At 27.2% G+C, this 57,671-nt stretch carries 49 protein-coding genes, 1 rRNA gene and 1 other RNA gene (1 of these 51 running past the window's edge); 24 read left to right on the top strand and 27 right to left on the bottom strand.

Translation table 4 applies throughout. The annotated features are described in order from the left end of the window. From dnaA to MYB_RS00035, 7 genes are all read left to right on the top strand, one after another. The gene (gene dnaA, locus MYB_RS03260; protein ID WP_022934814.1) at window positions 1-1,395 is read left to right on the top strand and encodes a chromosomal replication initiator protein DnaA; all 1,395 of its coding nucleotides are present in this window, start codon (window positions 1-3) and stop codon (window positions 1,393-1,395) included. Between the two features lie 136 nt (window positions 1,396-1,531). Further along, window positions 1,532-2,629, top strand: a complete 1,098-nt coding sequence (locus MYB_RS00010) for a DNA polymerase III subunit beta family protein (RefSeq protein WP_022934815.1) — start codon at window positions 1,532-1,534, stop codon at window positions 2,627-2,629. After that, on the top strand, window positions 2,629-2,844 hold the full coding sequence (locus MYB_RS00015) for an RNA-binding S4 domain-containing protein (protein WP_022934816.1): 216 nt from the start codon (window positions 2,629-2,631) through the stop codon (window positions 2,842-2,844). Before MYB_RS00010 ends, MYB_RS00015 begins: the two co-directional genes overlap by 1 nt. Next, window positions 2,837-4,663 (top strand): tRNA uridine-5-carboxymethylaminomethyl(34) synthesis enzyme MnmG, encoded by a 1,827-nt coding sequence (mnmG, locus tag MYB_RS00020; RefSeq protein ID WP_022934817.1) that lies wholly within the window; start codon window positions 2,837-2,839, stop codon window positions 4,661-4,663. Before MYB_RS00015 ends, mnmG begins: the two co-directional genes overlap by 8 nt. Then, complete coding sequence (locus MYB_RS00025; protein ID WP_022934818.1) at window positions 4,653-5,111, top strand: 23S rRNA (pseudouridine(1915)-N(3))-methyltransferase RlmH; 459 nt, start codon at window positions 4,653-4,655, stop codon at window positions 5,109-5,111. Before mnmG ends, MYB_RS00025 begins: the two co-directional genes overlap by 11 nt. Before the next feature lies 1 nt (window position 5,112). After that, window positions 5,113-6,090 (top strand): bifunctional oligoribonuclease/PAP phosphatase NrnA, encoded by a 978-nt coding sequence (locus MYB_RS00030; RefSeq protein WP_022934819.1) that lies wholly within the window; start codon window positions 5,113-5,115, stop codon window positions 6,088-6,090. Further along, window positions 6,077-7,033: a bifunctional oligoribonuclease/PAP phosphatase NrnA gene (locus tag MYB_RS00035; RefSeq protein ID WP_022934820.1), complete on the top strand. Its 957-nt coding sequence runs from the start codon at window positions 6,077-6,079 to the stop codon at window positions 7,031-7,033. Before MYB_RS00030 ends, MYB_RS00035 begins: the two co-directional genes overlap by 14 nt. Window positions 7,034-7,087: 54 nt before the next feature. On the opposite strand, the gene MYB_RS00040 is transcribed toward MYB_RS00035, so the two are convergent. The 9 genes from MYB_RS00040 to MYB_RS00080 form a co-directional block, all read right to left on the bottom strand. Next, complete coding sequence (locus MYB_RS00040; RefSeq protein WP_022934821.1) at window positions 7,088-8,017, bottom strand: ABC transporter permease; 930 nt, start codon at window positions 8,015-8,017, stop codon at window positions 7,088-7,090. A 1-nt stretch (window position 8,018) separates the two neighbouring features. Further along, complete coding sequence (locus MYB_RS00045) at window positions 8,019-9,692, bottom strand: ABC transporter permease (RefSeq protein WP_022934822.1); 1,674 nt, start codon at window positions 9,690-9,692, stop codon at window positions 8,019-8,021. Next, window positions 9,670-11,280, bottom strand: a complete 1,611-nt coding sequence (locus MYB_RS00050; RefSeq protein WP_022934823.1) for an ABC transporter ATP-binding protein — start codon at window positions 11,278-11,280, stop codon at window positions 9,670-9,672. The genes MYB_RS00045 and MYB_RS00050 overlap by 23 nt, the downstream gene beginning before the upstream one ends. 102 nt (window positions 11,281-11,382) lie before the next feature. Then, window positions 11,383-12,660 carry a BMP family ABC transporter substrate-binding protein gene (locus MYB_RS00055; RefSeq protein WP_022934824.1) on the bottom strand — a complete coding sequence of 426 codons (1,278 nt, stop codon included), beginning with the start codon at window positions 12,658-12,660 and terminating at the stop codon, window positions 11,383-11,385. A 245-nt stretch (window positions 12,661-12,905) separates the two neighbouring features. After that, a complete protein-coding gene (locus MYB_RS00060) occupies window positions 12,906-13,457 on the bottom strand; it encodes an inorganic diphosphatase (RefSeq protein ID WP_022934825.1) in 552 nt (183 codons plus the stop codon). A gap of 7 nt (window positions 13,458-13,464) precedes the next feature. Further along, window positions 13,465-14,253 (bottom strand): MAG0110 family membrane protein, encoded by a 789-nt coding sequence (locus MYB_RS00065; RefSeq protein WP_022934826.1) that lies wholly within the window; start codon window positions 14,251-14,253, stop codon window positions 13,465-13,467. Window positions 14,254-14,261: 8 nt separating this feature from the next. Beyond that, a complete protein-coding gene (gene whiA / locus MYB_RS00070) occupies window positions 14,262-15,101 on the bottom strand; it encodes a DNA-binding protein WhiA (RefSeq protein ID WP_022934827.1) in 840 nt (279 codons plus the stop codon). A gap of 24 nt (window positions 15,102-15,125) precedes the next feature. Then, window positions 15,126-15,231 (bottom strand): 5S ribosomal RNA (rrf, locus tag MYB_RS00075). A 40-nt stretch (window positions 15,232-15,271) separates the two neighbouring features. Next, window positions 15,272-15,976 carry a potassium channel family protein gene (locus tag MYB_RS00080; protein WP_022934828.1) on the bottom strand — a complete coding sequence of 235 codons (705 nt, stop codon included), beginning with the start codon at window positions 15,974-15,976 and terminating at the stop codon, window positions 15,272-15,274. Window positions 15,977-16,065: 89 nt separating this feature from the next. Between MYB_RS00080 and MYB_RS00085 the strand changes: the two genes are divergently transcribed. Beyond that, the gene (locus MYB_RS00085) at window positions 16,066-17,556 is read left to right on the top strand and encodes a potassium transporter TrkG (protein WP_022934829.1); all 1,491 of its coding nucleotides are present in this window, start codon (window positions 16,066-16,068) and stop codon (window positions 17,554-17,556) included. Between the two features lie 35 nt (window positions 17,557-17,591). Here the strand turns inward: MYB_RS00085 and MYB_RS00090 are convergent, their stop codons facing one another. Continuing rightward, a complete protein-coding gene (locus MYB_RS00090) occupies window positions 17,592-17,810 on the bottom strand; it encodes a hypothetical protein (protein ID WP_022934830.1) in 219 nt (72 codons plus the stop codon). 440 nt (window positions 17,811-18,250) lie between these two features. Here MYB_RS00090 and MYB_RS00095 point away from each other — a divergent pair, with 440 nt between their 5' ends. The 3 genes from MYB_RS00095 to MYB_RS00105 are packed head-to-tail and all read left to right on the top strand — an operon-like array spanning window position 18,251 to window position 20,071. After that, on the top strand, window positions 18,251-18,400 hold the full coding sequence (locus MYB_RS00095; protein ID WP_236612626.1) for a helix-turn-helix domain-containing protein: 150 nt from the start codon (window positions 18,251-18,253) through the stop codon (window positions 18,398-18,400). A 19-nt stretch (window positions 18,401-18,419) separates the two neighbouring features. Continuing rightward, window positions 18,420-19,187, top strand: coding sequence for a hypothetical protein (locus MYB_RS00100; RefSeq protein WP_025279578.1), 768 nt, complete (start codon window positions 18,420-18,422; stop codon window positions 19,185-19,187). After that, window positions 19,172-20,071: a DNA-methyltransferase gene (locus tag MYB_RS00105; protein ID WP_022934832.1), complete on the top strand. Its 900-nt coding sequence runs from the start codon at window positions 19,172-19,174 to the stop codon at window positions 20,069-20,071. Before MYB_RS00100 ends, MYB_RS00105 begins: the two co-directional genes overlap by 16 nt. Window positions 20,072-20,749: 678 nt before the next feature. On the opposite strand, the gene MYB_RS03095 is transcribed toward MYB_RS00105, so the two are convergent. The 7 genes from MYB_RS03095 to MYB_RS00135 all read right to left on the bottom strand — a co-directional run bounded on the left by MYB_RS03095 (window position 20,750) and on the right by MYB_RS00135 (window position 27,801). Then, window positions 20,750-21,124 carry a replication initiator protein A gene (locus MYB_RS03095; RefSeq protein WP_051412784.1) on the bottom strand — a complete coding sequence of 125 codons (375 nt, stop codon included), beginning with the start codon at window positions 21,122-21,124 and terminating at the stop codon, window positions 20,750-20,752. An 81-nt stretch (window positions 21,125-21,205) separates the two neighbouring features. After that, window positions 21,206-22,105, bottom strand: a complete 900-nt coding sequence (locus tag MYB_RS00115; RefSeq protein ID WP_022934833.1) for a BRO family protein — start codon at window positions 22,103-22,105, stop codon at window positions 21,206-21,208. A gap of 553 nt (window positions 22,106-22,658) precedes the next feature. Further along, window positions 22,659-22,976, bottom strand: a complete 318-nt coding sequence (locus MYB_RS03265) for a hypothetical protein (RefSeq protein WP_022934834.1) — start codon at window positions 22,974-22,976, stop codon at window positions 22,659-22,661. A gap of 75 nt (window positions 22,977-23,051) precedes the next feature. Then, window positions 23,052-23,861, bottom strand: a complete 810-nt coding sequence (locus tag MYB_RS00125) for a restriction endonuclease subunit S (protein WP_022934835.1) — start codon at window positions 23,859-23,861, stop codon at window positions 23,052-23,054. Between the two features lie 290 nt (window positions 23,862-24,151). Further along, window positions 24,152-26,194 (bottom strand): HsdM family class I SAM-dependent methyltransferase, encoded by a 2,043-nt coding sequence (locus MYB_RS00130; protein WP_022934837.1) that lies wholly within the window; start codon window positions 26,192-26,194, stop codon window positions 24,152-24,154. 479 nt (window positions 26,195-26,673) lie between these two features. Beyond that, window positions 26,674-26,945, bottom strand: an RNA gene (gene rnpB / locus MYB_RS03135) — RNase P RNA component class B. An 85-nt stretch (window positions 26,946-27,030) separates the two neighbouring features. After that, complete coding sequence (locus MYB_RS00135; RefSeq protein ID WP_022934839.1) at window positions 27,031-27,801, bottom strand: hypothetical protein; 771 nt, start codon at window positions 27,799-27,801, stop codon at window positions 27,031-27,033. Window positions 27,802-28,011: 210 nt separating this feature from the next. On the opposite strand from MYB_RS00135, the gene MYB_RS00140 reads away from it, so the two are divergent. The 9 genes from MYB_RS00140 to MYB_RS00180 all read left to right on the top strand — a co-directional run bounded on the left by MYB_RS00140 (window position 28,012) and on the right by MYB_RS00180 (window position 40,815). Then, complete coding sequence (locus MYB_RS00140) at window positions 28,012-28,488, top strand: hypothetical protein (RefSeq protein ID WP_022934840.1); 477 nt, start codon at window positions 28,012-28,014, stop codon at window positions 28,486-28,488. A gap of 158 nt (window positions 28,489-28,646) precedes the next feature. Then, on the top strand, window positions 28,647-29,777 hold the full coding sequence (locus MYB_RS00145; protein WP_144084171.1) for an MAG0480 family ComEC-like protein: 1,131 nt from the start codon (window positions 28,647-28,649) through the stop codon (window positions 29,775-29,777). Beyond that, window positions 29,717-30,649: a DNA polymerase III subunit delta gene (holA, locus tag MYB_RS00150; protein ID WP_022934842.1), complete on the top strand. Its 933-nt coding sequence runs from the start codon at window positions 29,717-29,719 to the stop codon at window positions 30,647-30,649. The genes MYB_RS00145 and holA overlap by 61 nt, the downstream gene beginning before the upstream one ends. A gap of 160 nt (window positions 30,650-30,809) precedes the next feature. After that, window positions 30,810-31,307: a 50S ribosomal protein L10 gene (gene rplJ / locus MYB_RS00155; RefSeq protein WP_022934843.1), complete on the top strand. Its 498-nt coding sequence runs from the start codon at window positions 30,810-30,812 to the stop codon at window positions 31,305-31,307. 56 nt (window positions 31,308-31,363) lie between these two features. Then, complete coding sequence (gene rplL, locus MYB_RS00160; protein ID WP_022934844.1) at window positions 31,364-31,726, top strand: 50S ribosomal protein L7/L12; 363 nt, start codon at window positions 31,364-31,366, stop codon at window positions 31,724-31,726. Window positions 31,727-31,819: 93 nt separating this feature from the next. Continuing rightward, on the top strand, window positions 31,820-35,500 hold the full coding sequence (gene rpoB, locus MYB_RS00165; RefSeq protein ID WP_022934845.1) for a DNA-directed RNA polymerase subunit beta: 3,681 nt from the start codon (window positions 31,820-31,822) through the stop codon (window positions 35,498-35,500). An 18-nt stretch (window positions 35,501-35,518) separates the two neighbouring features. Beyond that, on the top strand, window positions 35,519-39,760 hold the full coding sequence (gene rpoC, locus MYB_RS00170) for a DNA-directed RNA polymerase subunit beta' (RefSeq protein WP_025279580.1): 4,242 nt from the start codon (window positions 35,519-35,521) through the stop codon (window positions 39,758-39,760). Then, complete coding sequence (gene tsaE, locus MYB_RS00175) at window positions 39,760-40,161, top strand: tRNA (adenosine(37)-N6)-threonylcarbamoyltransferase complex ATPase subunit type 1 TsaE (protein WP_022934847.1); 402 nt, start codon at window positions 39,760-39,762, stop codon at window positions 40,159-40,161. The genes rpoC and tsaE overlap by 1 nt, the downstream gene beginning before the upstream one ends. A 111-nt stretch (window positions 40,162-40,272) precedes the next feature. After that, window positions 40,273-40,815, top strand: a complete 543-nt coding sequence (locus MYB_RS00180) for a hypothetical protein (protein ID WP_022934848.1) — start codon at window positions 40,273-40,275, stop codon at window positions 40,813-40,815. Window positions 40,816-40,862: 47 nt separating this feature from the next. On the opposite strand, the gene MYB_RS00185 is transcribed toward MYB_RS00180, so the two are convergent. The 5 genes from MYB_RS00185 to MYB_RS00205 all read right to left on the bottom strand — a co-directional run bounded on the left by MYB_RS00185 (window position 40,863) and on the right by MYB_RS00205 (window position 46,064). Then, window positions 40,863-41,252, bottom strand: a complete 390-nt coding sequence (locus MYB_RS00185; protein WP_022934849.1) for a hypothetical protein — start codon at window positions 41,250-41,252, stop codon at window positions 40,863-40,865. A 125-nt stretch (window positions 41,253-41,377) separates the two neighbouring features. Further along, a complete protein-coding gene (locus MYB_RS00190) occupies window positions 41,378-43,642 on the bottom strand; it encodes an AAA family ATPase (RefSeq protein WP_022934850.1) in 2,265 nt (754 codons plus the stop codon). 181 nt (window positions 43,643-43,823) lie between these two features. Then, window positions 43,824-44,270: a hypothetical protein gene (locus tag MYB_RS00195; protein ID WP_144084172.1), complete on the bottom strand. Its 447-nt coding sequence runs from the start codon at window positions 44,268-44,270 to the stop codon at window positions 43,824-43,826. Window positions 44,271-44,491: 221 nt separating this feature from the next. Beyond that, entirely contained in the window at window positions 44,492-45,082 is a 591-nt protein-coding gene (gene rsmG / locus MYB_RS00200; protein WP_022934852.1) for a 16S rRNA (guanine(527)-N(7))-methyltransferase RsmG, read from the bottom strand. Next, complete coding sequence (locus MYB_RS00205; protein WP_022934853.1) at window positions 45,063-46,064, bottom strand: ribose-phosphate pyrophosphokinase; 1,002 nt, start codon at window positions 46,062-46,064, stop codon at window positions 45,063-45,065. The genes rsmG and MYB_RS00205 overlap by 20 nt, the downstream gene beginning before the upstream one ends. Before the next feature lie 63 nt (window positions 46,065-46,127). Between MYB_RS00205 and MYB_RS00210 the strand changes: the two genes are divergently transcribed. The 3 genes from MYB_RS00210 to MYB_RS00220 all read left to right on the top strand — a co-directional run bounded on the left by MYB_RS00210 (window position 46,128) and on the right by MYB_RS00220 (window position 50,875). After that, complete coding sequence (locus tag MYB_RS00210; RefSeq protein ID WP_022934854.1) at window positions 46,128-47,357, top strand: TatD family hydrolase; 1,230 nt, start codon at window positions 46,128-46,130, stop codon at window positions 47,355-47,357. Window positions 47,358-47,472: 115 nt separating this feature from the next. Then, a complete protein-coding gene (locus tag MYB_RS00215; RefSeq protein ID WP_022934855.1) occupies window positions 47,473-48,072 on the top strand; it encodes a hypothetical protein in 600 nt (199 codons plus the stop codon). A 442-nt stretch (window positions 48,073-48,514) separates the two neighbouring features. Then, complete coding sequence (locus MYB_RS00220; protein ID WP_022934856.1) at window positions 48,515-50,875, top strand: PTS sugar transporter subunit IIABC; 2,361 nt, start codon at window positions 48,515-48,517, stop codon at window positions 50,873-50,875. Between the two features lie 72 nt (window positions 50,876-50,947). On the opposite strand, the gene lepB is transcribed toward MYB_RS00220, so the two are convergent. Together lepB and MYB_RS00230 are read right to left on the bottom strand one after the other, a co-directional pair. Further along, window positions 50,948-51,430 (bottom strand): signal peptidase I, encoded by a 483-nt coding sequence (lepB, locus tag MYB_RS00225; protein WP_022934857.1) that lies wholly within the window; start codon window positions 51,428-51,430, stop codon window positions 50,948-50,950. Window positions 51,431-51,434: 4 nt separating this feature from the next. Continuing rightward, window positions 51,435-53,210: a hypothetical protein gene (locus MYB_RS00230; RefSeq protein ID WP_022934858.1), complete on the bottom strand. Its 1,776-nt coding sequence runs from the start codon at window positions 53,208-53,210 to the stop codon at window positions 51,435-51,437. 162 nt (window positions 53,211-53,372) lie between these two features. On the opposite strand from MYB_RS00230, the gene MYB_RS00235 reads away from it, so the two are divergent. Then, window positions 53,373-54,338 carry a hypothetical protein gene (locus MYB_RS00235; protein WP_022934859.1) on the top strand — a complete coding sequence of 322 codons (966 nt, stop codon included), beginning with the start codon at window positions 53,373-53,375 and terminating at the stop codon, window positions 54,336-54,338. A 67-nt stretch (window positions 54,339-54,405) separates the two neighbouring features. Here the strand turns inward: MYB_RS00235 and MYB_RS00240 are convergent, their stop codons facing one another. From MYB_RS00240 to MYB_RS00250, 3 genes are all read right to left on the bottom strand, one after another. Further along, on the bottom strand, window positions 54,406-55,452 hold the full coding sequence (locus MYB_RS00240; RefSeq protein ID WP_022934860.1) for a hypothetical protein: 1,047 nt from the start codon (window positions 55,450-55,452) through the stop codon (window positions 54,406-54,408). Window positions 55,453-55,538: 86 nt separating this feature from the next. Next, window positions 55,539-57,344 (bottom strand): hypothetical protein, encoded by a 1,806-nt coding sequence (locus MYB_RS00245; protein ID WP_022934861.1) that lies wholly within the window; start codon window positions 57,342-57,344, stop codon window positions 55,539-55,541. 17 nt (window positions 57,345-57,361) lie between these two features. Next, window positions 57,362-57,671, bottom strand: the 3' end of a protein-coding gene (locus MYB_RS00250) for an aromatic motif membrane protein (RefSeq protein WP_022934862.1). The gene runs 587 nt beyond the window's last position; the window shows 310 of its 897 coding nt (coding positions 588-897); its start codon lies beyond the right edge, outside the window — the gene reads right to left on this strand; the stop codon is at window positions 57,362-57,364.

The raw sequence follows: 57,671 nt of genomic DNA on the forward strand, positions 1-57,671 counted from the left end.
ATGAATAATAATATAAATTTAAAAATAAAAACAGAATTGCTTTTAAAGTCTATTGAAAATTTTGTCGATAGTATGGTTTTTAAAAATTTATTCAAAGATATAGTGATTATTTCTGAAACCGAAAATGAAGTTCTATTAGACACAAATGATTATGATGCAAAAGTTGAACTAAACAAAAATTGAAAGAAATTAATTTCAAGATGTTTCACTGAAATTGATAAACAAAAAATAATAAATTTTGTAGGTTTGGAAACAAAAAGAACTGAGCCAGAGATTTCACAAACAACAGAGGATAATCCTTCAAAACCAAAAGACATTTTTCTAGATTTTAAAAGCAACAACACTTCTGCAAAACATACAGTTCAAAATTATGTAAAAAGCGGTTTTAATCAGTCAATTTTCGAGATTCTAGAAGAATTTGAAAATAAGGGTTCACTTTCATCATCCCCTATTTTTATTTATGGAAATTCTGGTATTGGGAAAACCCATTTTTTGCACGCTCTAGGTAATTTATACATAAATAAAGGTAAAAAAGTTTGCTATATTAGTGATTTTGTGTTTACCTCTAAGGTTGTTATGTGGATGAGAGAGAGTAATCACAATAAAATTAATGAATTTATTGAATGAATTTCTACTCATGATGTAATTTTGCTTGATGACATCCAAGGTTATGGAAATAAATTGAAAACTTTAAAAATATTATTTGAAATAGTAAATATTTTTATGGAAGAAGATAAACAAATTATAATTACATCCGACCAAGCCATAGAATCCTTGATTGGTTTTCAAGATAGATTGATAGATCGTTTTAGATGGGGGTTGACAATTGAAGTTCGAGAACTTAACAAAGATGATTTTATTAAGATTTTAAAATACAAACTTGAAGAAAGGGGTTTAGACAAATACTCTTGAGACAAACAAACTTTAGATTTTTTAGCTAAACACTTCAATAATTCAATTCGACAAATTGAAGGAATGATTAAAAGAATAATGTTTTACTTAAAAAATGAATTAAGTAGTTCTGATAACAATAATGTTGTTTTTGATTTAGAAAGAATTTCTTTAATTTTCCCAGATCAAAAAAGAATTAGTGAAAAAATAAATCACGAAACAATAATAAAAGCAACCTGTGACTATTTAGGGGTTAATGAAAAAGATGTTTTAGGAAAAAGTAGAAAGAAAAACATTGTTTTTGCGCGTGACATTTCAATTTGATTGATAAAAACAACATTAGATCTTACTTATGTTGAAATTGGAAAAATGTTTGATAATAGAGATCATTCCACAATAATTTCAACATACAAAAAAATAAAAAATAATAAAAAGAAGATTCCTTCAGTTTCTTACACAATCCAGGAGATAACCAAGAAGTTAAACACATTTCAAAAACATTAAATCAATAATTAATTAACATAAAAAAGTTTAAAAAAACCTTTATTTTCATACTAAAAATTAAGTTTTCAACATTTCAACATTACTTTATAATATTTATTAATATATTAAATATAATATAAATAAAAAAGGAATTAAAATGAAATTTACAATTAGCAAAAATATTATTGAAAAACAAATAGATAGATGTTCCGCTGGTTTTATGCCAAATTCGAATTCACCATTTGGCTCTTTTTATATTCTTGCAGATAGAAACGGTCTTACATTAATAACAACAAATGGTGAATTATCTTTTAAATCTTTCATCTCACAAGAAAAATTAGAAGTAGAAGAAGTTGGTTTTTGTTTATTGGATGGAACTTTTTTAAAGGATATTATTAAAAAAAGTGAAGATAAAATCACATTCAAAGTTATTGAAAATGAAATTGAAATTTCATGAAAAAACACCAAAATTGTTAAAGTTTTAAAAGATCAATCTATTTTTCCTGAAATTGATTTCGAATTAGTTGGAAAAAAAGTTAATATAAATATAAAAGATTTTAGAAGAGCTATCAAAAACACCGCTTTTGCGGCATCCCCACTTATAAATAATCCTGTTTTATCTTCGATAAATTTAAATTCTCAAAATTCTTCTTTAACTTTAGCGGCAACTGATACACATAGATTTGCTTGCGAAACAATACCTATAGATTCCGATGTCGAATTCAATATATCAATAAATGCTAAAAACCTAAAAGAGTTTATAGTAGGTGAAATTTCAGAAAATATCGATTTTTATATCAGTGAATCTAAAATCAATTACACTTTTGATGGTTTAACAGTTCAATCTAGAATATTAAACGTTCCTTATAAAGATTTTTCTTCAATTTTTCCCACTGCCGAACAACTCAAATATAGATTAACAATTAATAAAAAAGAAATTTTAGACTTAATTGATAAAGCTACTATTATTTCACCTGAAAAAAATAATGCAATTTCTTTTAGTTTGAGTTCTGCTGAAATAAAAGTTTCCATAAGTAAACAAGAAAGCGGGCGTTCTAAAGTTAGAACTGAAAATATAATAAAATATTATGGGAAAGATGTTGTTCTTTATGTTAATTATAGATTTTTAAAAGAAGCTATATCTGTTTTCGAAAATACTGTTGATATTTTAATTGATGAAAGAGTAACAAGACTTTTTATTATTTCAGAAAGTAACAGATCCATAAAGCAATTAATAGGGCTTGTTAATCAATAATGATTGTGAAAATTAAAGGTAATTTCATAACAATTGGTCAATTACTAAAAAAAATTAACATTGTTGACTCAGGTGGACAAACCAAACATTATTTACAAACTCACACAGTGTTGATTAATCAAAAACAAGTTGTTACTCGTGGAACCAAAGTTAAAGATGGTGATTTTTTGTGGATAGATAGAAAATTGATAAAGGTTGTATCCGAAGATGAATAATAAATTCGATGCAGTAGTTGTAGGGGCTGGTCATGCTGGTATTGAAGCTGCTTTTGCTATTGCAAAAAAAGGATTCAAAGTAGCGCTTGTTACTATAAATAAATATAAAATGGCTTCCTTACCTTGTAATCCTTCGATCGGTGGCCCTGCAAAAGGAATTATCACTCGCGAAATCGATGCTTTAGGTGGCATGCAAGGTAAATTCGCAGACTTAACCATGATTCAAGTTAAAATGTTGAATGAATCAAAGGGACCAGCCGTTAGGTCTATAAGGGCTCAGATAGATAAGGAAAAATATTCAAAAATTGTTTTAGAACATGTTCAAAACAAAACAAATATTCAAATTTTTGAAGATTTAGTCTTAAAATTAAAAATTAAGAACAACAAAATCGAAGGTGTTGTTACTGAAAAAAATGGTGATATTTTTTCAAAAGTAGTGGTGATTACAACCGGAACTTATATGAATTCTCGAATTTTAAGAGGTTCTGAAATAAAAATTTCAGGTCCAGAGAATCAAAAAACTTCAACCGATTTATCACAACATTTAAAAGATTTAGGTTTTGATATTCAACGACTAAAGACCGGAACACCCCCTAGAATTTTGACAGAATCAATTGATTTTAGTGAAGTTGAAAAAGAAGAAATACCACTATTAGACTATGTTTTTTCTTTTGATTATCAAAGTACTTTGAATCAGCAAATTAGTTGTTATTTAACTTACACAACCCCGGAAACACACAAAATTATTAATGAAAATTTAGATAAATCTTCTATGTATTCAGGGTTGATTGAAGGTGTGGGGCCTCGTTACTGTCCTTCTGTTGAAGATAAAATTGTTCGTTTTTCAAATAAAGAAAGGCACCAAATATTTTTTGAACCCGAGACAGAAAAACAGGATGTTATGTATATTAATGGCTTATCAACATCAATGCCAGAAGATGTGCAGGACAAAATGATTAAATCCATACCAGGACTTAGAAATGCTAAGGTTTTGCATTATGGCTATGCTATAGAGTATGATTCCATCAACCCTTTGGAACTTAAAAAATCACTTGAAACAAAGAAAATTCAAGGATTGTTTTTAGCTGGTCAAATTAATGGGACTAGTGGTTATGAAGAAGCTGCAGCTCAAGGTTTGATAGCGGGGATTAATGCCTCGCTTTTACTTGAAAATCAACCTAGTATAGAAATTTTGCGAAGCGATGGATATATAGGTGTTTTAATTGATGATTTAATAACTAAAGGGACAAAAGAGCCCTATAGAATGTTGACATCTAGAGCTGAATATAGACTTATTTTGAGGAATGATAATGCCGATTTAAGAATGAGCAGCTATGCTTTTAACTCTGGAATGATTTCGAAAGAAAAATATGAAAAAATTCTTGAAAAATATAGACTAATTGATGAAAAAATACAAAAATTAGCAACTGAGTTTGTTTCTCCAAAAGACTTTTTAAGCCAAAAATATGAGGTTGAAAATGGAATTTCTAAATTAAAATTAATTTCAAGACCTGATGTTGATTTTAAAGATGTTTTGGGTGATTTTGAATATGGCTATGAACTGACAGTTGCTTGTAGATTGAAAGGTTATATTGAAAAACAAAATACAACAGCTGAAAAAATGAAAAAGCTAGAAATTTTAAAAATCCCAGCTGATATTAATTATAAAAAAGTTGATAATCTATCCTTGGAAGCTCTGGATAAATTGGAAAAAATTCAACCTACAACAATTGGGCAAGCTAGTAGAATTAGTGGAATTTCACCAGCGGATATTCAAATGCTTCTTTTTTATTTAAAAACTAACAAAAATGAAGATTAATTTATTGCATTTTGGTTCAAATTCCACAGATTATCAACAGATTTATCAACATGAAATTAACAAAATAAAACAATTTAAATGTGATATAAATATAATAAAATTAGTAGAATCTAAAGAAATTAATTTAAAAAAGAAAAAAGAAAACGATACCAGAGTTATTATTGGTAAAATTCCTAAAAATAGTGAAATAATTATTTTTAGTGAACGTGGAGAAAATGTTGATTCTATTGAGTTTTCAAAATATCTTGATAAATCTAACATAACTTTTGTTGTAGGTGGGGCTGAAGGTATTGATGAAGATTTAATTAGAAAGGAAAAACCAATATCTAAATTCATTTCATTTGGAAGAATAACTTATAATCATAAAATTTTTAAATTAATTGTTTTAGAACAAATTTATAGAGGTTTATCTATAAAAAATAACAGAAAATATCACAGAGGAGATTAAAATGAAAACAGGTTCATATAAAAAAATAGCTGAAATAATTGCAGCTCACAAAAATATTTTTATTTATCATCACATCAGACCAGATGGTGATTGTTTAGGTTCTCAAAATGGACTAGGAACAGCTATAAAAAAGAATTTTCCCGATAAAAATGTCTTTTTTATTGGTGAGCCAGGTGAAGTTTTGAAATTTATGAACTTTTACAAAACTGATGAAACTAAAATAGATTCAAAGTATTTTAAAAATTCATTAGCTATAACAGTGGATACAGCTGAACTTGATCGTGTTTGTAAAAATGAATGGATTTTAGAAAAAAAATTCACAACAATAATTAAAATAGACCATCACCCAACAAAAAATGAAGATTATACTGACTATGAGTGAATTGATACATCATTTGTTGCAGCTTCTGAAATGATTGGTTACTTTTTAATGAAGAACAAATGGAAAATAGATGCAGAAATTGCTAAATTTGTCTATTTAGGGATAGTTACTGATTCAGGTAGATTTTTATTTAGTTCAACATCTCCTAGAACTTTTGATGTTTCCTCTCATTTACTCAAAACAAAATTTGATTTCAATAGTTTAAATTGAAATTTATCCAAACAAAGTGAAAAAGAAGTTGCTTTTACTAGTTATGTTTTACAAAACTATAAAAAACAAGGTAAAGTAATTTGATTTAATGTTACAAAAAAAATACAAGAAAAATTCGAACTTACAGAAGAACAATGAGCGTCTGTTAATATTTTGGCCAATATTGGTGATGCCAGAATTTGAATTTTCTTTATTGAAGCTGATGACAAAATTAGAGTTAGATTGCGTTCTAATGGTCCAAAAGTCAACACTATTGCTCAACAATATGGTGGTGGAGGTCATGCTATGGCTTCTGGAATCAATATTTTTAAAAAGAAAGAAATGGATGAAATTATCCAAAAATCAATTGATTTAATTCAGGAATTTGAGAAAAATGTTAGTAGGTAGTTCGCAAATAGCTATTGATCTGATAGAAAAATATAGTAGAATTGTAATTTTCCATCATATCAGACCAGATGGTGATTGTTTAGGTTCGCAACTAGGTCTAAAAAGATTAATTGAGTTAAATTATAAAAACAAAGAAGTATACATAGTTGGAGATTCTAAAGATAGTTTTCCTTTTTTAAATCTTCAACACGACAGTGTTGAAGATTTAGATTTAAGCAACGCACTAGCTATAATTGTTGATGTGAATAATATTGAAAGAATTGAGTCATCTTATCTTTTTGAAAAACACAAATTTGCTGAAATATTAAGAATTGACCACCATCCAAATGATGATAGTTGGGAACAAGCGCAAAGATGAATCGATTCATCCTTTGTAGCTTGTGCTGAACAAATTAGTCAACTTGCAATTGATGCAAAATGAGCGATAGATTCAGAGTGTGCAAAACCATTGTATCTTGGTATTTATACAGATTCTGGTAGATTTTTATACAAACAAACAACTGCTAGAACTCATAGAATTGCTGCAACATTGATTGACACAGGTTTAGATTTTAATCAAATTCATCAAGAATTAAATAAAAAAAGTAAAGCAGATTTAGATCTTGAATCTTTTGTTTTGTCCAAAAAACAAACTTATAAAAATGTTATTTATTATGTTATGGACTTGAATCAACAAAAGGAACTTAAACTAAATTCCCAAAGCGCAACAAGACCAAACTTGTTGGCAAATATAGGTAGTTACAAAATTTGACTTTCTTTTGTTCAAGAAGAAAATAAAAAATGAAGAGTTGAATTTCGTTCATCCGGTCCAAATGTTAGAGAAGTTGCAACTAAATGAGGTGGTGGTGGTCATCTAAATGCCTCCGGAGCAATTATTGATGACCCTTCGAAAATATCTTTAATTGTTCAAGATTGTCAAAAAGCAATTGAAGATTTTAATTAGTAAGGTTTGAAAAAAAAAAAAAAAGTTAATCATTTAAGTGATAACTTTTTTTAATTATTTTTGAGATTTGTCGTAAGGTTGACCAATAGCTTTGGGAGCACTATCGCTTTTTGCTGTAAACATTAATATAAATAAGGTGATAACATAAGGTGATATATAAATTATTGTTGAATACTGTCCTAGTGGTTGGAAGATTCCAATACCAGTTCCAACATTGTTTGAAATTGAGTAAAGTAGTGCAAAAACAAAAGCAGATAAAATAATTAATATAGTTTTTCATCTACCCATAATTAATACTGTTAGGGCTAAAAAACCTATTCCCTGAACATTTCCAAAAAATGTAGAACCTAAATATTGAAAGAAAATACCACCAGCTATTCCAGCTATAAATCCTGAAGTAAAAACCCCAATTCATTTAATTCTATCAACATTTATTCCGACTGAAGCGGCTGCTTGTGGGTTTTCGCCAACAGCTGCAAAATGGAGACCTTTTTTTGTATAAGAAAAAAATATAAAGGTTAAAACTAAAATTAATATAGTTAAAAATAATTTTAAAGAAATTATATTTTTTCAATCTTGGCTTTTAACACTCAAAGCTAATTCATCAACTGGTGATTGAAAAAAGTTCCCATTTTCGCTTAAACCTTTAATCATAATTATTGAAATAGCTGCTGCTAGTAAATTTATTGAAACACCAGAAATTATGTGATTTCCCTTTAATTTTATAGTTATAAAACCATGTAGTAAGGCAAAAATAGCCGACATTAAGCCTGCTAATGGTAATAAAATTATTTGCATATAAGGACTTTCGACATTGAATTTTGTGGCAAATAAACCATAAAATGTGGCCCCCACAATCATCATCCCGTCAATTGCTATGTTTACAATTCCGGTTTTTTCACTAAACAAACCAGCGAATGAACCTAATGAAATTATGCAAAAAAACAAAACAAATAAAGTAAGAATTGAAATAAAAACACCCATTTTAACCTCTTATCCTTGTTGAATATTTAATAATAAGTTCACTTCTAATAGATTTGAATAATTTTCTATTTTCAGAAACTTTTTGAACAAAAAGTTTCAAATGATTCTTTCTTTCAAAATAACCAAGTTGAATTAATTCCATATGAGCTTTATGTTTATTTTGACTTATTTGCTCAAAATATTTTAATTTAATATCAACACTATCTGTTTTAGAAGGTGGTTTTATACCAAAATTTCTTTTTATGTTGGATAAAATTTGCTTTTGAGTAGCTTTTTGACTTTTGTTTTTAAGTGCAATTATTTGTCTTTTTAGTATAAACAATTTAAGTTCCGCAAATTGTAATTTTATATATGATTGCAATAAATATGCTTGTTTTTGGTTGATAAATTCTATGATACTATTTATATAATTTTCAATTTTAGTAATTTTTAATTCTTTTAATTCTTGCTTATTTTGAGATTGACTAAATACATTTTCTCGATCTTTGTTGTAATTTGATGTTTTGTTTATTGAAATACCAAAATATTTTTTAGATTTTATTAAGAAAAAAATATTTTTTAAATATTGTAATGGCTTGAATTTTGTGAAAATAACTGAGATAGCAGTTAAATAAATAATTATTCCAACAATTATTTGTGTAGTTTGATTATCTAATTGAATTCCATAAGCTTGCAGACCACCTGAACCAAGGCTTATAATAGAATAGAAAAATGAACTAAAAATAATTCCTAAAGGAGAATTGAAGGCTAACAAAGAAATCAAAATTGTGTTAAACCCTTCTGGGAGAGGACCATTTCCAAGGCTCAAACCTTTTTCTTTGAAAATATATCACAAAAACCCTGCAATACTTGTTAAAACGCTAGAAAATAAAAATGTTAATATTATTGTTTTCTTGCTATTTATTCCACTATAAATAGCAGCATTTTGGTTCTGTCCAATTATTTTTATTTTTAATCCAATTGTTGTTTTTTGAAAAACAATTCACATCAAAATTGCAAAAACAATAACTAAAGAAAAAATAATTCAAGCAAAAGCCTGTGTATCATAAAAAGTATTAGCAAAACCTTTTTCCAAAACAGAAACAGTTGTATCTGGAGAATTTTGAGATCTAAAAATAATGTTTAAATTTCTAGCTCTCAGCATAAATTGGCAAATATAAAAAACAATTCAATTTACTAAAATTGTTGAAATTACTTCATTTACTTTAAAATAAGCTTTTAAAACACCAACTATCAAACCTACTAACACTGATGAAACAATAGCTGCCAAAAAACCTAAAAATAACTTAGTGTGAATGCTTAAATCAAGATTTAAAACAATTAACAATGAAGTTAATCCCGAAGCCATCATTTGTCCAGGGACTCCGATATTGAAAAATCCAGCTTTAAAATTAATTGCTACAGCAATTCCGCCTAAAATAAAAACTGTAATTATTAAAAGTAAATTTTTTACTTGATTTTTTGCAAAAGAAACATCAAAAATAATTGTTTTAAAAACATATAACGGATTGTAACCAAAAATTCTAATAGCAATCATTGAAATTAAAATCCCAATTAAAACTGCTCAAAATGAAGAAAAAATCTTGGTTTTTGCATCTTGATTTTCTAAACTATTAATTTTATTAAAAAATAGTTTAGAAAAATTTTTTAAATTAATTTGATTGTTTAATTTCACTATGAATACCTCCCATTAAAAGTCCTATTTTTTGCCTATCAATATCTTTTCGCAAGAATTTTTGACTAATTTTTCCTTTATTTATAACAATAATTGAATCAGCTAATGCTAAAACCTCATCTAATTCATACGAAATTAAAAGTATAGATTTTCCTTGTTCTTTTTCTTTTAAAATTGCTTGATGAATTAATTTTATTGCTCCAACATCTAAACCACGAGTTGGTTGGACAACTAAAAGAAAATCATGTTCTGAAAAAATTTCACGACCAACAACCGCTTTTTGTTGGTTTCCACCTGATAATAGTCTAATATTTTTAGTACCTTCTTGATCGCCCCGAACATCGAAATTTTCTACTATTTTTTTGTAAAAAGATTTAATTGAATTTTTTCTCAAAAAAGTTTTGCTAACAAATTTTGGATTGTGCAAATTTCTAATAATGGAATTATCTAAATTATCCATATCTAAGATGACGCCATATTTGTGTCTATCGCCTGGAATGTAAGACAAGTAAGGTATTCTATTTTTGGGTTGAAGTTGTGCAATATCTATTTTATAATTTGTTACTCTCTGAATATCTGTTTTTTTATTATTTTTTATAAATTTTGCTCATTTTGTAGGCTGGATTTTATTAGTATTAACAAGAATTTTGCCACTTTTTGACTTAATAATTCCTGAAATAGCAAGTTCTAATTCTTCTTGCCCATTACCTTCCACACCAGCAATCGCTACAATTTCACCTTTATTTATTTGAAAAGAAATATTCTCAATTTTTTTTGTATGTGTAGCCGATAAATTACTAATTTCAACTCCAACTTCATCTTTAGTCAAATTATCTATGTTAATGGCGTTTACAACTTTTTCACCAACCATTGCAATAGACAAATCTTCAACACTAATGTTGTCAAGATTTTCAAAATTAGCAACAACTTCACCATGTCTCAATACAGTTGCAACATCTGCAACTTTTTTAATTTCATTAAGTTTGTGAGAAATAAAAATAATAGTTTTACCAGTTGAAGCAAAGAATTTTAAATTTTCTAAAAAAGCTTCAATTTCTTGTGGGTTCAAGATTGCTGTTGGTTCATCAAAAATTAAAATATCAGAATCACGATACAAAACCTTTAAAATTTCTATTTTTTGTTTAACAGCAACAGATGTTTTTCCTGTTTTTTCATTCAAGTCAAAAAATAATGAATATTTTTCTTGTAAGGATCGGATTTTGCTAATAGCTAATTTTCAATCAATCAAACCAAACTTGCTATGTTCATTTCCTAAAACTATATTTTGCAAATTTGTGTAAGCGTCAACAAGTTTGAAGTGTTGGTGAACCATACCAATCCCAAATTCACTTGCAATTGTGGGATTGGTTATAAAGGAATTATCTCCATTAATTTTGATAATTCCTTCATCAGGAGTGTAAATTCCAAATAATGTTGACATTAAGGTGGATTTCCCTGCCCCATTTTCTCCGATAATAGCGTGAATGCTGTTTTTTTTGATTTGTATGTTTATTTTTTTATTAGCATAAAAATTTCCAAATTTTTTTGAAACATTAATAAACTCAATAGCAAAATCTGTCTTACTCATAATTTTTAAATTTTACATTATAAAAATAAAAAATCCAGTTTTTTATTTAACTGGATTTTTGTGAAAATATTTGCTATTTTTTTATTAAAACAAACTAATTAATTATGCTGTTTTATTATTGATTTTAGCAACTAGACTATCTAATTTTGCTTGAATTTTGCTTTGGTCACTTGTATCCACAATTTTCAAGGTAGTGCGTGGACTTGGATCGGTTGGTGAAACTAATTTTTTAAATTCGGCACTAGCTTCTTGAATTGCTTCATTAGCTTTTGCTTTATCATCACCTTCTGATTTTGCTTTATCATCACCTTCTAAAGTTGTTGCTGAAAGTCCGACAAATCCTTTGTAGTAACCAAGTTTAACTGTTGTGTTTTTAGTTTTAAATTGAAAATCATTTAAATATGTTTGTTTTTTAGTGAAAATATCAGCTAAAATGTTAAACACTGAAAATCCAATTCTTTTTTCAACTGATGAAAAGAATTTAGTTTTTTGTTTTTCAAAAACTAATGATTGATTGGTGTCAACACCAATTACATAACGATCTGCATCGGTTTTGATTTCATCAGAAACTACACCAGTTTGTGGTCCAGCAACAGGGAATGTGATTGTTGGATTGCCGTTACTTAAAATGGCTTTAATTTTTTGTGTACTTCCTGGATCAACTCCAAAACCAGTATCTAATGAAATTGATGGACTTGTAATTTTTGTTTCTTCTCCGTGGTGGCCATCATTAAAGGCTTTAATTCCGGCCAGATATCCAGCAATAAAATCTGTTACAGCATTAAATGTTCCACCACCAAAAGTAGTTGCTGTTCTTTTTGTTGGATCATTTGGGAATTTTTTAGATAAAAAGTCAGCTGCTGCATATCCCATAATTCAAGCAGATTCTTCAACATTGTAATTAACTGAAATAAATTGCCCTTTAGGAGCAACTCCATCTGGAAGATTTCAGTCAATTCCAATAACAATAATTCCCTTGTTAATAAAGTTCTGTTTATTTTGATCGTTTTTTAACCATTGTTGAAATTTATCACCATGTTGAAAACCTGAAAGAATTCAAATATTATTATCTGAATTGATTAGGTTGTTGTATGTTTCATTTAAGTTGGCACTTGGAGAATTGACAGGTACAGCTTTAAAACCACCGATTCTTGCAATTTGTTGAGCAGCTTCTCAACTTGATTGGTTAAATGTTTTATCTGTTACAACTCCGTCAGCAGTTACAACTGCAACATTCATTTTGAAGTGGTCACCTTTTGATGCATTTGAAATTTCATCTTTTCTTTGGTCAACGGTTGCTTGAATTCCTGAGTAGTCAGTAATATTAGAAATAGGAGATATTTCTTCTTTTGATCTATTATCCTTGGTTTCCTGACTCACTTGACCTTGTTCAGATGTTTGTTTGTTTGTTTGTTTGTATTTTGAGTATTATCCTTATCTTTTTCAAGGCTAACAGTTTCACTAGGAGCTTGTACTCCACAAGAAATCAATGTGGCAGCACTAGCAATAACAGCTAATCCAGGGATTAAAAATTTTTTTAATTTCATTTTTCCTTCTTTCTTAAACTTTAAAATAATAGGTTTTTTAATTTTACATTTTTATCTAAAAAATGCAACATTTTTTAATTATACATATTTTTCAGGATGCTTGAGTTTCATTTTTGCAATAAAATCATCTTTGTCTAAATTGCTATATTTTTCAAATAATTCTTTACACTCTTCCAACTCTTTTGAAGCTCATTCTTGATTTTGGAAACCTAAAACTTTTGTAATTCCAGGTTTTTTTCAGTTTTTATAATTACTGAAAAAATAATCAATAGAATCTAACCATTCTTTTGGCAAGTCAGCAAGTGATTCAATGTTGTCAAGTCTGTAGTCATCATGGTGAACTGCTATTAATTTTGTATCAGTTTCACCACTATCAATCATTTGCATTGCACCAACAACTCTACCTCTTAGTTGAACACCAGGTAAAAATTTTTCTTGAGAAAACACCAAAACATCTAAACCATCACCGTCTCAGTCAATAGTGTTTGGAATTTGACCATAGTTTGCAGGATAAACAAAACCATCTCTTAAAATTCTATCAACTACTAGTTTGCCAGTTTTGCTATCAAATTCATATTTAATGTTTGAACCACTTGTAATTTCAATATCAACATCAATAATTTTGCTCATTTTTTATTTAATCCCTTCAATTTAAAAATCTTAAAATAAACATAAACAGTCTAACGACTGCAACAAATAAATTGAGTGCATTTAACATTCCAATTCTAATAAAAATTCTTTGAATTTCTTTTGGATCATTATAGTAAGCTAGGATTTGTGCCCCTTGTTCACGAATGATTCAAAATTGGTAACCCATAAAACCTAATGAAACACCAAAACCTAAAATTCAGTAGAAAGTAGTAAGGATTGAATTAGTTACAAAATACATTGTAATTCCAGTAATCAATTCGGCAACCATCAAAATAATTAATAGTGGTGCTAATTTTCCGAAATTAATGATTTGATAATAACCTAAAACACCCATAATGGCTGTTATTCCACCCACACCTAAAATGGCTAGTAAAATATTTTTACCTCTTCCTAGTAAAATTTGGTTTGCTCAAATCAAAGGCATTCATAGTGAATTGATGAAAACAAAAACAAAAAATAGAAAAGCTAGAAAAAAGGTACTAGGTTTTTCTTGAGTTGCTGTCCTGTTCATATATAAAACAATACCAACATTAGCAACTAAAGATATAATTATAATTGCTATAAAAAAAGCAGGTTTTGTCCCAATATTTGTCATTATTCCAGCATAAAAAGTAAATAATGTTGGAATAGATAAAATTGAAAAACTCAGTAATGCTACAAAAGCAATTGCAACACCCAGTCAAAGCAAAGAAAAACCAAGCAATCTATTTGTTTTTACTTTAGTATCAACTGATGCCATTGAGTAAGATTTTCGTTGAAACACTTGAAAAGCCATATTTCCTCCTAAATTTCTTTTATTACATTTTTTAATTTCATGAGTCAGTGATTTAAACCACTTTTTGACCTGACTATATTATATTCCTTTTTTAAAATTTCTTTAATTTCTTCTAGAGTTAGGTCAGGATTGTTTTTTCTAAGTTCAAAAAAGGTGAGTTCCTGTTGACTAAAAAGATTTTGCTTGTTGTTTTTTAAAACAATTTCATAATTTTCAATATGCTTGGTAGCTGCTTGAGCTACTCTTTTTAGATTATGAATATCAAAATTAGTTAATCTATTACTATTTAATCTATAATCACGTTCAATTCGGATTTCTTCGAGCTTGCTAGCTCGTTCAGTGGCTCTTATAGCCATTAAAAAATAAATAATTTCATTTATTTTTTTAAGATATAAAATAAATTTATTATGAGCAAAGGTGCTATGAAAATTTAAATCTAAATTGTTTTTTTGAAAAAGTGATTTAATTTTTTCAAATTTTCCTCGATTTAGAAAAGCGATTTCTAAATGATAAAATCGGGAAGTTGGTTTAGAAATAGAACCACCACCTAAAAATAAACCAGCAAAAAAATAAGTTACATTTTCAGGATTTTGTTCTATATTAATATAGTTAGACTCTATTGTAATTCAGTTTCTATTATGACTATCTGATTCATAACTAATTTTGTTTGAATCAAGCAAATTTCTAATTTGTTGTGCAATATTGGGTTTATTGAATCTAATTGTGAATTTAGATTGAGATTCAAATTTGCAAGCAGAAAAAATTATTCCTTGCAAAAATGAAATAAATTGTTTCTTACCCATTTTATTATTAAGGAGTTCTTGTTTGATTTCTTGACTAAAAGTCATAAATAACCTTTTTTAGAAAATAAAAAAAAGCAACTCCCTATTTTCCTATTTCTAGTATCGTCGGCGTAAAAGGGCTTAACTACTGAGTTCGGAATGGTATCAGGTGATCCCCTTTGCTTTGGTTGCTTAATCAATATTGTAACACAAAAATTTTTTTTTGTAAAAAAAAGTTATATTTTTTTTTCTTGCTCTAATTTGGCTAGAACATTTGTAACATTTTTGATGTTACCAATAACAGTAATTTTGTCATTATATTTAATTACTGTATCTCCTGAAGGTAAGAAGGAAATATGATTTCTTTCAACAATAACAATACTAACATCATAGTTTCTTAAATTAATATCTCTAATGCTTTTGTTAATAAAATCAGGAGATTTAACATGAACACTACCGATGAAAAAGTGCTCACTTACTTCTTTTAGGGCATCAGCATATCTTAAAACATTTTCATCAGTAGATAAAATAGCCATTTTAGTTCCTGCTTCTTCTTCAGGACTGATAATTCAATCAACTCCAATCCGTTTTAAAACCCTAGCATGCCTTTTATTTACGGCTCTTGCAACTATTTTAGCTTGCGAATTTTTTGGTAAATTAGATTCAGATTGAATTTCTAAAATAGTTGCAATGATTTCTGTATTATCAGAAGTGGTTACTAAAATAGCATCTATATCCTCTAGCCCAACTTCAGATCTCATAGTTTCAATATCACTAGCATCCATAATAATTGGATTTATAGTTGCATATTTTTTAATAAATTTAAGATTTTCCTCATTTTTGTCTATAACAATAATGTTATGATTAGATTCTGATAACTTGGCAATTGCGGCTCTTCCGAGTCGTCCAGCGCCAATGACACAAATATTAGCTTTTTTCATTTGTATTAAATTTTAAAATAAAAAACAAAGTTTTTGTTACTTGAATATGATTTTTTATTGCTTTTATTATTTATAATTAACAAGAACTAATGAAAAAAGCAATTTATTTTTGAAAAAAAACAGGATTTTTGTTTTCAAAAATCAAAACTATCCAAATTATATTTTTAGTTTATATCAGTATCATTTTAATAGGTGCTGGTATTTTGTCTACACCGATTGCACAAGAAAATAAAAATAATCCTGTTGATTTTTTTACATCTCTTTTTACATCAGTGTCTGCTTTTAGTGACACTGGATTATCACTTGTCAATGTTTCTCAATCATTTAATATTTTTGGTCAAGCATTAATTGCAATTTTGATTTTAGTTGGTGGAACAGGTTTTTTTGCTATTAAATTTTATTTTTTCAATCTATTATTTAGGAAAAAATTAGGATTAAAGTCACGAGAAATTTTAAAAATTGAACGTTCATCCAATAACATTGGAGAACTCAAAAATGTTATAAAAACTACAGTAACTTTCTTTTTAATAACAATTTTAATTTTTTCATTAATCTTAACTTTACACTTTTATTTTTATAATCCAGGTGAGAATAAATTAGAACCTGGCAATAATCCATACAAAAATGTTAATTTAGCTTTTAGATATGGATTTTTTCACACTATATCAGCTTTGAATAATGCAGGTTTTGATATTGTCGGTAGTTCAAGTTTTAGTCCCTATTATGGAGACATTTTTTTACAAACAACCTTTATTTTTTTGATTATTTTTGGAGGAATAGGCTTTCCAGTTATTTATGATTTTTCACAATATTTTAAACAAAAATTGTTTTTTAAAAACAAAACAAAAATGCAATTGTCTTTGTTTTCAAAGATATGCATAATTGCAAATTTCTCAATTACAGCTTTTTCATTTGTGTTGTTTCTTCTTTTTGAAGAAACAAGAAATACAATTTATTGAAATACAACTTCAGGAAATTGATTTACAAAAAGTTACACTTTGTTGTTTCATTCATTTTCAACAAGGTCTACAGGTTTTGCATTTTTTGATGTTAATCATTTAAGCCAACCATCTTTATTTTTAACATCAATATTAATGTTTATAGGTTCATCACCTTCATCAACAGGTGGTGGAGTTCGTGTAACTACTATTTGAATTTTGTTTTTAAATATTATTGCTAAATTTAGAAATCATAATCAAATTTTTTGCTTCAAAAGAAAAATTGGAAGCGAAAAAATTACAACAGCAACATTTGTTATTTTTGTTAGTTTTATTTTGTGTGTTGCTTTAATTTTGTTTAGTAGTGTTTATTTAAATACTATTAATTTAGCAAACAAAAACAATCCTGATTATGTTGACTTTCAATTAGGACATGTTATTTTTGAAGTTACATCTGCGTTTGGAACATCGGGCCTTTCAACAGGATTGATTCAACATTTGAACAGAGGAGTTCAAGTCGGATTTATGTTAATTATGCTTATTGGGCAACTTGGAATTAGTTCATCAATCTTGATGTGAAAAGGTGATGGAGTGGATCGAACTTCTCACAGTTATATTAGTGAAGATTTTGTGATTAACTAGAAAAATATAGAGTTTTGTAGATTTTTTAAAATTATTTATTTTAATAATTCATATTCAAAGAGTTTTTTCTCTATTTTATTTGAATAAAAATCTGTAAGAATTCGTTTTAAATCTATGATATGAGAATTTAATACATCATCTTCATAATCGTAGTGCTTTTTACCATAATTGTCAATTCTTTTATGAGCAAAATAGACAATATTTAGTTTGTTTATAAATTCAACATCATATTGTTTCCCTTTGTTTGTTTTCAAAAAATCATCATGATAAAAAGCAAAAACTTGCCTTTTATTTGAGTTAGGAGTTGGTTTTGATAAGTATGTAATTTTAACTTTTATAGTGAATAAATAGTATGAATAGTTCGCATTCTATGCTTGTCAATCCTGTATTCAGGACGCTTTAGTTTAATTTCCTTTATAGCGATTATGCGTTTTGTTTTTAGTTGTTTTTAGATTAGTTCAATTACTTTTTTTATCACATGATGTGATGTTTAAGATATTATCAAAAACAGAATTCATAATAAAATTTGCTACTTTTATCCTAAATTATTTGCCTAAAGTATACGAAAAATAGATGATAACGAAACTTGAGGAAACTCAAGTTTTTTGTTATAATTAAACAAGATAAAAAGCCAAGAGAGGATAGTATGAACATATCGTATGAGCCATTATGGAATCTTTTAAAATCAAGAAATATGAAGAAAAAAGATTTATTGGAAAGAGCAAATTTAACAACAAATTGCATAGCGAATATGGGAAAAAATGAATATATATCGCTTAGAAATATTGAAAGGATATGTGAAGCATTAAATTGTAAAATTGAAGATGTTATTAAAATTATTTAAAATAGAGGAGGAAACAATTATGAGATATGAAGATTTAGAATTTAAAATACCTATAGAGTCTGAAGGATATGAAAAAGATTCAAAATTTGTTATTGGACAAATAAAAAATATATTACAAGAACGAAAAAATTCTGGCGATGATAAGATTATAATAAATACAAATTTAAAATTAGGACTACCATTAGAAAATATAAACAAGATTGCAGGCCCTATGATCGAAGCTTGGGCAACTGAAGTTTTTGCAGGCATTAGAGATGTTCAAAATAATAAATATAATTTAATAAATGTAGAAGCACAAGAAAGATTAGAAATGGCGGATATTATACTTCAGTTTAAGAAAGATAATGGTAAAGTTCTTACAGGAAATATTGATGTAAAGGCGACTGCAAATGATATTGTTAATAGTGGAAAAGGTCCTAATATTACTTCTTTTTCTAGGATTAGGACAGCTTATGTAGTTGAACCCGATTATATGTTTATAGTATTGTCGATTAAGCATAAAGTTTATTCAGAAAGAAATGAACAAACACAATTGATGGATGGAATTATGGAAGTTGTTGGCTTTGATGCTTATGACTTAAAATTTATAGGAGATAATGACATAAACTATAATCCAGCTCTAGGTACTGGTCAAATACAAATAAAAGATATTAATTATGTTAGTTTTAAAAAAAGAACTACTTGGGAAATGTGTCAATTATTAGATAAAAAATATTTGCATAGTAGCAGAAAAACGATTAAAGATTTCTATAGAGAGGCAATTAAAAATAAATGGATAAAACTTTAAAAATAATTTGTGGAAATGCAATTGAAGAACTTAAAAAAATTGAATCTAAAAGTATTAATTTAATTGTCACAGATCCACCATACAATTTAAATAAAGATTATGGAAATAATAAAGATAATTTGGAATTTGAAGAGTATTTAGAATTTTCAAGACAGTGGCTTACCGAAGCAAAAAGAATACTAAAAGATGATGGAACTATATATATTTTTATGGGTACGAGATATATATCATATATCTATAGCATACTTGAAAAAGAATTGAATATGCATTTTAATTCTTGGATAACTTGGTTTTATACACAAGGAATAGGGAAGACAAAAGGGTTTTCTCCTAGACACGATGATATACTAATGTTTACCAAGCATAAAAGTAAATTTACCTTTAACTTAGATGATATAAGAGTTCCGCAAAAATTTTATCGTTCAGTAAATAATATGAGGGGTGCAAATCCGGGGAATGTATGGCAATTTTCTCATATGCATTATTGTAATAAGAATAGAAAAAAACATCCCACACAAAAACCAGAAGGTTTATATGAAAGAATGATTTTAGTATCATCGAATGAAAATGACACTGTACTTGACCCATTTGTTGGTAGTGGAACAATGCTTAGAGTTTGCCAGCAAACTAATAGACGAGGTATAGGTATAGATATTAATGAAGAGTATGTTCAAATGTGCAAGGAAAGATTAGAAGAAGATTTTACAGGTTTTGATAGTGAAGATGAAAGAATTAAAAGAGTGCCTAATGATTTAAATGATTCTAGTATTAGAAAAGAATATATTGAAAATCACAAAAAATGGTTTTTAAAAAACCATCAAAACTTAATAAAGGAATTTGAAGATGAAGTAAATAAAAAATACTTTCATAAAAAAGACGATTAGATAAAAATCTAGTCGTCTTTTTTTATACATGAAAGGAGTAATTATGTGTTTTGTTTTTAGTTGTTTTTAGATTAGTTCAATTACTTTTTTTTATCACATGATGTGATGTTTAAGATATTATCAAAAACAGAATTCATAATAAATTTGCTACTTTTTATCCCAAATTATTTGCCTAAAGTATACAAAAAAATAGTACCAATAATGGTACATTGTATCTTTTTTTTGTTTTGCTTAAAGTAAAAAAATGAAAGTGTTTTTTGATATAAAAAATGTGGAAATCCACATTAATTATTTGAGTATTTCATATTCAAAAAACTTAGGTTAGATATATTTAGAATAAATAGGATCGGTTTCTGTTTGTTGGTTAATTTTTTGGGGTTTGGTTTTTTAGATATCAGCTAAGTAGTGTTGCTTTATGGTCTTTGTATGTTCTACCGTTTGATTTCATAAAAGATGATAGTTTTTCGATTAGTTCATCTAGGTAGCTTATTTTTTCTTTAAGCTCTAAATATTCATTTTCTGTTAGATAAACATTTTGATAAGATCTGTATACTGTCTTATTAATATCTATCTTATTATTATCTATACAACTACAATTCGATTCACAAACTTCCTAAGGTATGTTTTGAAACCTACTGAATTTCGATTTTCGAACTTCAAAGTTCGATTTTTTACTTCTTAAATTTTGTTTTTTAGTCTTCTTGTCATATTCTTTCATAAAGTTTTTGACATATATGAGATTGGGTTACCAAGCCCTTGTCTTTTCTTTTCGATGAGATTTATATCTTTCAGTTCTTTGATTATTTTGCAGGCTTTCTCTTTAGCTTTATTAAAGGTTTCTTGTACTTCTTGTAATGTAAAATAGATATAGACTCTTTCTTTTTCATCAATCCACTTATTCATATATGAAAGAGAGGTTTTTTGAAGCATAATCGAATAAAGAATTTTAGCATCTGATGTTAGGATTTTAAAATTTTCATCTTCAAGTAAAAACATTGGTATTTTTAAAAAGCTAAAAGCTTCAATTTTTTTTTTTTTTGTAAAAATATTCATACATTTTTTCTCCTTTGTTTTTGTATCACAAAAAGAGAAATATTTTTATTTCTCTTTTTTAACCTTTCTTATTGTTTACATTTACTTTTTCTTATCTTTATCTTTAAACTCTTTAGTATTAACATCTTCTATGAGTTTTCTAAAATTTATAGCGTTTTTAGTTGTAATAACAGGTTTCCCTGTCTTTTTCTCAATCTCTTTTCTAGCGTTGCCCGCAACACTTCCGCCTTCTTTCGCTACTTTTTTATTTTCTTCTAAGCCTTGGGGGTTTTTGATATTGGTAAGTTCAGTTGTTGTAGCCTCTGCCAGCATATTTAAGACAAGTTCTAGGGTACTCATATTATCTCTTAGGTTTTGTTTCTTTAAACCTTTGTGGTCTTTATACTCTCTTGTTGTCATACCAGACCATGTTTTTGTGATTTCATTGGTTAAGATGGCGTATTCCTCACCTTTTTCAACACCATGATCTTGCCAAGCATCGGTAAGTTCTTTTCTAACTTGTATTGTCTGTAGTCTTTGATTGATCCATTCTTTACTATAGCCTTTTTTAAGATAAGTTTCTAAAGCTCTATCAATGGTAAGCTCGGGATCGATTATTTCATCAATTCTTTCTTTTCCTACTTGAGCTAACCACATTTTAAAAGGTTCGGCTTTTGGGGATGGTATAGATTGTATAATACGAAATATTCCTTGCGTATCTGCGACATCGGTGTTGTATTTTTTACCATCTGACGACTCTAATTTCAGTTGTCGACAAAATGTCGACAACTCACTTTTCTCTTCGTCTGACATTCTTTTTTTAACACGATACCAATAATCTCTAGGATCATTGCTTTCAGTAAGAACGCCAATAATATCTACAACCGAAAAATACCATTCTTCTTTTTTGTTATCCCAAACTCTTCTTATTTTATTGCCTTCAAATATTTTTATTTGATTATTCAATGCTATCTTTCCAATTTTTTTGTTAGTTTTACTCATAAATCATCATCCTTAAAATTAATATTTAATTACTTATAGTATACACTGAAGCAGTAAAAACCGCCATAACAAGGCTAACTCAAACATCAGCATCTGATATTTTATAGTCTTTAAACTTTTTTTGTGTTAAAGATATCTTTTTTGACTAAATGGATAATTTCAATGACATTATAACTTTTATCTAATAGTTCATTATCATATATAATGATAAATTGGAGTATAAATTCTATCAACCATTAATTTTTCTTTTGCTATATCTATTACAACATCAACTAGATTTAATTCTACTGTTGTGTGTTTTGTTCTGTGATAATTAATAACAAAAGCATTAACTTTTCTAATTGTTTAAAAATCTCTAACTTTTAATAATTTTTCTCATCATCCTTTTTCTTGCTCAAAACTAGCTTTGCTTGCATATAGCAATTCTGGTTCAATAATAGGTTCTTGTTTATCGTTATATTCTAATACTTAAATTCATTAATAAAATGTGGTTATTTTTAAAGTTATTCTCTACTTAATTAATAATTTGCATTTCATAATAAAAGGAGATTATCTACTCTTGGAAAATTATCTTTTCCATAAGTGATTTTAAATTCTTTTTCATCCATTCTAAAAATTTGCGAATAATCAATGAGACTATTTTTTTAAATAATGAATATGGAGCAGTTGCATCTGTAGTAATAAGAATTTCTGTAAAAAATTGGTCTTTTTCCATTTCATCTTTATTGGCACTACGTGTTTTAACAAAATAATACATCCCTTCATTCCCGTTGAACCAAATAACAACAGAGTGTTGTTTAATCAGTTGACTATAAATATTAAAAAGGATATTATGTTTAGGTAAATATGGAGCAAATTTGTCAAATTGCATAAAAAATTTACTTCCAAAATATTTTATATTTAAATTATGTTATTTTGCTATAAATAAAAAAGCACTTGCTGTGCTTTATTTACTATTGCATACATTTTTAGTTGTACTAATTTTATTATTTGCATAAATAACTACATCTTTTATAACAAGTTTTTGAATAGCGGTTGTAAATAATTCAATATATTCAAAGTCAATTTTCCCATCTTTTGTAGGTAATTGGATATTGCCATTTAAAAAGGTGCTATCTACATCTCTAACCAAAACACTCATTAATTTATGTTTTTGTTTGTTTAATATGGTAGTAAAATATGGTATTGAATTATAATTTAATGATATTTTAGAAGCTATTTTTCTTACAAACTGTCCAGCATACCACGGATTTTTTCTATAAAAAAAATCCATCTGTAGCAATCCTAAACTTCAAGTACCTTTTTCATTAATATTATCTTGATTTACATATCCTGTTTTTCTTAAAACACCTTGATTCAATGATGTTCTAGTAACATAATCATATTCGTCTCCGCACACCAATTTATTTGTATTAAAACTTCGTGTAGTTGAAATTTCAAACAAATCCCCAATTTTATACTCACTTCATTTAATATTATTAAAATTATCAATGCTTCTTTTCTCATCATTGGTTAATTCATAATTATTTAAACCAGTTACTTTTAAATAAGCTTCCAGCTCGGCGATATGTTGAGCTTCCAGCTCGGCGATAAAATATTCCATAAATTTAAAGTCAATTTTTCCGTCTTTTGTAGGTAATTTTATGTACTCTTGTTTAATTTTTTCTCATCCAGATTTATTTCCTCAGTTATATTTTGAGTAAATTTTATTTAAACAAGAATTTATAAAAGGGTGAATTTTGTTTATTTTTATCAAATCATCTTTGAACTTAAATGCATAACTATCTTGTAAAACTGTGAAATCATAAGGTTGATAAAATGATTTTCCAAAACCATTAGCAGTTGCTGAAAATACATTTTTTAAGATTGTGGCATTTTCTCTATTTATATATTTTCCAATTTGGTTGTTCGATAATATGGCAGTTGTTGCAGGTAAATCACCTGCACTATTTTTAATAACATTATTTGTTTTTATTTTTTCAAATAAATCATCAACTTTATACTCGCCTCACTGAACATTTTGAAGCTTTTCATCCAGTGAGGTATCTACTTTTTTATCTTATCATCAACTTTATTTTGATTTTTAAGTATGGCAGATACTTCATATGATAAATAGTCTGCCACTGTTTTTTTAAAATCCGCAAGAGTTGGTTTGTTGTCTGTTGGTGTTGTTTGATTTCAATCAGCACCATTTTCTGGGTCAATATGGCCTTCATAATACTCTTGTTCAGTAAAGATTTTTAATTTATGTTTTCCAAATCGCACTAAATCGACAAGTTCTTGATATCTCTCTTTTGCTCTATCCTTATCTTTTAGATTTGTACTAGATTTTCTTCTATTAGTTCGCGAATATCCATCATTTGAAAAATCAATAAATTTGACAATATCATCTTTTAAATGAGGTTCACCAACTTTAAAAACATATATGTTTGTTTGCACACTTGATTTGCCAATAAATAAATCTATCGGCATTTTTATGCTTGCAAGTAATGTATTATTTTTTAATATTTCTTGATTAATTGTCTTTGCCTTACCACTTCCTGCTGAATTTTGAATAATAATTGCAGCATACCCTTTATTCATCATTGATAATGCTTTTTCAACAAAAATCATACCATTACCTTCTGCAGAATATGGTGGGTTAAGAATAAATGCAGTTGCCGGGAAAATTTCATTTGTTTTACCAAAAGCATATTTACCATCAAAATCATTTAAAGAGTTTTTATTTAATATGTTTGAACTACCATCCCCCATCAAAATCATATTTAAAATAGCAAGCATATATATACTTGGTAATAATTCTAGGCCTAGCAATTGTTCCGCTTTGATTTTTAATATTTTTTGTTCTAAATCCTTAGGAGATGTGATTTTTGATTTTGCATCAATAATCATTTCATTCATTGCAGCAACTAATAATCCAGCACTTCCTGTTGCAAAATCTCAAACATAACTATCTTTATCCACTCTTGCTAGTTTTGCTAATAAATTTGCTACATATGATGGAGTTAAAACAACATCATTTAATTTATCCTGAGTAAAACCAAGCCAAGAATACATTTCATTAAATAATTTTCCAGTAAAATCTGTTGTTAAACCTATTTTGTAATATATACCCAAATCATCAACAATTTTTGAATATATCCTTTTTAGTTGGCTTTCACCATTTACCACTTTATTGATATTGTCAGATAGTAAAGTGTTTTCAAGTGTTCGTATAATTAACTGTTGTTTTGAACTTGGTAGATTTTTTTGACTTAAAAATGACTTAATTTTTCTAATAATAATATCACCATCAGTATTCCCGTGTTCAGGTGAAGATTTTAAATCTGATTTTTCGAGTGGTTCTACTTTATTAGGAATACCTAGTGATGCCATAATTGATGCAGCTACTAAATACACTCTGTCATTTTCACTTAGTCCTTTTTCGTTTTGATAAATATCGTTATTCAGTTTAGTTAAACTTGCATCAATTTCTTGTTCTTTTTTCTCTCTTAATTCTTGTAATTCTTTCTCTGTTAAAGATAATTCATTTATTTTGTCTATAAATTTATCAAATTTATCCTTCTTTAAAAAAGATAAATCACTATATTTAGCGACTTCTTGCCCAACCCCGAAATTATCTTTTGAAACATAATATACACCAATCAAACGCTCAATTTTTCCATCTATTTTTTTATGTCCAGTAATTCCAATAGCAATTACCTCTGAATAATTTGTATGATGTAAAATTGCATTGGCATAATGAACAGCGCCATTTACTGCATATTTATTTATATTTTGGTAATTGGGTTCATTTTTTGTTGTTTTGTTTTCAACTCTGTTGTTGTTATCTAATTTAACTAATGTGTTTTTATATCCCTTATATTCAATAAGGATGGGATAGCGTTTTAGATTTTTACCTTCTAAAAGTAATTTAGCATCTGGTCGGCTACCTCCCACTCCGCCATTTTTGGATCCATAGTCATTCAATGCCTTGTTGATTTCATCATTCAAACTCTCTTGTTCCAGTCTGAAATCTAAACCATAACTATTTAACTCTGCATTTGTTATTTGTGCTATGTTAGGCTCTATTGATTGTATTTTTGCCATATTTTTTCCGCCTAAGATTAATACTCTTACTAAAAATATAAATACTTTTTGGTTGCTAATTAATAATATAATATTTAATTAATTATTAATAGTATACACTAAAGTAATAAAAAAGTACCATAAATGGTACTTATATTTGAGAGCTACATTCTCATTATTTTAGGTTTTCGAACTTCTTGTTCTTCATCTTCTTGATGTTCTTTTTTAGTAAAAAGATTAAAAATTTAGTATTTTTTTCTTGTTGTATCATTTGTTAAATTATTTAACCATTTTTTGTAGGCAAATATTGGTAAGAATTTATTTTTTAACCAAATCTTTAGGGTCTTTTCAAACTCTTTTTTCAAAATAACTTCAAAATGCTTTTTGTTTGTTTTTCACCAAGATTTGAATTTTTATAAAAAATATTTATGTTTGTTTTTTGCAAACAACAAAAAAGTGCTTTTAAAATACAAAAAGGCACTTAATGTGCCTTTTTGTGCATTAATAAGCCGCGTTCTGTATTAGTCAACCATTTATCTAAGCAAATATTGCTTCTCAACCATTGTTGAATTCCTAGGTTGAGCTCCCCTACCAAAAATTTGGGTTTCTAGCTCATGGAGTTTACCGCGTTTCACCTTAATTTAATAAGCTCGTCTCTGTGGCACTAGTCGTCTGGGCTTGAATTTATTAGATTCAACATGAACATTACTATCATCTCAGATAGTGCTAGCGCGGACTTTCCTCTACCTTCTGGCAGCGATTGACTTATGCAATAAAAATTATACAAACTTTTTAATTTTTATTAATATTTTATTGCTATTTAGCAATAAAATACGAAAGCAATCTAGGCTTTTAAATTAGTTTGATTGGCTTTTGCCAGCTTTTTCTTGTTTCTTTTGTTCTCTTTTTTCTTTATGTTGTTGTAATTTGTCTTTTATTGTTTGAGCAGTAGCTTTGGCTACCTCTTTTCCCGCATCTATTAAAACTTTTTTCTGTTCAGTGGTTAATTGACTTAAAGCCTTTCCAGCGTTTGTTGCTGTTCCTTTTGCTATATCCTTCGCAGCCTCTTTTCCTGTTGGAACTCCTGATTTTGCAATTTTTAAGGCTTCAGATTTAGCTGTGCCTATTAAAGTCTTTGTTGCAACTTTTTTTAATACATCCTTTGCTTCCGGACTTACTAGTGAATTGTGTGTTGTATTTGCAGAATCACTTCCTGTTGAATTATTTGTACCAGAGGATTGACTTGAAGAATTGTTACTTACTGCACTCCCAGAAGTGTTATTGCTTGTATTTGTTGATTGGTTATTAGAAGTGCTAGTATTTGTGTTTGATGTAACACTTCCAGAATTACCATTTATTGAAGCATTTATGTTAGTTGATTGGTTTGTAGAATTGTTGCTTGCTACACTTCCGGAAGTGTTGGTGTTTGTATCTGTTGATTTATTTCCAGAAGTATTGTAATTTGTGTTTGTAGTTACATTTCCAGATTGTTTAGTTGTATTAGATTGATTTGCATTTTTTTGTGCTTCTTCTTTTTCTTTTGAATTGTCAGTTCCACAAGATGCAAGAACAACAATAGGTGCCATTGTTACAACTGGTAAGGTTCAAACAAATTTTTTTAGTTTCATATATTTTTAATTTACCTCTTATTTTAAATTTGAAAATTATTTTTGAATGTGTTGTTTAACGTTTTTTTGTTCTATTGTCATCAAATTAGACAAAAAATAAAACAAGAAATTCACTAAATTTATAGTGAATTATTTAATAAAAAAAACATTACACTTTTTTTTTGTTTTATTTTATACCATTTTTTGCATTTTTTCTTAATAAAGATAGCAATGAAGAAAAAAATTAAGATTATTGGAATGATTTTAGCTTTGAGTGGTGTTGCGGCCATAGGTTTTATTTATTATGTAAAATCAATTAAAGTCAATGGAGACAAAATAAAAATCACAATTTTGAAAGGAGTTAGACAACCAGGAACCAAAATTTTTGATAAAGGAACAACCTTAAGAGAAATATTTTTTGCTTTCAAGCCATCTGCTGATGTAAATTTAGCCAACTATAACTTGAATGAAAAAATTATTGAAGATAAAGAATTTAAATTTAAATTGGAAAGTGAAAAAGAAAATTTATCAAAAATTTCTCTAGATAAATCAAAAAAATTGAAAATACCAAAAGAATTAATTAGTAATATAAAAAAATTTTTAACTAAAAATAAGGGTAAAAAAGTTTCATGGCTTGAGATACAAGAAAACTTAAAAATTGAGTCTACTTATTTAAGCAAATTGCAAGCAAATTTTACTCTTGATTAATTTTGGTTTTTTCTATAATTTTTTTTGTTTTATTTTTAGATCAAAAAGAATTTTTGTGATTAATTGGTGTTTTTTCTTGTTTTTTATTGCTCTTTTTTCTTGGTGAGATAAAAAAAGCTGGGCTTGCCTTATTTTTAATAGGGATAAGCGCTCTATTAGTGTGAACAATTAAACCTGAATCAAACCATAAACAAAGCATATTTGAAGGCAAAGTTGTAGAATCTTACCCATATGGTTCCTTTTTGCAAACTGAAAATGCTAAATTTTTTATTAAAGGAAAATCTTTAGAGATAGATAGTTGAGTAAAAATAAAAGGAATACTAAATGCTCTTATAGTTCGGAAAAAAGAAAATTCTTCTTTTATATTCTACTTAAAATCCAAATCAATATTTTATGAAATAGTTAATAGTCAAGTGATTGAAAATCATAATTCAACAAATTTTATTAGCACCATTAAAAAATATATTTTTTCAGGAAGTGAAAATTACTCCAAATTAATTCCTATGGTTTTCTTGGGTTCTATAACTGAAGATGCTAATTTTTTAAAATCCAATCTTATATATTTGGGTGTTTATCACTTATTTGTTATATCAGGTTTTCACATTAATTTTTTTAAACAAATATTTTTTTGAGTTTTTCAAAAGTTAAAAGTGAAAACCGTAATTTATAAACCAATATTTTTTGCTTTTCTTGTTTTTCAAAGCTTTTTGCTAAATTTTCCTATTTCATTTTTGAGAGGTGTGATTTTTTGAGTCTTAATTGAAATTAATGAAATATTTTTAAACAAAAAATTTAGCAAAAGCACTTTACTTTCTTGAACAATGTTAATTTTGATGGGTTCGAATATTTTTATAATATATTCACCTGCATTTATATTGTCTTTTGGTGTAAGTTTTATTATTTTGTTTATAAATCAAATTAAATTCTCTAAAAAATGAATAAAAATATTGGTTAATTTTGTTTTCGTTAATTTAACAAGTTTTGTATATTCTGCTTTTTATAACGGTTTTTATAATTTATTTTCACCTTTTATTTTATTGATATTTTCACCTTTTTTCACCATTTTTTACATTATTTTGTTGTTCTTTTTGTGAAACAAGGAAATATTAGAAATAATTAGCAAGTATTTTGTAGAAGCTATTGAATTTATAAGAGAATTGCCATTTTTGGTTTTAAATTTTAAAATAAATCAGACTTGATTGTTTTTTAGTAATATAATATTTTTAATATGTTTTTTGTTTATGGAAATGACCACTTCTTCATCCAAGAGAAAGTTAAAGCAATTATAGATCAAACAAAATTAAGTTTTGTTGAATGTTTTTACAATAGTGAAGATATTAATGAGATAGTTGATAAAGTTATAAATAATTCTTTGTTTGTTGACAAAAAAATTTATGTTTTTAAAAATTTTTATTTTTTTGACAAAGACAAAAAAGAAAATGAAAAAATAATATACAAATTAAACAATAGTAATCATATACTTATTTTTACTTACTTATTTGAAGAAGATGATGCAAAAACTAAATTGCTAAAATCTGATATTTTTAAAGTTTTAGCAGATAAAAATGCAACTTTTGAAACAAAAAGTCTTAGTGAAAAAGATAAAAATGATTTTATTGAAAGTTATTCAGCAAAAATTGGATTAGTTTTAACTAAAAGCGATGTTTTTAGAATTGAAATGATGATGCCAATGAATGCACAAATCATTGCAAATGAACTCAACAAACTAAAAACTTTAAATTTAGAAATTACTTCAGAAATTATAGATTCTTTTGTTAGTGATTATTCAGGAGATAATATTTGGGGTTTTATAAATTCTTTTGTAATTCGTGATGTTCAAAATATTTTTAAATTTTATAAAAATAAAATGTTGGCCGGAGCGCCTCTTTCTTGACTTGTGACACAAGTTAGCAATAAGTTGTATCAATCATTTATTGTTTATTTAAATTATAAAAATTATTTAAGAGATGTAGAGATAGCACAAGTTCTTAACTTAAAACCATTTCAAGTAAAAAAAATTGTTCAATTTTATAATAGTGTGGGAATAGAAAAAGTAAAAAGAATGCTTATTTGACTTGCTAAATTAGATTCGGATGTTAAGAAATTTATAATTGATGAAAATATTGGTTTTGAGTTTTTTCTATTACAGTTTTCTATTTAATTTTAAAAAGCAAAGAAATTTGTTATTTTTTTTATTTAATTTGTTAAAATAATACCCGCAATACATAGAGATAATAACTGTTGTAAAACTTAATTTGTTATTTGAATGTATATAGTATTGCACTTTTAATTATTTTATATAAAAAGAAAGGAGTGCAAATTTGAATAGTTTTCGTGCTAAAAAAGTAGAAACTGTTAAAGAAATTAAAGAACTTTTAACAAATTCTTCTTCACTTGCGATTGCAGAATATCGTGGACTAACTGTTGCTGAGTTAGAGCAATTAAGAAATGAGTTTAGAGCAGCTGGTGTTGTTACAAAAGTTTATAAAAATAGACTTTTTAAAATAGCAGCAAAAGAAGCAGGTTTTTCTTCAATTGAAACTGAACTTATTGGTCCTAATATCTTTGCATTTGGAACTTCTGATCCTATCGCACCTGCAAAAATTATTTTCAACTCTACAAAAGAGCAGCCACTTTTAATTTTAAAAGGTGGAATTTATGAAGGGCAAGTTATTTCTTCTAGTGAGATGAAAGATGTGGCAACACTTCCAAACTTCACTGAAGCTCTTACAATTCTTGCAAGATCTCTTCAAACACCATTACAACAACTTTCACTTGGTTTGAAAATGTTGGTTGATGAAGGCAAAATTAATCAGTAAATCTAAGATTTACACAATCACTTAAAAATTTTTAATTTAATGAAAAAGGAAAAATAATGGCAAAAATTACAAAAGATCAATTTATTGAATCATTAAAAGAAATGAGTATTAAAGAGGTTATGGAACTTGTTCAAGCTTTAAAAGACGAGTTTGGAATTGACCCATCTGCTGTTGCAGTTGCAGCAGCTCCTGAAAAAGCTGAAGCAAAATCAGAAGTAACAGTTACTTTAAAATCAGCAGGACAAGAAAAAGTTAAAGTTATTAAAGTTGTTAAAGAATTATTCAACTTAGGATTAATGGAAGCTAAGAAAATCGCTGATTCAGCTCCTGCAGTTCTAAAAGAAAATGTTAGTCCAGCTGAAGCTGAAGAAATTGCAAAAAAACTTCAAGAAGTTGGTGCTGAAGTTTCAATTGACTAATAATTTTGAACAAGCAAGTAAAATATACATTTATTAATAAAAATGGCGTTTTTTATAATGCCATTTTTGCACTATTAAAAACAAAGGAATATTATGAATCATTTATATAGTGAAAAAACTTATGGTTTAACCACTAAAAGACGGTTTTATGCAAAAACCAAACAAACACTTACTACACCTAACTTTTTAGATTCTCAACGTGATTCATATCATTGGTTTTTAGAAGAAGGGATTACTGAAGCTTTTAACAAAATTTATCCTGTTTTTTCAACAAATGGAAAATTAGAAATTAGTTTTAAGCAAGGTTCTATTAGAGTAGAAAGACCAAAAGATGAATTTTCAAGCATTCGCGAAGCTCGTCAAAAAGGTAAATCATATGTTTGTCGTGTTTATGCAACACTTAGAAAAATTCAGTCAGAAGATGGGGAAGTGGAAGAACAAGAAATTCTTTTAGGTGAAATTCCTTACATGACTCAAGGTGGAACATTCATTATCAATGGTTTTGAAAAAATTGTTATTTCACAATTAATTCGTTCACCTGGAGTTTGTTATCGTGAAAGAGTTCGTAATCGTCAAGCAGACGATCTTTTCAACAAGGTTGAAATTATTCCACAACTAGGTTCCTGAATTGAAATTTTTCACAAAGTTACAGGTCATGGTGTTGATACTGTTAAAATTCGTATCGATAAGCATAAAAATATTCCTTTAATTACATTTTTAAAAGCTTTTGGTTTTGTTGATGAAACTATTAAAAAATACTTTGGTCAATCAGCACCACTTTTAGAGTCTCTTAAAAAACACAAAGTAAATGGTGTTGAAGAAAACTTAGAACAGATTTACCGTATTATTCGTAAAGATGACAGAATTACAGAAGAGGGATTGAAAAATTTTATCCCATCTATAATTTTTAATGAGCGTCGTTACAATTTATCTAAAACTGGTCGTTATATGCTCAATAACAAACTCAATTTAATTGAGCGTATTACTCAAACTTATTTAGCACAAGATTTGATTGATAAAAATGGTGATTTAGTTTATGCTAAAAAAACCTTTATTACAAGACAAATGGCAGTTGATATTCAAAAAAAATTCGAAGATGGAAGTTTTGAATTTTCATCAATTGATGGAATTGATGAAAACGTTTATGGGCGTCAATTGCAAATTAATAGAAATACTGATTTGTCTAGTCGTACAAAGGTTATTTCTGTTAAAGTTTGACCAAATAAAAGAGCTATGTCACAGGATCAAGAACCAATTTTAGTTATTGGAAATGATCCAACTTCAAATGAAACTACTCTTTTAATTTCTGATATAGTTGCAATCGTTTCATACTATTTTAACTTAATTTCAAACATTGGTAAAAATGATGACCCAGATTCATTAATTAACAAACGAATTGTTGGTGTTGGTGAACTATTGCAAAATCAATTTTTAATTGCTCTTAACAAAATGGAAAAAAATACCAAAGAGCGTATTTCATCTAGAGCTGAAATTGATAAAATCACAGTTAAAAGTGTTATTAATAACAAACCAATTTACAACCAATTTAAAAACTTTTTCAACTCATCTAAACTTTCACAATTTATGGACCAAATTAATCCATTAGGTGAAATGGCAAGTAAAAGAAGGGTGACATCTTTAGGGCCTGGTGGGCTAAATAGAGAAACTGCTCAATTTGAGGTTCGTGACGTTCATGCAACTCACTATGGACGCATTTGTCCAGTTGAAACACCTGAGGGTCAAAACATTGGTTTGATTCTTAACTATAGTGTTTTTGCAAAAACTAATCCTTATGGATTCATTTTAACTCCTTACTTTAAAGTAAATAATAGAGTTGTTGATTATTCACAACCACACTGATTAACTGCAGCTGAAGAATTTGGACTAACTTTTGCTCAATCTTCATTGCCAATTAATGAAAAAAATGAAATAATTGCTGACAAAGTTACAGTTAGAAAAAATCAAACTTTTATTGTTGTTGATGCAAATGAAATTGATTACATTGATGTTTCATCAATGCAAATGACTTCAATTTCAGCTAGTGCAATTCCATTTTTGGAAAACAACGATGCGAACCGGGCACTTATGGGTTCTAACATGCAACGTCAAGCCGTGCCTTTGATTAAAGCGGAATCACCTTTTGTGGCCACAGGGATTGAATCAGATGTTGCTCTTTATTCATCAACTAATATTCGTTCTGAAACAGATGGTGTAGTCACCTTTGTTGATTCTAAAAAAATCATTGTAACTGATGAAGAAGATAATGAACATACTTATTATCTTCGCCATTTTGAAAAATCTAACCAAGAAACTTTGATCTTACAAAAACCAATTGTTTCTCTTGGTCAACAAGTTAAAAAAGGTCAACTTATTTGTGATGGACCATCAACTGACAAAGGTGAATTAGCACTTGGGAAAAATGTTTTAGTAGCCTTTACAACTTGAAATGGTTACAACTATGAAGATGCGATTATCATTAGTGAACGTTTAGTTAAAGATGATGTGTTCACTTCAATTCACATTCAAGAACAAACTATTAAATTCCGTTCTACTAAAGCTGGAACTGATATTTTAACTGCTGAAGTGCCAAACACATCAGCAAAATCAAGATCACATCTTGACGCTAATGGAATTGTTCGTGTTGGTTCTGAAGTTAATACAGGTGACATTTTAGTTGGACGTACTTCACCAAAAGGTGAAGACAATCCAACTCCTGAAGATCGTTTGATTGTTACTATTTGAGGTAAAAAAGCACTTGCCCAAAAAGATACTTCACTTCGTGTAAAACACGGTGAAGGTGGAACTGTTATCGATGTTCAAGTTCTTTCACGTGAAAATGGCGACACACTTGAAGATGGTGTGGGAATGCTTGTTAAAGTTTTAATTGCTCAAAAACGTAAAATTAAAGTTGGGGACAAAATGGCTGGGCGCCATGGAAACAAAGGGGTTGTTTCAATTGTATTGCCAGTTGAAGATATGCCATTTTTAGAAGATGGAACTCCAGTTGATATCCTCTTGAACCCACAAGGGGTGCCATCTCGGATGAATATTGGACAAGTTCTTGAACTTCACCTTGGAATGGTTGCTAAAAATCTAAACACTAGATTTGTAACTCCTGTTTTTGATGGAATTAAACCAGACACAATGAAATCATTATTCCAAGAAGCTAGCATGCCTGAATCAGGAAAATTCAAACTTTATGATGGAATTACTGGAAAAGCTTTTGACAAAGAAGTTTCAGTTGGTTATATGTATATGCTTAAATTGCAGCATATGGTTGATGACAAAATGCACGCTCGTGCTGTTGGTCCTTACTCACTTACAACTCAACAACCACTTGGAGGGAAGTCACAAAACGGAGGACAAAGATTTGGTGAAATGGAAACATGAGCACTTGAATCTTTTGGAGCAACCACCGTTTTATCTGAACTTCTAACCTATAAATCAGATAATATTGTTGGACGTAATAGTCTTTACAATAATTTAATTTCAGGTGGAAAACTTCCACGTCCAGGAACCCCTGAGTCCTTTAATGTGCTTGCATATGAACTTCGTGGTTTGTTAATAAAACTTGAAGTTCATAAAAAAGAAAATGCGAATGATGCTGAATTTGATGTGCTCGCACCAAACAAAAAACCAGTTGAGTATGTCGACCACATTGAGGATGAATATCCATTTGATGAAGCCTTTAGTGATGAAGGTAGAACATCCCTAGAATCTGACTTCGAAGATGTTGATGAAGAAAACGAAGACTTTGATGAAGATTCATATTAAACTATTGAGGTAATTATTATGGAAAACAAGAAAATTTCACGTCAATATGCTAAAATCTCTGAGAATAGCATTGAAAAAATTTCATTAGCCTTAGCGACACCTCAAGATGTTCTTGATTGATCAAGAGGAGAGGTTACAAAACCTGAAACAATCAACTATAAAACATTCAAACCAGAACGTGGCGGTCTTTTTGATGAGTTAATTTTTGGACCTTTAGTTGATTATAAGTGTTCAATTTGTGGTAAAAAATACAAAAAATCTAATGAAAATCAAATTTGTCCAACTACTAAAGAGTGTCAAATTAGTAAATCTCAAATTTTACCTAAAATTGCACGTCGTTATTCAATGGGTCACATTAAATTAAATGCACCAATTTTACACCTTTGATATTTCAAAATTGACCATAGCATTATTTCTAAACTTTTAGGTTTAAAAGTTATTGAATCTGAAGAGAAAAAAACAAAAAATGCAGTTTCTAAAACTAGTTTAGAGCAATTAATTTACTATAAATCACATATTGTTTTAGAAACAGGTGGTCTAAAATCACTACAAAAAAATAAAATTATTGATATTTCAGAAGCTGGTGTTATTTATAAAGATGCTCTTGTTGAAATTCGTTCACGTTATGAACAAGGCACAGAAGAATATGAAGCAATTTCTGATGCAATTGATGAACTAAATGAAACTGTTACTTCCAAAATTGGTCGTGAGTATGGAATTGACTATTACGAACTTAATGAAATTATTGAAGAGTTCAGTGAAGCTAAAATTTCAACAGGTACTGAAGCTATTGAGTACTTGTTAGACAATCTTGACTTGGAAGCTGAAAGAGCAAAAGTTGAAGCTGAAATTCAAGAGATTCATTCTCAAATTGGTCAAAATAAAAAACAAATTTTGAAAAATCAAAAACGAGATAAACTCTATAAAAGACTACAAGTTATTAATAATTTCATTAGTTCAGGCCAAGATCCAAAATCAATGATTATTAAAAACTTGCCAGTTATTCCAGCAGATCTTAGACCTTTAGTGCAGCTAGATGGTTCACGTCACTCAACTAGTGATTGCAACGAACTTTATCGTCGTATCATTATCAGAAATAATCGTTTAAAAAAATGAAAAGAATCAGATGCTCCTGTTCTAATTTTACAAAATGAACTTCGTATGTTACAAGAAGCAATTGATGCTTTAATTGATAATCAAAAAAAATCTACCAACCAAGTTACAACTAAAGATAACCGTCCACTTAAGTCAATTTCAGATTCATTAACTGGAAAAAAAGGTAGATTCCGTCAAAACCTTTTGGGAAAACGTGTTGATTATTCAGGACGTTCTGTTATTGTTGTGGGTCCAAAACTCAAAATGCACCAAGCAGGACTCCCACGTCGGATGGCAGCAACCTTGTTTGAACCTTGAATTATTCGAGCTTTAATTGAAGATGGAGTTTCATCTTCAATTAAAAGTGCACGTAAAATGATTGAAGAACAAAATCCACAAATTTGACCTTCAGTTGCTAAAGTTATTGAAAATAAACCAATTATTTTAAACCGTGCACCAACACTTCACCGTCTTTCAATTCAAGCCTTCCAACCAGTTTTAGTTCGTGGAAAAGCTATCCAGCTTCACCCACTTGTAACTGCTGGATTTAATGCTGACTTTGATGGTGACCAAATGGCTGTTCACGTGCCAATTTCTCCTGAAGCTATTCGAGAAACTAAAGAATTAATGTTTGCAAACAAAAACATTTTAGGTCCAAAAGATGGAGAACCAATTGTTAACCCTAGCCAGGATATGATTTTGGGACTTTACTATTTAACCCAAGAAAAAGAAGGTGCTAAAGGTGAAGGTAGATTTTTTGGAAGTCTTGATGAGCTAATCAAAGCCTATGAATTTGGTACAGTAGAGTTGCACGCTCGTGTTGCACTTCCATTTGTGGAAGTTAAACCAACAATTGGGCAAAACAACCCAGGACACATTATTTCAACAGTTGGAAAATTCATTTTAAACAATATTTTTCCTGAAAATTTTCCATTTATTTTTGATGATAAAGTTGATGAATTATTTTTAAATTACGAAGACCAAATTAGAAAATATGTTTGTCCATATGGAACTAATTTTGTTGAAAAAATTCAAAATACACCAATTAATAACGCTTTGTCTAAAAAACATATTGCTAAAATTGTTCGTCAAATTTTTGACACTTATGATGGACTTTTGGCCAAAGAAGATGTTGCAAATGTAATTAATCAATTAGATTTTGAAAATTATCAAAATTGTATTTTGGCTTATGAGAAATTGCGTGATTATCAAAATGAGAAACTTCCTATTTCGCACATTTCTAAGTTAGCTGAGTTTACAATTTATGAATTTGACCAGCTTTTCCGTCGTCACAAACATAGTGGTGGCTCAGCAATCAAAGTTATGGAAGAATATGAAAAAGTATGACTTTTAGAACGTATTTGATTCAAATACATTAATATGGTTTCATCAATGATGGACAAAATTAAAGATTTAGGATTCCATTATTCAACTATTTCTGGGACTTCTATTGCGATTAGTGACATCAAAATGGCTCCTCAAAAAGAAGATTTCATCAAAGAAGGTGATGAATACATCAATAAATTGAATGAATTCTTTAGCAAAGGTCTCATCACAGATGATGAAAAATATACACTTTCTATTCAAAAATGAGAAAAAGTTAAAAATAAAATTCAAGACAATCTTAATGATTCAGTTGCAAATGACAACCAAAATTCAGTGGTTATGATGATGAAATCAGGGGCACGTGGAAATATTTCTAACTTCGTGCAACTAGCCGGAATGCGTGGATTAATGGCTAACAACGTTAAAGCTCTTAAAGTTGATGCTGAAAATGAAAGAGTTGTTCGTAACACTGTTGAAGTTCCTGTTAAATCTTCATTCCTTGAAGGTTTAACATCATTTGAGTTTTACTCATCAACTCACGGGGCACGTAAAGGACTTACTGATACCGCGCTTAACACTGCAAAATCAGGGTATTTAACTCGTCGTTTAGTTGATGTTGCACAAAATATTGTTGTAACAGCTGAAGACTGTTTTTCAGACTTTGGTTTTGTAGTTAAAGATATTGTTGATACAAAAACAAACCAAGTTATTGTTCCACTTGTTGAACGTATTGAAGGTCGCTTCTTAAATAAAGATGTTATTGATGAAAATGGTGAAGTTGTAGCTCAAGCAGGTAAAATGGTCAACTTGCAAACTGCAAAAAAAATTGTTGCAGCTGGTATTAAAAAAGTTGAAATTCGTTCTATTTTATCTTGTCACATCAAAAATAGTGTATGTAAAAAATGTTATGGAAAAGACCTTGCAACCAATAGATTAGTTTCAATTGGTGAAGCTGTTGGAATTATTGCAGCTCAATCAATTGGTGAACCTGGTACTCAGTTAACCATGCGTACATTCCACACTGGAGGGGTTGCTAACGTTGAAGATATTACTGGTGGATTTACTAGACTAATCGAGCTTATTGACTCTCACGAGCATCCTTGAGGACGTCCAGCAAAAATCTCACCTGTTTATGGACAAATTTCTAAAATTGTTGAACAACCAAATCGTGATGGAAATTTATCAAAAGGTCACTTAATTCACATTGAACACAAAGGTCCAGATGGAAATCTTGTTGAACAAATCATCCGTGTTGATGAAACACAAAAACTTCGTGTTCAAGAAGGTGATAATGTTATTCCAGGTCAAAAACTTGTTGAAGGACCTATTATTCTTAAAGAATTACTTGCAGTTTCAGATGCTAGAACCCTTCAAAACTATTTATTAAAAGAAATTCAACGTATTTATCGTATGCAAGGAATTACTATTTCTGATAAATATATTGAAATCATTATTAGACAAATGCTTTCAAAAATTCAAATTATTGAAAATGGTGATTCAGACTTCTTTATTGGTTCAATCGTTGATATTAGTGATTATAAAGAAGTTAATGGTAAGTTGATTTCTGAAGGTAAAAAACCTGCTTTTGGAAATATTATTATTAAAGGAGCAAAACAAATTCCATTGCTCTCAAATTCATTCTTAGCAGCTGCTAGTTACCAAGAAACTTCAAAAATTCTTGTTCACTCTGTAATTTCTTCCCAAGTTGACCGTCTTGAAGGTCTTAAAGAAAATATTATTGTTGGACACAAAATCCCTGCAGGAACTAACTCTAAATATGAACACAAATCAAAATTTGATATCCGTGATCCATTTAGTTTCTTCAAATCTAATAATTAATGCTTAATTATCAAAAATCAGAATCATTTGAATCTTCAAACTCAAATGATTATGAAAAAATAATTTCAAAAATAATTGCACTAAAAGTGCAATTTATTTATTTAATAGGGGATTACGGAGTAGGTAAAACATTTTTTGTTAAGCAATTGGGTAAGTTTTTAGGACTAAAAGATAATATAACTTCACCATCATTTAATTTTTGTTTTGTTTATAACAAATTAGTTCATATTGATCTTGATAATTTTAAAGGTGATTTATCAGAATTTTATGACTATTTTGAAGATAAATTAGTTGTCATTGAGTGAGCTAACAAGTTAGATAATTTTGAAACTAATTCAGTTTGTCTTAAAATTAATTTTATTGATGAAAACAAGCGCAAAGTAGAACTTTTTTATAATTAAGTTGATATTTCAAACATTTTTTTACAATAAGTAAAAAAACAAAATAAATACTTTTTGTTTTTAAATTTTATTATTTTTAATTTTAGCAATACAATATATTTATAATTAATTATGAAATTTTTTATTGATACTACAAATGATTTTATAGCTTTAGCCATTTTTGACCAAAACTATGTTTTAGTTGACTATTTTTTAGAAAAAATAGTTCAAAAAGCAGATGTTTTACCTATAAAAATCAATGATCTTTTAACTAAAAATAATTTAAAGATTCAACAAATTAATGAATTTTATTTAAATTTAGGACCTGGTAAATTCACAGGTTGCCGAATTGGTCTTGTTTTTGTTAGAACTATTTGCCAACTTTCAGAAGCTAAACTTTTTACAACCAATTCTTTTTCAATAATATCTGTTGCTTTTAAAGAAAAAAGATATTACACAATAAAAAACTCTAATAATTCTAGTTTTGGAGCTTGAGCTCAACAAGGAACTCTTGTTTCAGAAATGGAAATAATAAATGAAAACATAGACAATCAAGGTTCTTTTGACTATGTTTATTTATTTACAAATTTTAAACAAGCACAAACTATTTTTAAACAAGAAAAAAAATTACTTCAAGTCGAAGCGCTTTATTTGAAAGATCCCAAAATTAATTAGATTTTAAAATAAAAATAAAAGGCACTTAATTAAGTGCCTTTTTGATTTTATTCAGTAAACTCAGTATTTCTTTGTTCTTCGTAATTGATAATTTGTGAAACTCTAGAGTATGTGACTATGCAAACAACTATTCAATAAAAAAATGAAATAATAAATATAAAAATAATTAATGCACCAATAATAGCTAGAATAAATACAAGTTGTAAATTTGTGTAGGTATTGCTAAGTTTATCATTTTGAACTATAAAAATAACAATAAGACTTAAAAATAATAAGGATAAAATTATTGTAACAAAAATAGCAAAACCTACAAACCCTATAGACCCAGATCGAACTGATCCAATTAGTAAACCAAGAATTAATATTGGAAAAAGAAATAACGAAATTAAAATAATTAATGAAAGTTTTTTTAACAAATATAATTTTTGTAAATTCATAAAACCTCCTTTCCTTTTTTGTATCTTTGTATTATAAATGAAAAAAGAAAAAAAGTATATAAGATTAATGTTTTTAAAATGAAGATTAAATAGTGTAATTTATAGTTATACTTATTTAAAAAAAGTTAAGTTAAATTCTTTATGTCATTGTATGACTTTATTAAATCTTCTAATTCAGTATCTATCAATGGTTCATACATAAATGAGTTTATGTGCACATTCTCAGGCATAATTATAAGTGCTTTTTTTAATATCAACTGATCATTTTGTGGAATTAATTTGTTTTTTAAACATAGATTAAATAATTGTCCTGTTTGTTTATTTTGATTTATTTCTTTGTCGTCTACTCCATTTAGTTTAAGTTTCTTTATCATATACTCTTCTGATTTAAGTCTTATTGCAATAGACAACACAACTTTCAACTCTAATTCTAATTCTAGTTTTAATTCTAATTTATCATTTTTATATTGATCTAAAACATCATTTGCTTCATTATATATTTCTAAAAGTTCACTATTATTTTCTCATTTCTCAATTATATCATCTGGGAATTTTATGTATTTAGAAAATATGTCAAATATTTCATTATATTTTACTTTTTTATTACTTACTAGATTTGTATCACTTATATGTAAAACTTTTGTTAATGTTTTATAATCATCATTATTTTCAATTTTATTAGTGAATTGAATTATATTTCTAACATATGGAATTAGGGCGATAAATTTTCGATTATTTAATTCCTTTATTCAATCTAAAAAAAATATTTTATCATCAATGTTAAGTTGAAATTTTTCGAGTTTTATTTTATTATTTTGTTTTATTGCATATAACATATTCGATTTTGATATAGCGAGTCTCAAGTTTATTGCTCTATAAAAATCAAAATTATGAGTTAATATAATTAATTTAAACCCAGGTATTTCTGCTATTTCATTTAAGTATTCTATAATTGCATATTTATTTTTATAATCAAACGAATCGGCAATGTCATCTATAATAATCAATAAATCTTTTGGATTTGTTTTATTTTCAATTTTTAATTTTTCAATATCAAAAATAATATTTAGTAAATAAAGAGCTCTCCTTTCCCCTTGACTTAATATGCCTAATTCATTCAACTCCTCTTGGTTATATTCCTTTTTTTGAGTTTCATTATTATGATTTTTGAATTCAAACAAAACTGCAGGAAGACCTTCACCAATAATTGAAGCAAATTTATTTGCTATATTCATTTTATAGGGTGGACTAAATCTTTTTTCAAATATTTCTAAAGCTTTTTCTCATTCAGTTGTTTCATTTTTATGATTTTCAATTTCTTCTTCTATAGATTTAAATGATTCTTTTAATTTATTAAAATTTTCTTCATTATCTTTTATATAAGAGATTCATAATTGTTCCTTAAGTAAATTTGTATTTTCCCTTTTTAGGTAAGGTACAATTTCTATATTGTTTTCTATTATTTGTTTTAAATTTCTTCCTTTTCCAGTGTTCAATAATTTATTTATACTTGATAATGCTGGAATTTCTTTTATCTCTTTATCAATTTTATCAACTCATTCTTTTAGTTCTTTTTCATCTTTTATTACAATTGAATCATTTAATCTTATTGAATTACATTGTACAAAAAAATTATTCTTTTTTAATTCTTCAGCAATAATTTTAAATTCAGCATAACTAAACTTACCTTTTTCTAAAAAACCATAATTTTTATAAATTTCATTATTTTTAGAAATAAACTCTTCAACATTATTTTGAAATTCTTCTTCATTAATTTTTTTAAACAATGTTTTATCAAATATTTCATCATATTTGATGTGATTAAAAAGACTTAATTTATTTTTTAATTTATCTTCAATATTTTTTAATTGATTTAAAAAACTATCATTTTCTAAACCTAAATCTTGGAAAAAAAATATTTCCAAATCTGAATCATTTGATTTTTCTTTTTTATCATATTTTAAGCCAGATTTGTTTTTAAGATAAAGAAAAAAATCTTCTTTTAACTTAAGTAATGTTTCTAACCTTTTCTTAGTATTATCATTAACTAAAAGAGCAGATAAATATTCTGATTTATACTGACTATCCATTGATTTAATAACAAAAAGTGAATCTTTATCAAAATTTCACTTATCCTTACAATCTTCATCTTTGCAAAGATTAAATTCTGGTTTTTCATCCACAAATATTTTATCTAAAATCTTATTTTTTTCACCTTGACGTATTTTGCTAAAAACTTCAGTAAAAGATGTTTTCATTACCCCATTTTTAGCATAAACTGAAAAAACATTTTCTTTTCCTTTCTTTTCCTTTCCTTTTTTTTGAAAATCGAAAATATGTTTCATTTCATGAATTCCAAAACAGTTTTTAAACTTGCATACAAGTTTCATTTTTTCTCCTTTAATTGTTTATTTTTTTAATTATATAGTAGCAATAAAAAAAAAAAAAAAGAAAGAAATCTCTCAAAAAAGACCAATTGAATTAAGTTAAATGTAAAAATAAAATTATTTCTTTTAAAAAATATAAAAAAAGCACTTAATAAAGTGCTTTTAAATTAGAAACTTTAGGAAACTAATTGTTCATCATATAATAAGCAGATGATTCAAAAGCTATTAATCTAGAAATTTTAGAAATAGCAATCATACTAAAAATAAATCAATAAATTATACCTATTAAAGGAAGAAAAATTCAAAGCAATGTTGCTGTAAGACTATTAGAATGCAATGAACTTATTTGTGTATAAATATACATAGATTTGCCATCAGATATACCCATAACTAAACTTTTGGCAGCACTAGCTTTTGTTGTAAAAACAATAGCTAATATAAATAAACAAATGTGTAAACCTATAGCTAAGAAAATAATTTTTATTCCTATAGTATTTAATTCTACATTAAATCCTTCACTAACTAAATATCATACACTCAAGCCTATCAAAACTAAATTAATTATTATTATAGACAAAATACTTGCTGCAATTTTTTTTAGAGACATCAACTTAATTAAGTAAAAATTCAAAATAAATTCCTATTTATTATTATAATTTATTTAAATTATATTATAAATTTTCTTTTTTCTCAAAAAGATATATAAATGACTTATTATTAAAATTTTATTTATTAATAATTACTCTTCGTGAGAGATATCAACTCCATAAATTAGAACTAAATTAATAATTTTTAGTAGAAATAAAATTCTAAAAATATTAAAATAATTACTTTAGCACAGAAGTTTTTAAATTATATTTTTTTAAAACTTATATAAATATTTTTGTTTTCAAATTCTTTAATTTTTTTTATTTCAAAAATATGATTTACTTCTTTATTTTCATCAAAAACTTTTGGCCCTTTTATAAAGGCTAAATGACTATTTTTAAAATTAGTTGTAATATCTAAAAGCATTGCTAGTGAACCCACAGCTCGAGCTGTAATTATGTCAAAACTACCTTTATTTTGTTGCACTTTTGAACAAAAAACTTCAAAATTTAGATTTAAATTTTGTGCAACTTCATTTAAAAATTCACATCTTTTTTTGCGAGGTTCTGCGATTGTTAATTGAGTTCCAGGTTTTCAAATTAAGTAAGGAATTGAAGGAAATCCTGCTCCAGCTCCAATATCTAATAATTTAAAATTATTTTGTTTTAAATTATTTGTTATAAAATCTAAACAAACCAAAGATTCATAAATACCTTCTTCTCAAAGTTTGTCTCCTGAAAAACCAGTTAAGTTGTATTCTTTATTGTGATGTTCAATTAAATTAACATATTTTTGTAATTTTTCAAAGGTTTCTTGACCAACAAGTTTCAAAGTTTTATTTTGATAATTCATCATTAACTAATTTATACTCATGTGTCATTTCTTCATAAATTGAACTGATAGAAGTTGAATGAATGCAAGCTAAAATCACTTTTGATAAGAAAGTATCTAGTGAAGTAATGAAGATTTTTTTGAATTTTTGAAGCAAAAATTCATTGTCAATTGAATCAGTAACAATAACTTTGTCAATGCTAGTGTTTTCTTCAAATTTTTCAAAACCTCTAGAAAACACACCATGTGTTGCAGCAACAACAACAGATTTTGCACCTTTAGATTTAACAACATCTGCTGCTTTTAAAATAGTTCCTCCTGTATCAATGATATCATCAAGGAGAATACAATCTTTACCATCAACTTCACCAATTAAACCAAAAACATCAATTTGGTTAACACCAGTTCTTCGTTTATCTATTACAGCAACTGGAGTATTTTTGCCAAGTATTTCAGCCAAAATTCTAGCTCTAACAGTTCCTCCATGATCTGGAGAAACTACTACATAGTTTTTAGATTTTCCAACTAATTCTTGGGCTAAAATAAATTGACCAAGAAGTTCGTCAACTGAAACATTGAAAAAACCTTGAATACTTGGGTTATGAATATCAACAAGAACAACTTTTGTTACACCACTGGTTTCTAACAAGTTAGCAATTAATCTAGCAGTTATTGGTTGTCGACCAGAAGATTTTCGATCCTGGCGCGCATAACCATAGTAAGAAAGTATAACTATAATGTCTTTGGCATATCCGCGTTTTAAGGAATCTATAAAAATTAATAATTCCATAATATTATCATTAACAGGTTTTGCTGTGCTTGCAACAACAAAAACTGTTGAATTGCGAATAGTTTCACGTGATTTTAACATCACTTCACCATCAGCAAAAACTGTTCTTTCAATTTCAGAAAGAGGTATTTGTATTTTTTCTGAAATTTTTTGAGCTAATTTTTTGGAATTTTCCATTCCAAAAAGAACGAATTTATTTTTTGTTTCTAATATCATATCACCTTGCAAATTTTAAACAAAAACATTTTAAAACTATAATTTTATACTAAAATAAAACATATGAATTGAGAATTTAGTACTTTAAAGCCCCGACACCTTAAATCTTTACAGGCAGTTTCTTCTAAATTTACTAAAAAAGTTGATTTTGTTAGTTCGAGAAATATGCCTTTAACAACTAATTTAAACATAAATAAAAATAATAATTTTTTCGAACTTATTATTAGCGAACAAGAAAGCACAAACAAAACTATTGCTGCTTTTTTTACTATTGAAAAATTAGATGAAATATTTTTGTTAGATCTTATTTTTTTAAATAAAAATTTAGAATCAACCTGGCAAGAAATAATTATTGAAAAAACCTATGATTTTATAGTGGAAAAATTTAAATTAAATGAATTCACACTTGAAATTAATGGATTTACAAGTTTGACAAACTTGCCTTTTGAAAATTGATGAAAAATTGATGAAAATACTTATAAAATTATCGTAAAATCCTATAAATTCATAGACATCCATAGCCATCCTTTTGCAGAATATTATGATAATTCTGAAAAAGAAGTGGAAAATTGCTTTGCAAATTCCATAGATAAAATGGTAATTGTTGGAACATCTTGAGAAGATATCCAAGAAGTTACAGAATTATCAAAAAAATGAAAAAATACCTATAACATAATAGGTATTCATCCAAGTAATATTCAAGAAAATGAAGATTATTCAAAATTAGAAAAATTTATTAATGAAAAAACAATTGGTATAGGTGAAATTGGTCTTGATACTTATCACAAAACAAACTTAGAACTAGCCCTCCAAATTAGTGCTATGGATAAACAAATTGAAATTGCTAAAAAACATAATTTAGTTGTTATGTTTCACATTAGAGACCAAAATATAAATGAGACAACAAATTTAGAATTAACTCAAGACAAAATTAAAAAAAATCCCAATATTAATTTTGTTTTTCATAATTATTCAGCACCTATTGGTTTGCTTGAAAAATTTAAAGATTTACCTAATATTTATTTTTCATTTTCAGGTGTTGCAACCTTCAAAAACAGCTATGATATTAGACAAGCAATTGAACAACTCCCTTTAAATAAAATCCTGATTGAAACCGATGCTCCTTATTTGTCACCCGAACCTAATAGAGGTCTTTGACCCAATTCATCTATAGAAATAAAGCAAGTTTATCAAAAAATTGCCTTTATAAAAGGTATTAGCAAAAAAGATTTAAGTGAAATTATTCAAAATAATTTTGAATTTGTGTTTGGAAGAAAATTAATTAAAAATTAAATGCATTTATTTTTATTAATTTAAACAAATTTTTAGGCAAATACATTTTTGACCAACTATCTAGATTAAGAAAACAATAATTTTGATTATAATATAATAAAACAAGAGTTTACAAATGAAAAGAATTAAGAAAATAATTTTAACAGTTATACCAATTTTTAGTACATCAATCGCAATAGTGGCTTGTGGCCAAATTAGTAAACCAATAGATGATAAACAACCCAGCAATAAATCAACAGATCAACTATTAGAACCATCAACCCAAAAAACAATTGATAATACAAAAAATGAAAATACTAAAAAATCAGGTAATAATGAAAATAACAAACTAACAGATAAATCAATCGATTTATCAAACGATAAAATTACAATTGAATTTCAAAACTATTTAAATCAAGCAAAACAGTTGGCAGAAGAAGTATCCCAAAAATATTCATTGAGTAAAATCAATAACTCTACAAATGTTGAAGAGTTAAACAAATGAAGAAATGAACTTGGAGATATTTATCATGAAATAGGATCTTCCAACAGTAAAAGAGTAGAAATATTAAAACAACTAGCAATTAAATTAGGAAGTATTCAAAATAAAAATGAAAAAGAAAAAATCAAGTTTTATAAAGAGATAAACGACCAAATTTTAAAATATTGAAGTCAGGTTGCTCAATTTTGAGACAAAACATGAAAAAGATTGAACCAACTTAAAAAACCAAATTAAAAAAAGAAAACAAGACTACAATGAGTCTTGTTTTTTAATACAGTTTTTTGCTTAAACTTCAACTGAAAAGTCTTGTGAGTTCTTTTGAGCAGCCAGAACAGAGGCTAAAGCAATATATGTTTTTCAACAACTCGAGACCTATTGTAGCACATTTTTTTGTAAAGTTATAAATATTTTTAAACTGGGGAAAATATTAAGAAAAATAGGTCAATTTTATTGTTTGAATTCATTTTTTCTTAATATACATTGTCATCAAAAGGCATTGAGGTTGTGTTGGAATTCCATAAAAATTAATTTGTATTTCATATGATTTTTGTTTTTTAAAAAAGTAAAAGTTATTCAAAATTTAAAAAAATTTATAACAAAAATCATATTAAAATATATTATAATTAAAGTGCTGTGGTAAACATAGTTTAATTATATTATTATAGAAAGGAGTGACATGAGTTTTTCTCTAACTCAATTTAAATCGCTTAAAAGTTTGTTTGAGCAGAAAAAAAGAAAATTAAATAACTCTGGTTCAGGAAAATGGCGTCAAATATTTTCCAAATTATCCGGAGCTTTTATGCTTCCTATTTCTGTTATGTCCATTGCCGGTTTATTGCTTGGAGTTGGTGCTGCTATAGCAAGCAACTCACATTCAGAAGGTGGTAAAATATTTGGACAATTAATTCAAAATTTAGGTGATCCTGTTTTTGCAGCACTTCCTGTTTTATTTGCTATGGCATTTGTTATAGCCTTTACAGATGAAGCGGGTGTTGCTGTTTTTGCAACATTAATTGGTTACCTAGTTTTTGTTTCTACACAATCTGCGCTTATTACATCTGAAAATGGTGGATATAAAATTTTATTCACTGAAGGTGGTAGAGATCCATTAAAACTTTCTAGATTAGTTGGTTCTACATTAGGGTTTACTTCTCTTCAAACCTCGGTGTTTGGAGGTATTGCTGTTGGATTAACAATTCAATGACTATATCGTAAATTCCACACAATTCAGTTGCCACAAGTTATTTCATTCTTTGGTGGTAAACGTTTTGTGTCTATCATAACTATTCCAGTAATGTTTGTTTTAGCATTACTATTTTTACTTTTTTGACCATGAATTGGTATTGCTCTTAATGCAATAGGAACCGGAATTGGTTCAGTTCCTTATGGTTTTGAATCTCTTATTTTTGGATACATTGAAAGATCTCTAATTCCTTTTGGTCTTCACCATGTATTTTATGCTCCACTTTGATATTCATCAGTTGGTGGTGATGCTGGTGAGTCTATTCAAAATGGAATTAACGCTCTAAAGGAAACCAACCCAGATCTTGTTGCAGGTGCTAATACATCACAAATTCTTATAGACTATACAAACAATAAAAATAGTTTTCAAGGTGATTCAACTGCTTCATTAAAATTATTGCAATATGGTAATTACATTGATTACACAATTAAAGGTAAAAATTATGAAGTTCCTTTATTTACATTTTTACAAGAAAATGGATTTAAAGTAGGTCGTTTTGCTGATGGTAAATTCTCAGGAATGATGTTTGGTTTACCAGCTGCAGCAGCTGCTATGGTAATGGCAGCACCAAAAGAAAATAGAAAAGTGGCTCTTGGAACTGTTGTACCTGCAGCTGTTACTTCATTTGTAACTGGGGTTACAGAACCAATTGAATTTACTTTCTTATTCTTATCACCAGCTCTTTTCTGAGGTTTCCATGCAAGTATGATGGCTTTATCATTCTTCTTTGCAAACCTTGCAGGAGTCCACATCCCTATGGCATTTAGTGGTGGTGTTCTTGACTTGCTACTTTATGGAATTATTCCTGTTCAAAAAGGAACTAACTTCTGATGAGTATTAGTGGTTGGACTTGGTTATGCTCCAATTTACTACTTATTCTTCTATTGATTCATCAAATATAAAGACTTAGCAACTCCAGGTCGTGGACAAAACACCCGTCTATTCACTAAAGCTGACTACTTAAATAAAAAAGATGCAGCTAAATTGGGTGACATTGACCCACAAGTTTTAGCAATTGTTGAAGGTTATGGTGGGATTCACAATATTACTAACTTTAACAATTGTGCATCACGTTTACGTTATGATGTTAAAGATGCATCTAAAGTTTCTGAAGATAAATTGAAAGCTGCTGGAGCAATTGCTATCAAGGTTGAAGGAAACAACCACGTACAAGCAATTTTAGGACCAGTAGCTGAGCAATTAAATGCTAAAATTAAGTCACAGAGAAATGCTATTATTGAACTTGAACATAGTGGAGCAAAAATAGAAGCTCAATCTGTTATAGAAAAAGTGGAAACAGAATTAAAAGATAAATCTGAAACACCTAAAATAGAAGTTTTTGCACCTGCAAAAGGTCAAATTATTCAATTAAGTGAATTGAATGATGATGTATTTTCTAAAAAATTAATGGGTGATGGTTTTGCAATTCAAGTTGGTAAAACAGGAATTGCTAATGTTTTTGCACCAATTAGTGGTATTGTTGAAGTTGTTTTTGAAAGCAAGCATGCAATCGGAATCACTAGTGAAGATGGTTCATTAAAAACTCTTATTCATATAGGAATTGATACTGTAAACTTACAAGGTAAAGGTTTTGAAAATTTTGTTCAAGTTGGACAAAAAATTCAAAAAGGTGAAAAAATTGCAAGTGTTAATTTAGATACATTAGTTGAAAATAATGTTTCAACTACAGATGTTATTTTCCTTGTATTACCAGAAAGTAAACAAACTAAATTCATATTTAGCTCAACTAATTCAGAAAAAGAACTAGGTGAGTTAGTAGGTTTTGTAGAATAAAATAAACTTATAATATCCTTTTAATTTTAAAAAACACCTTGAAAAAGGTGTTTTTTATTATAAAAATAAAAATTAAGGCTTGACACCAATAATATCATGGACTGAAAAAATTCCAAATTGTCTACTATCAAAACTTTCAGGCAAATTATCACCTAAAGCATAAAATTGATCTTTTTTGATAATAACATCTAAATTTTTAGTAGGAGAATTTTTATCAAGAGTTTCAACTTTTTTTCCATTAACAAAAAGTGTATTGTCATTAATTACCAGGTGATCTCCTTCAACAGCAATAACTCTTTTTACTAAAATAGTATTTTGGTGTTTAAAAAAAACAATATCATTTTTTTTGATATTTTTTGTAATTTTTACCAAGGTTACTTGACCCGGGGTTAAGGTTGGGAGCATCGATTTTCCACTAATAGTTGTTATTTTAAATAAACTAAAAAAAATAGAGAAAAATACAACAACAATTCCAACTCCAATTGCTCCAGAAGTGATTGTAAGAGTATTATTTTTTCAAATATTTTTGAATTTGGAAATAATTAATTTTGTCATAATATTATTTAAATTCTTGAACTAAAATTTTAATATAATAAATATTTTTTAAATCAACTGATTGTTTATTAGAAATAATTTTATACAATTCATTGTTTAATTTCAATATAAATGATGATAGATTTGGGAAATCCTCCTTAATTTTTAATATAGAATCTTGATTTAGTCTATCATTTAAATAAAAAAATATAGTTTCTAATCAATTATCTTTTAAATTTGTTAAATTAATTTCAGAATTCATAATTTTTGATATTTTTGATTTTAATAAGTTTGAATTCACTGGCAAACTCAAACTTTGTCTAAAAAATATATAAATGTATTGCAGCCAGATATCAGAATTGTTATTATTAGGATTTCCTTGACTAAATTTATTTACTACATCATCGGCAATAGATCTAGGTTTGTGACTGTTTTTAGAAAAAAAAGATAATAACTTTAAAGAAAAAAATAAATCTTGAACATTTTTTATATCCGCTAATTTAGTTAATAAATAATTTTCTAATTGAGTGCCCATTTCTGTTAAATTGTTATGAGTAATTAAAGCATTTTTGTTTGTGTTTATTAAAAAATTAACATAAAAATATAGATCTTCCACAGTTAGTTTAAAATTTTTAAATGCCTGTTTAAACTCAAAGTCAATAGATTTTACTAGTTCTTGTTTATATTTTAAATTACTTTCATCAAGTAAAAAATAAGCTAAACTAGAATTTTTTATACTAATTGGTGAAATTATTAAAGAATTAGTATCAAAAATTATTTTTAATTGGGTTAAAATTATTTCAGCAATCAAATCCTGGCTATTACTATTTATTGAATTTCTTAAAATATTTGTTAAACTAGCTAATTCGTCCAAATTTAAACTACTATCACTTATTTGTTCTTCAAATTTTTCTAAAAATTCAGATTTCTTATTTGTTGAAATATCATTAATCAAACTAGTTCAATATTTAAATTGCAATTCATCCAAGCTATATTTATTGGTTTGTTTGTAAAAATTTTGTCAACTTTGATACCAATTTTGTAATTGTTCATTTTTTTGTTTTAAAATTTTTTTAACTTCATTTTGATTTATATATTTTGCAATTTCTAGCAAAAAAGCACCATTTGATCAACTAGAATTATCTATGTTTTTAAAAACAAAAGAAAATTTTTGAATTTCTTTTAAAATTTGGTCAGAAATGTTAAAGAAAATTTTTTCAAAATTTTTATTATGTTTTTTTGCAAAATATAATAATTGCCACAAAAAAGTAATGTTTTGCTGACTATCTTGACTTATTTTGAATTCCTGATTTTCACTATTATAGTTGGATAAAAGTATTTGCTTAACTTTTGATTCATCAAAATGAATATTTAAGGTTCAAGCAATGTTTAAAAAATAAGGGATATCAAAAAAAGATATGCTTGTAACATCTGGTAATTCTTTAATTTGTTCTTTAAATTTATTTATAACTTCTAGGGAAGCACTGTTATTTAGTGTGTAAAGAATATCTAAAACCTTGCTAAGTTCAGATCAATTAATTTTTTGTCCTTTATCAGGGCCAACAAAAGAAAAAAGTTGTTTGTTTATTTCAAATTTTACAATTTTTGAATCAATAATATATTGATTAATTGTTGAATCTGTTTGAAGGTTAGGTTTGTAAACAAATAAATTTCCACTAGGTTTAATTGAGTGTAATTTGCTATTATTTGATTTTAATATTAAAGGAACTGAAATAACTATTGTTGGCAGAGACAAACCTAAAACTAATCAAAATGCTATATTTTTTTTGCTAATTTTCATTTTCTTCCAATTAAAATTTAGGGCAATATTAATTATATTCTAATTAATTATATCAATGCATTTCTAAAAAAAATTTACTTTAAAAATTAAAAAATAAAATTTTTTTATTTTTTTGCAAGACTCAAAAATATAGTTGTAAAATTTACAAAAGAAGGAGTACATATGAAAATAAAAATTAAAAAAATTTCTAAGTCCTTATTGATTGGGACAAGTATTGCAGCAGCTATTGTTGCACCTACTGTAATTTCACAGTCTAAAATTACATCTTTTGCAGGAAATAAAGAAGTTATACCTTTATTTTATGATGATACAATTGTAACCACTGGGCAACATCAAAGTGCCACTAGATATTTTGAAGGTGGAAAATTTACAGTTACATTAGATGGTGATGAACGTACATACAAAAACTCTATATTTGATGATGATAGAGTTACTTGAAAAGGAGTTGCTAAAGCAAAATTTGAAGGTTTAAGTGATGTGACTCCCGAAACCATTACAAGCCAAGTTGTTGGTTATGTTTATGGAAGTGGCCGTCCAACTTTTACCGCTGGTGCTTTAGCAGCTCCTACAGCTGTAACTGGAACTGCTAATGTAACTTTTAATGTTACAAATAATGAAAAAACTAGCAATGCAACATTTAAAAACACTTCAGATATTTCACATTATTATGACGGTGCTGCTACAATTTGAAAACTTTGAAGTCACGGACAAAGACATGTTGCTACTGTGCAAGCTAAAAACTGATTTGTAACTTTAGAATCTGATTCTGATTTTTACTCAGACTCTAAACATAGAGACTTAACACAACAAGAAAAAGAATGGAAACAAAAAGTAGAAGATTTCCAACAAAAATATAAAACTATAAAAGAGCAAAAAGAAAAAGAAGCTAAAGAGAAAGAAATTAAAGATAAGCGCAAGCAAGAAATAAAAGATACTATTGAAAATGAAAGAGATGAAATAGCACTTTTAAAAAACAAATTAGAAAAGCTAAAATTAGAACTAGAATTGAAAAAGATTAAAGATCAAGTAAATAGTCATGGTTCTAGAAGAATGAGACGTTCAGTTCCATCGAATCACAATAAACCAAAAGGAAATAAAAAAGTAAGAGCTAGCAGAGTGCGTAGATAGTTAGAAATTAAATTTTGAAAATATAAAAAACACGAATATATTCGTGTTTTTTATTTATTTTTACTTTTTAATTTTTCTCTTTGTTTATTTGGTTTTTTATTACTTTGTTTCTTTTTTTATGATTTTTAGTTAATTTTCTCTTTTTTTGCTCACTTTTATTTTGTTTTTTATGTTTATTTTTAGGTTTGGATAATTGTTCTTCTAATTTTTTAATTTCTTTTTCTAATTCTAATTTTTTACGCTCACCTTCTTTTTTGATTAATTCTATTTGTTCTTGGTGTTCTCGTTCTTCTTTTTCTTTTTGTTCTTTTTCTTTGCGTTGTTGCTCTTCTTTTGCTTTTTGAGCAGCCATTAATTTTTCATCATCTTCTTTCGCTTGTTGTTGCTCTTTTTTATTTTGTTCTATTTGTTCTTGTAACAACCCTGCTTGCCTTTTCGCATCAGCGCCCTCTTTAACATATTTTTCAAATTGAGTTAAGGGTCTAGAATCTGAATAAACTTTTGAATCAGAATCTAAGATTATAAATCATTGTTTAGATTGTAAAGTTGCTCTATGTCTTTGCCCATAATCGTGAATTTTGTACATTGTACTTTTTCCACCATACTTTTGTTCAGTGTCAAAAACATTATTAAAAAACACAGTGCTAATTAATTCATTACCATTTTGTTGAATTGATGATCCATTATAACCTGGCTCCTTTGAGTTATCAATATCTTTGTCAGTACTAAATTGAGGATAACCTCACCCATAAGTTCAAGCAATAACTTGACTATTTATTCTATTTCCTGAATTTTGGTCATCATTTAAAGGGTCAAATTGAGATGTTGCATAACCTTTTCAATACATATAATCTCATCTAAAAATAGATTCATAATGAATGTCTTGCACACCTTCTAATTTCACATTAAATTTACCCATTCCTGTGTAAATTGTTGCACTTTGTTGAATTTGTTTTTTGGGGTTGCTTCAATCATAATAAAGTGGAATGGTTTCTTGATTCACTGCGTTTGCAGTAATTTTATTTTGTGATAAAGATACAGGAATAGCTATCGCAGATGCACTAGCCACACCAGCCATTAAAGAAAGAGAAGTTAATATTTTTTTTCTAGCCATTGTCCAATATTTCTCCTAAAAGTTCATTTAACTAAATATTAATTTTACTATTTTTGAAAAAAAATAAATAGAGATATTAAGAAAAATTATTTTAGTAAATTTATCAACTGATCACTATAGTAAATATCTTTAATTTGTACTGATTTGTTGTTTTGAATTCTTGATTTTATTATACTCTGTAAGTTTAAAACAACTTTTCTAACTTCAGGTATTAATGGTTTCAAATTAGAAAAATCATTTAGATTTTTCAGTTCATTAATTGAAAAAAATAAAGATTCTAAAGTTTCATTTTGTTCTAAATAATTTCATAATAAGTCTTTTTTATCATTATTGTTTTCAAAATACAACAATGCGTTTTGTATTCTTAGAATAAGAATTGAATTTGAGATTTCAACATTGAACATTTTTTTAAAAAAATAAAACACAAAAGTAACTCAAATTGGGTTGTTTAATGCAATAGATTGATTATTAAATAAATTAAAAAGTTTGTCATCTATAGTTCTATTAATTTTTGTTATGCTAGAAAAGTATGAACTAATTTTAATTGCAAAAAATAAATCACGCACATTCTCTATATAGTTAAAACTAATTGTTGATAAAGTTTCTAATTTTTTACCCTCACTTGTTAATTGTTGATTTTTCACAATTGCAAATTTATTTTCACTAAGCACAAAAGCAATATAAAAATATAACTCTTCTAAGTTAAATTTATTTATAAAATCGCCCTTGTTATTTTTTTGAATCATCAATTGAAATTGATTGTGAATTGAATTTTTTAGCTTGGATATTATTAAAAAGTTGTTTTTTTGATTTTTTAGCATTTGATATGCAAAAAAAGTATTTTTAATGCTAATGGGCGAAAAAACCAGATCATTATTTACAAAAGTTTTTGTTTTATTTTGAATAATTTGAATATATTTTGTTTTAATTTGATTTTGAAAATCTTGCAATATTTGAGTAATAGAATTTAAATCCTGTAATGAAATGTTTGCTTGATTTTGAATCATGTTTTCAAGCAAGTCAGTAATTTCTAATTTTTGATTTTCTTTTATTGGGTTAAATTTTTCACTTCAATAGTAAAATTCAGCTTTATCAATTGATGTGCTATTTGTCTTTTTTTCATAAAAATCTGATCATTGACTTATTCATTTTTGAATTTCAGTTTTTTTATTTTGACTAATTTTTATGTTGTTGAAAAATTTTAAAATAGCCAATAAATTATTGCCATTATTTCAACTAGATAAACCTTGATCAATACTAAAATTAAATTTAAAATTTGTAACTTCCTGTTGTATTTGACTTTTAATTGAGAAAAAAATAGAATTAAAATCCATATTATGTTTACTTAAAACATAAAGAAGATTTCAGATAAAAGTTAAATTAATGCTGGAATTTGGACTTACAATTAAGTATAAATTATTGTTTATTTTTTTAGTATATTGCAATAAATATTGCTTGATTTGGTTCATGTTAATTTTCAAATCAAGACTTAAAGCAATGTTTAAATAGTATGGCAACTCTAAAATTGGTATTAATTTTAAATCTGGTAAATTACTAATTTTAGATTTTAAAAATTCAATAAAGTCATTATTTTTGATGTTGCTTGCAATATTTAAAATTTGATTTATTTCAAAATATCTTAAATCTTGACCTTTGTCAGATAAAACAAATATTTGATTATCGTTATAATTTAGAAAGTTTTTCTTAATGATTTGAGAAAAATCTTCATTATATTTTGTATTTGGTGTGTATTGATAAAATAAATTTGAGTTTGGAACAATAGTGTGTAAATTTTTGTTACTTTTTAAAACTAAAGGAATAGAAATAGAAAGTGATAAAACAGATGCACCAATTATTAAAGCTAATGTTAAATATTTGTATTTAGTTTTCATACAAAATTAATAAATTTTTAATTTTTAAAATTAATTAATGTGTAAAAAAATGGATCCCCGCCCAAATTTTCTTCAAAAACTGATTTTTCCACTTGAGAAACATTGTTAGCTTTAGTGTTACCAATATTAAAGTTTGTTTCCATTCTAACAAATTCTGCAAAAGGAAACTTCAGACTTTTAATATCTAAAATTTTAGGATAAATTTTAATTCAAGGACTTAGTGCAACAATAGTGTTTACAACTTTATCATTTTGTATTGTTTTTGTCACATCGAGTTCAAAAACAAAATTGTCTTGATTAAGTAAAAATACTTTATATTTTTGATTA

The sequence above is a fragment of the Mesomycoplasma bovoculi M165/69 genome (assembly GCF_000524555.1).
GTDB lineage: Bacteria > Bacillota_I > Bacilli_A > Mycoplasmatales > Metamycoplasmataceae > Mesomycoplasma > Mesomycoplasma bovoculi.